Origin of the sequence: Pseudorhodobacter sp. (assembly GCF_034675685.1) — a bacterium.
Classification (GTDB): domain Bacteria; phylum Pseudomonadota; class Alphaproteobacteria; order Rhodobacterales; family Rhodobacteraceae; genus Pseudorhodobacter.
The window spans coordinates 1-57,671 of sequence record NZ_JAUCDA010000005.1; the positions used below are offsets into that span (position 1 = coordinate 1).

The 57,671-nt window shown below is 60.1% G+C and carries 50 protein-coding genes, 2 pseudogenes and 1 riboswitch (1 of these 53 running past the window's edge); of the genes and pseudogenes, 25 read left to right on the forward strand and 27 right to left on the reverse strand.

Annotated elements, in window-relative coordinates:
* Nucleotides 1-443: AraC family transcriptional regulator (locus VDP61_RS06015; RefSeq protein ID WP_323006048.1), on the reverse strand; the 443-nt coding region annotated here is incomplete at its 3' end.
* Between the two features lie 119 nt (nt 444-562).
* On the opposite strand from VDP61_RS06015, the gene nth reads away from it, so the two are divergent.
* Together nth and VDP61_RS06025 are read left to right on the forward strand one after the other, a co-directional pair.
* On the forward strand, nt 563-1,207 hold the full coding sequence (nth, locus tag VDP61_RS06020; RefSeq protein ID WP_323006049.1) for an endonuclease III: 645 nt from the start codon (nt 563-565) through the stop codon (nt 1,205-1,207).
* Nucleotides 1,204-2,196 carry an adenosine kinase gene (locus VDP61_RS06025; protein ID WP_323006050.1) on the forward strand — a complete coding sequence of 331 codons (993 nt, stop codon included), beginning with the start codon at nt 1,204-1,206 and terminating at the stop codon, nt 2,194-2,196. Before nth ends, VDP61_RS06025 begins: the two co-directional genes overlap by 4 nt.
* Before the next feature lie 330 nt (nt 2,197-2,526).
* On the opposite strand, the gene VDP61_RS06030 is transcribed toward VDP61_RS06025, so the two are convergent.
* Nucleotides 2,527-3,345: a sulfotransferase family protein gene (locus VDP61_RS06030; RefSeq protein WP_323006051.1), complete on the reverse strand. Its 819-nt coding sequence runs from the start codon at nt 3,343-3,345 to the stop codon at nt 2,527-2,529.
* Between the two features lie 147 nt (nt 3,346-3,492).
* Here VDP61_RS06030 and VDP61_RS06035 point away from each other — a divergent pair.
* Nucleotides 3,493-5,071: pseudogene (locus VDP61_RS06035) on the forward strand (DUF5928 domain-containing protein).
* Nucleotides 5,072-5,074: 3 nt separating this feature from the next.
* Nucleotides 5,075-5,452 carry an HIT domain-containing protein gene (locus tag VDP61_RS06040; protein ID WP_323006052.1) on the forward strand — a complete coding sequence of 126 codons (378 nt, stop codon included), beginning with the start codon at nt 5,075-5,077 and terminating at the stop codon, nt 5,450-5,452.
* 12 nt (nt 5,453-5,464) lie between these two features.
* On the opposite strand, the gene polA is transcribed toward VDP61_RS06040, so the two are convergent.
* The 4 genes from polA to VDP61_RS06060 form a co-directional block, all read right to left on the reverse strand.
* Complete coding sequence (polA, locus tag VDP61_RS06045) at nt 5,465-8,260, reverse strand: DNA polymerase I (RefSeq protein WP_323006053.1); 2,796 nt, start codon at nt 8,258-8,260, stop codon at nt 5,465-5,467.
* Nucleotides 8,261-8,535: 275 nt separating this feature from the next.
* Nucleotides 8,536-8,718, reverse strand: a complete 183-nt coding sequence (locus VDP61_RS06050; RefSeq protein ID WP_323006054.1) for a zinc-finger domain-containing protein — start codon at nt 8,716-8,718, stop codon at nt 8,536-8,538.
* Between the two features lie 292 nt (nt 8,719-9,010).
* Nucleotides 9,011-9,235: a DUF2798 domain-containing protein gene (locus VDP61_RS06055; RefSeq protein WP_323006055.1), complete on the reverse strand. Its 225-nt coding sequence runs from the start codon at nt 9,233-9,235 to the stop codon at nt 9,011-9,013.
* A gap of 236 nt (nt 9,236-9,471) precedes the next feature.
* On the reverse strand, nt 9,472-10,050 hold the full coding sequence (locus tag VDP61_RS06060) for a DUF1285 domain-containing protein (protein ID WP_323006056.1): 579 nt from the start codon (nt 10,048-10,050) through the stop codon (nt 9,472-9,474).
* An 84-nt stretch (nt 10,051-10,134) separates the two neighbouring features.
* Here VDP61_RS06060 and VDP61_RS06065 point away from each other — a divergent pair, with 84 nt between their 5' ends.
* The 11 genes from VDP61_RS06065 to VDP61_RS06115 all read left to right on the forward strand — a co-directional run bounded on the left by VDP61_RS06065 (nt 10,135) and on the right by VDP61_RS06115 (nt 23,650).
* The gene (locus tag VDP61_RS06065; protein ID WP_323006057.1) at nt 10,135-11,157 is read left to right on the forward strand and encodes a MoxR family ATPase; all 1,023 of its coding nucleotides are present in this window, start codon (nt 10,135-10,137) and stop codon (nt 11,155-11,157) included.
* Nucleotides 11,154-12,059 carry a DUF58 domain-containing protein gene (locus VDP61_RS06070; RefSeq protein ID WP_323006058.1) on the forward strand — a complete coding sequence of 302 codons (906 nt, stop codon included), beginning with the start codon at nt 11,154-11,156 and terminating at the stop codon, nt 12,057-12,059. The genes VDP61_RS06065 and VDP61_RS06070 overlap by 4 nt, the downstream gene beginning before the upstream one ends.
* Nucleotides 12,059-14,878, forward strand: coding sequence for a DUF4159 domain-containing protein (locus tag VDP61_RS06075; RefSeq protein ID WP_323006059.1), 2,820 nt, complete (start codon nt 12,059-12,061; stop codon nt 14,876-14,878). Before VDP61_RS06070 ends, VDP61_RS06075 begins: the two co-directional genes overlap by 1 nt.
* Nucleotides 14,875-16,965 carry a hypothetical protein gene (locus tag VDP61_RS06080; RefSeq protein ID WP_323006060.1) on the forward strand — a complete coding sequence of 697 codons (2,091 nt, stop codon included), beginning with the start codon at nt 14,875-14,877 and terminating at the stop codon, nt 16,963-16,965. The genes VDP61_RS06075 and VDP61_RS06080 overlap by 4 nt, the downstream gene beginning before the upstream one ends.
* Nucleotides 16,966-17,023: 58 nt before the next feature.
* Entirely contained in the window at nt 17,024-18,457 is a 1,434-nt protein-coding gene (locus tag VDP61_RS06085; protein WP_323006061.1) for an FAD-linked oxidase C-terminal domain-containing protein, read from the forward strand.
* A 70-nt stretch (nt 18,458-18,527) separates the two neighbouring features.
* Entirely contained in the window at nt 18,528-19,643 is a 1,116-nt protein-coding gene (gene glcE / locus VDP61_RS06090) for a glycolate oxidase subunit GlcE (RefSeq protein WP_323006062.1), read from the forward strand.
* A gap of 3 nt (nt 19,644-19,646) precedes the next feature.
* Nucleotides 19,647-19,952: a hypothetical protein gene (locus VDP61_RS06095; protein WP_323006063.1), complete on the forward strand. Its 306-nt coding sequence runs from the start codon at nt 19,647-19,649 to the stop codon at nt 19,950-19,952.
* A gap of 1 nt (nt 19,953) precedes the next feature.
* Nucleotides 19,954-21,243: a glycolate oxidase subunit GlcF gene (gene glcF, locus VDP61_RS06100; protein WP_323006064.1), complete on the forward strand. Its 1,290-nt coding sequence runs from the start codon at nt 19,954-19,956 to the stop codon at nt 21,241-21,243.
* Between the two features lie 70 nt (nt 21,244-21,313).
* Complete coding sequence (locus tag VDP61_RS06105) at nt 21,314-22,153, forward strand: trypsin-like serine peptidase (RefSeq protein WP_415234588.1); 840 nt, start codon at nt 21,314-21,316, stop codon at nt 22,151-22,153.
* Nucleotides 22,154-22,368: 215 nt separating this feature from the next.
* Nucleotides 22,369-22,863 (forward strand): Hsp20 family protein, encoded by a 495-nt coding sequence (locus tag VDP61_RS06110; RefSeq protein ID WP_323006065.1) that lies wholly within the window; start codon nt 22,369-22,371, stop codon nt 22,861-22,863.
* A 181-nt stretch (nt 22,864-23,044) separates the two neighbouring features.
* Nucleotides 23,045-23,650, forward strand: a complete 606-nt coding sequence (locus VDP61_RS06115; RefSeq protein ID WP_323006066.1) for a response regulator transcription factor — start codon at nt 23,045-23,047, stop codon at nt 23,648-23,650.
* A 185-nt stretch (nt 23,651-23,835) separates the two neighbouring features.
* Here VDP61_RS06115 and VDP61_RS06120 read toward each other — a convergent pair whose 3' ends face one another.
* From VDP61_RS06120 to VDP61_RS06130, 3 genes are read right to left on the reverse strand one after another with little or no spacing between them, the layout of a single operon-like run.
* Entirely contained in the window at nt 23,836-25,401 is a 1,566-nt protein-coding gene (locus VDP61_RS06120) for a 5-guanidino-2-oxopentanoate decarboxylase (protein WP_323006067.1), read from the reverse strand.
* On the reverse strand, nt 25,398-26,591 hold the full coding sequence (locus VDP61_RS06125) for a pyridoxal phosphate-dependent aminotransferase (protein ID WP_323006068.1): 1,194 nt from the start codon (nt 26,589-26,591) through the stop codon (nt 25,398-25,400). Before VDP61_RS06125 ends, VDP61_RS06120 begins: the two co-directional genes overlap by 4 nt.
* Complete coding sequence (locus tag VDP61_RS06130; RefSeq protein ID WP_323006069.1) at nt 26,588-27,235, reverse strand: TetR/AcrR family transcriptional regulator; 648 nt, start codon at nt 27,233-27,235, stop codon at nt 26,588-26,590. Before VDP61_RS06130 ends, VDP61_RS06125 begins: the two co-directional genes overlap by 4 nt.
* A gap of 88 nt (nt 27,236-27,323) precedes the next feature.
* On the opposite strand from VDP61_RS06130, the gene VDP61_RS06135 reads away from it, so the two are divergent.
* From VDP61_RS06135 to VDP61_RS06150, 4 genes are read left to right on the forward strand one after another with little or no spacing between them, the layout of a single operon-like run.
* Entirely contained in the window at nt 27,324-28,112 is a 789-nt protein-coding gene (locus VDP61_RS06135; protein ID WP_323006070.1) for an ABC transporter ATP-binding protein, read from the forward strand.
* 58 nt (nt 28,113-28,170) lie between these two features.
* The gene (locus tag VDP61_RS06140) at nt 28,171-28,929 is read left to right on the forward strand and encodes a transporter substrate-binding domain-containing protein (protein ID WP_323006071.1); all 759 of its coding nucleotides are present in this window, start codon (nt 28,171-28,173) and stop codon (nt 28,927-28,929) included.
* A gap of 3 nt (nt 28,930-28,932) precedes the next feature.
* Nucleotides 28,933-29,676, forward strand: coding sequence for an ABC transporter permease subunit (locus VDP61_RS06145; protein ID WP_323006072.1), 744 nt, complete (start codon nt 28,933-28,935; stop codon nt 29,674-29,676).
* Complete coding sequence (locus tag VDP61_RS06150) at nt 29,673-30,458, forward strand: ABC transporter permease (protein WP_323006073.1); 786 nt, start codon at nt 29,673-29,675, stop codon at nt 30,456-30,458. The genes VDP61_RS06145 and VDP61_RS06150 overlap by 4 nt, the downstream gene beginning before the upstream one ends.
* A gap of 133 nt (nt 30,459-30,591) precedes the next feature.
* Here VDP61_RS06150 and VDP61_RS06155 read toward each other — a convergent pair whose 3' ends face one another.
* From VDP61_RS06155 to VDP61_RS06165, 3 genes are all read right to left on the reverse strand, one after another.
* Nucleotides 30,592-30,864 (reverse strand): DUF6455 family protein, encoded by a 273-nt coding sequence (locus VDP61_RS06155; RefSeq protein WP_323006074.1) that lies wholly within the window; start codon nt 30,862-30,864, stop codon nt 30,592-30,594.
* Nucleotides 30,865-31,011: 147 nt separating this feature from the next.
* Nucleotides 31,012-31,893, reverse strand: coding sequence for a cation diffusion facilitator family transporter (locus VDP61_RS06160; RefSeq protein WP_323006075.1), 882 nt, complete (start codon nt 31,891-31,893; stop codon nt 31,012-31,014).
* A gap of 57 nt (nt 31,894-31,950) precedes the next feature.
* Complete coding sequence (locus tag VDP61_RS06165) at nt 31,951-32,517, reverse strand: SH3 domain-containing protein (protein WP_323006076.1); 567 nt, start codon at nt 32,515-32,517, stop codon at nt 31,951-31,953.
* Between the two features lie 152 nt (nt 32,518-32,669).
* Here VDP61_RS06165 and VDP61_RS06170 point away from each other — a divergent pair, with 152 nt between their 5' ends.
* A complete protein-coding gene (locus VDP61_RS06170) occupies nt 32,670-33,656 on the forward strand; it encodes a D-glycerate dehydrogenase (RefSeq protein WP_323006077.1) in 987 nt (328 codons plus the stop codon).
* 230 nt (nt 33,657-33,886) lie between these two features.
* Here the strand turns inward: VDP61_RS06170 and VDP61_RS06175 are convergent, their stop codons facing one another.
* The 10 genes from VDP61_RS06175 to VDP61_RS06220 form a co-directional block, all read right to left on the reverse strand.
* Entirely contained in the window at nt 33,887-35,125 is a 1,239-nt protein-coding gene (locus VDP61_RS06175; protein WP_323006161.1) for an FAD-dependent oxidoreductase, read from the reverse strand.
* 30 nt (nt 35,126-35,155) lie between these two features.
* On the reverse strand, nt 35,156-36,316 hold the full coding sequence (locus tag VDP61_RS06180; protein ID WP_323006078.1) for an iron-containing alcohol dehydrogenase: 1,161 nt from the start codon (nt 36,314-36,316) through the stop codon (nt 35,156-35,158).
* Nucleotides 36,313-37,698, reverse strand: coding sequence for an aldehyde dehydrogenase family protein (locus tag VDP61_RS06185; protein WP_323006079.1), 1,386 nt, complete (start codon nt 37,696-37,698; stop codon nt 36,313-36,315). Before VDP61_RS06185 ends, VDP61_RS06180 begins: the two co-directional genes overlap by 4 nt.
* 19 nt (nt 37,699-37,717) lie before the next feature.
* Nucleotides 37,718-39,094: a glutamine synthetase family protein gene (locus VDP61_RS06190; RefSeq protein WP_323006080.1), complete on the reverse strand. Its 1,377-nt coding sequence runs from the start codon at nt 39,092-39,094 to the stop codon at nt 37,718-37,720.
* A 286-nt stretch (nt 39,095-39,380) separates the two neighbouring features.
* Entirely contained in the window at nt 39,381-40,313 is a 933-nt protein-coding gene (locus VDP61_RS06195; RefSeq protein WP_323006081.1) for a glyoxylate/hydroxypyruvate reductase A, read from the reverse strand.
* 75 nt (nt 40,314-40,388) lie between these two features.
* The gene (gene rodA, locus VDP61_RS06200; protein ID WP_323006082.1) at nt 40,389-41,528 is read right to left on the reverse strand and encodes a rod shape-determining protein RodA; all 1,140 of its coding nucleotides are present in this window, start codon (nt 41,526-41,528) and stop codon (nt 40,389-40,391) included.
* A complete protein-coding gene (gene mrdA, locus VDP61_RS06205; protein ID WP_323006083.1) occupies nt 41,525-43,465 on the reverse strand; it encodes a penicillin-binding protein 2 in 1,941 nt (646 codons plus the stop codon). The genes rodA and mrdA overlap by 4 nt, the downstream gene beginning before the upstream one ends.
* Nucleotides 43,462-44,004 (reverse strand): rod shape-determining protein MreD, encoded by a 543-nt coding sequence (locus VDP61_RS06210; protein WP_323006084.1) that lies wholly within the window; start codon nt 44,002-44,004, stop codon nt 43,462-43,464. The genes mrdA and VDP61_RS06210 overlap by 4 nt, the downstream gene beginning before the upstream one ends.
* Complete coding sequence (gene mreC / locus VDP61_RS06215) at nt 44,001-44,924, reverse strand: rod shape-determining protein MreC (protein ID WP_323006085.1); 924 nt, start codon at nt 44,922-44,924, stop codon at nt 44,001-44,003. The genes VDP61_RS06210 and mreC overlap by 4 nt, the downstream gene beginning before the upstream one ends.
* 149 nt (nt 44,925-45,073) lie before the next feature.
* Nucleotides 45,074-46,111: a rod shape-determining protein gene (locus VDP61_RS06220; RefSeq protein ID WP_323006086.1), complete on the reverse strand. Its 1,038-nt coding sequence runs from the start codon at nt 46,109-46,111 to the stop codon at nt 45,074-45,076.
* Between the two features lie 100 nt (nt 46,112-46,211).
* Here VDP61_RS06220 and VDP61_RS06225 point away from each other — a divergent pair, with 100 nt between their 5' ends.
* Complete coding sequence (locus tag VDP61_RS06225) at nt 46,212-46,370, forward strand: hypothetical protein (protein ID WP_323006087.1); 159 nt, start codon at nt 46,212-46,214, stop codon at nt 46,368-46,370.
* A gap of 2 nt (nt 46,371-46,372) precedes the next feature.
* Here VDP61_RS06225 and VDP61_RS06230 read toward each other — a convergent pair whose 3' ends face one another.
* Nucleotides 46,373-47,950 carry a 2-isopropylmalate synthase gene (locus tag VDP61_RS06230; RefSeq protein ID WP_323006088.1) on the reverse strand — a complete coding sequence of 526 codons (1,578 nt, stop codon included), beginning with the start codon at nt 47,948-47,950 and terminating at the stop codon, nt 46,373-46,375.
* 310 nt (nt 47,951-48,260) lie between these two features.
* Between VDP61_RS06230 and VDP61_RS06235 the strand changes: the two genes are divergently transcribed.
* Entirely contained in the window at nt 48,261-48,926 is a 666-nt protein-coding gene (locus VDP61_RS06235) for an SDR family NAD(P)-dependent oxidoreductase (protein WP_323006089.1), read from the forward strand.
* 33 nt (nt 48,927-48,959) lie between these two features.
* Here the strand turns inward: VDP61_RS06235 and VDP61_RS06240 are convergent, their stop codons facing one another.
* Nucleotides 48,960-50,360, reverse strand: coding sequence for a 2-isopropylmalate synthase (locus VDP61_RS06240; protein ID WP_323006162.1), 1,401 nt, complete (start codon nt 50,358-50,360; stop codon nt 48,960-48,962).
* A gap of 234 nt (nt 50,361-50,594) precedes the next feature.
* Between VDP61_RS06240 and VDP61_RS06245 the strand changes: the two genes are divergently transcribed.
* Complete coding sequence (locus VDP61_RS06245) at nt 50,595-52,253, forward strand: NAD+ synthase (protein WP_323006090.1); 1,659 nt, start codon at nt 50,595-50,597, stop codon at nt 52,251-52,253.
* Nucleotides 52,254-52,260: 7 nt separating this feature from the next.
* On the opposite strand, the gene VDP61_RS06250 is transcribed toward VDP61_RS06245, so the two are convergent.
* Nucleotides 52,261-53,217 (reverse strand): 1-phosphofructokinase family hexose kinase, encoded by a 957-nt coding sequence (locus VDP61_RS06250; protein WP_323006091.1) that lies wholly within the window; start codon nt 53,215-53,217, stop codon nt 52,261-52,263.
* 281 nt (nt 53,218-53,498) lie between these two features.
* Between VDP61_RS06250 and gltX the strand changes: the two are divergent.
* A pseudogene (gene gltX / locus VDP61_RS06255) lies at nt 53,499-54,833 on the forward strand (glutamate--tRNA ligase).
* A 58-nt stretch (nt 54,834-54,891) separates the two neighbouring features.
* On the opposite strand, the gene VDP61_RS06260 reads toward gltX, so the two are convergent.
* The gene (locus tag VDP61_RS06260) at nt 54,892-55,851 is read right to left on the reverse strand and encodes a PilZ domain-containing protein (protein WP_323006092.1); all 960 of its coding nucleotides are present in this window, start codon (nt 55,849-55,851) and stop codon (nt 54,892-54,894) included.
* A 54-nt stretch (nt 55,852-55,905) separates the two neighbouring features.
* Complete coding sequence (locus VDP61_RS06265; protein ID WP_323006093.1) at nt 55,906-56,481, reverse strand: gamma-glutamylcyclotransferase family protein; 576 nt, start codon at nt 56,479-56,481, stop codon at nt 55,906-55,908.
* Between the two features lie 73 nt (nt 56,482-56,554).
* Nucleotides 56,555-56,657, forward strand: a riboswitch (glycine riboswitch).
* A 163-nt stretch (nt 56,658-56,820) separates the two neighbouring features.
* Between VDP61_RS06265 and gcvT the strand changes: the two genes are divergently transcribed.
* Nucleotides 56,821-57,671: the 5' portion of a glycine cleavage system aminomethyltransferase GcvT gene (gene gcvT, locus VDP61_RS06270; RefSeq protein ID WP_323006094.1), read on the forward strand. It continues 274 nt past the right edge of the window; only the first 851 of its 1,125 coding nucleotides appear in the window; the start codon lies at nt 56,821-56,823; its stop codon lies off the right edge, out of view.

Genomic DNA, 57,671 nt, shown 5'->3' on the forward strand with positions numbered 1-57,671 from the left:
CCGGTTTCGGCGGCAAAGCCGATGCCACAAATGCCCTTTCGGGTGCCCATTACCAGGGCGGGGCCAAAGGGGCTTTCAAACCAGCCCCAGTAAATCGTCAGGCCGGCGCCGCCCAAGGCATAGTCGCCGGGGCTCATCGCCTCCCATCGCAAAAACAGATCGTGCAGTCGCCCGGTGCCTGACAGGTTGGTGGCCAGGCTGGTTTGCAGCACGGTGAACCGATCCGCCAGCAAACGGCGGGCGTGATCAAGCGTCAGATATTGCTGATAGCGTTTCGGTGACACCCCCACCCATTGCGAAAACAGGCGTTGGAAATGTGCCGGGCTCATCCCCATTCGGGCTGACAGTTGATCAAGTTGCAGGGGCGCATCCTGCGCGTCTATGGCCGCGATCGCGCGGCGCATAACCTGAAAGTGATAGTTGTACCTTACATCATCGGGCATCGGTTGCCTCCGTTTCTTGCCTGAACATGGCGTCAAAACCGTTGTTTTGCGACCCGTTTCCTGCGCAATTATCCGGCCCGAGGCTTGCGGCGCGGTGACAACTTGGGCATAGGTTTGCTATGGTAAAGCAGCTTGACTATAGCACGATACACAAGGTTTTTACCCGGTTTCAAGCGATTGATCCGGAGCCGAAGGGCGAATTGTATCATACCAATGCCTATACATTGCTGGTCGCGGTGGCGCTTTCGGCACAAGCGACGGATGTGGGTGTGAACAAGGCCACGCGGCCGCTGTTTGCGCAGGTCGATACCCCGCAAAAGATGCTTGATCTGGGGTTGGATGCGCTGATCGAGGCGATCAAGACCATCGGCTTGTTTCGCAACAAGGCCAAAAACGTGATGAAAATGGCCGAAATTCTGGTTTCGGACTATGGCGGCCAGGTGCCTTCCAGCCGCGCCGCGCTGCAATCCTTGCCGGGCGTCGGGCGCAAAACCGCGAATGTTGTGTTGAATATGTGGTTTCATATCCCCGCCCAAGCGGTTGATACGCATATCTTTCGTATCGGCAATCGCACCGGGATTTGCCCTGGCAAAGATGTGGATGTCGTCGAGCGTGCGATCGAAGATAACACCCCCGCCGAATTTCAACAGCACGCACATCACTGGCTCATCTTGCATGGGCGCTATATCTGCGTTGCGCGCAAACCCAAATGCGGTATCTGCCCGATCCGCGATCTTTGCCCCTATGAGGATAAGACAATATGAAAAAGTTTCAGGTGGTCGGTATCGGCAACGCGATGGTTGACGTGCTGTCCAATGCGGATGACGTATTTCTGGACGAAAACGGCATTGGAAAAAGCATCATGCAGTTGATTGATATGCGCCGTGCCGTTGAACTTTATGGCGCTATCGGGCCAGCCAAAGAGATTTCGGGCGGGTCGGCGGCCAACAGCATTGCGGGGATTGCGCATCTGGGGGGGCGCACAGCCTATGTTGGCAAGGTCAAGGATGACCAGCTTGGCGCGATCTTTGCCCATGACCTGCGGGCACAGGGCGCTGTTTATGAAACCGAAATGGCCCCCAAAGAGAGTGATCATGAAACCGGGCGCTGCATCGTGATTGTAACGCCGGATGGTGAACGGTCGATGAACACCTATCTGGGGTGGTCCGAATTCTTGACCCCGGCAGATATTGACGCGGATCAGATGTCGCAAGCGGAATGGATTTACCTTGAGGGCTATCGTTTTGACGGGCCTGAAAGCCATCAAGCCTTTGCGGATGCGATTGCGGCCTGCAAGGGCGCGGGCGGCCGGGTGTCGATCACGTTGTCGGATGCGTTCTGTGTAGAGCGCCACCGCGATGCATTCCGTAAAATGATTGTTGAAGATACAGATCTTCTTTTTGCAAATCGCGCTGAAATCCTGTCGATGTATCAGACGAGTGATTATGAGGCCGCGATGCAAGCGGCGGCCAGGGATGTGGCAATCGTCGCCTGCACCGATGGTGCCAGCGGCGCGCATGTGCTGGCCAATGGTCAGCATTGGCATGTGCCAGCGGTGCCCACACAGATTGTCGATGCGACCGGGGCAGGGGATTTGTTTTCCGGTGCATTCTTGTGGGCGATCACCAACGGCTATGATCTGGAAACCGCCGCGCGTATGGGCAATATCGCCGCGTCTGAGGTGATCAGCCATATCGGTGCGCGGCCAGAAGCAAAGCTGATGGGCCTTTTTGCCAAACATGGCGTAATTTAAAGCCGCGGGGGGGGGGGGGGGGGGGGGCGCAGGGTTCAAGCCCCGCTGGGGCCCTCACCCTGCGCCTTTGGCACCGGGGGGTGAGGGCAGTCTGGTAACCGCAGGGCCGCTCTTGTTGCAGCGCTTGACCTCATCTTCAAGTTGAAAAAATACCTTGCCGGGGGGGGCCTTTAGGCGAAGGGCGGGGCAGTGTAGGCCCCCTTCCTTTTGAACCTTGGCGCTTGTTATGTGCCCCCCTTCACAAAGCCAATATCCTGAACGCGTTATGCCATGCAAACGCTGCCTTGGGGCACTTTCTGAAGGCGTGATCCTGGCGGGGTAGGAGATGCCTTAATCCCCAAGTTTTGCATGCACCTCATCCAGATCAATTTCACCGATCGGCATTTTGTTGCCGGGGTTGTCAAAATCATATTTGAAAAGCTGAAAGTCGCGCTTGTAGATTTCCCAGATCAGATGCCGCGACAGATCGTCGAAATAATCCTCAACCGGGTGGGCGCGTTTGGGGCCGTGGCCCTCGCTCTCGTTGAATTTGGGAATTGTGTTCAGATCGACGGTGTGCGGGGTCTTGATGTGGGTCAAGACATCTTTCATCCCGTCGTTGAACGTCTCGGTGAAAAAGATTTTGTCATAGCGCCCGCCATTGGCGATATAGGTTGAAACATGCCCCGACATCGCCGACCAGTGAATGTCCGGGTCCATCGGTTTGCGCCAGCGAATGGTGTCGCGGGTAAACAGCAAGAAACGCCGGAAGCTTTTGATCTGGTCAAACTCTTGCTTGCCATCCTCGCCGCCCACCTCAATGCCGTATTTCTGGATCAACAGCGGCACAAGATTGCCCCGGTAGCGCTTGCCATTGCGCTGAATGCCACAAATCTTGTCAAAGAAGGAAGAAAGCACCCGGGTATACGGGTTGCGCACACAGGTGAACGCATATGTGGTCTGCGCCTTGGCTGATTGTTCTATCAGCGCCTGGCTGTCCTCTTGCGCCCATTTGTGCAGGCCCGTTGTCGAATCGTGGATGTCGCCGTCAAAGAATCGCCCGTGATCCGAGTAGAACATGATCTGACCGATGGTCGAACATGCACATTTCGGAACAACCCGATAGATGACGCTTTCGCTTTCTGTCATCCATGTACCCGGAAAACCCATAAAACCCTGCCTCCATAGCCTTTAGACCCGTCTACACCGCATCTTGAAAGATTTCATTTCAAAAATGCAAAGAAACTCTGTCTTTTCAATGGCCGATAACGCTATTTAGGGAAGAAATGACCCAAAACAGGGCATGAGGTTTGGTGAATGGCAAAAATTGCCTATATTCTTTTGTGCCACAAAGACCCTGAAGGGATCATTGCACAGGCAGAGCGGCTGACCGAAGGCGGGGATTATGTGTCCATCCACTTTGACGGGCGTGCACGCTCAGGCGATTTCAACAAGATTTTCACGGCGCTTTCTGCCAACCCCGCAGTTACGTTTGCACAAAAGCGCCTGAAATGCGGTTGGGGCGAATGGAGCCTTGTCGCGGCAACCCTTTTGGCCGTGCGCGCGGCTGTCGGTGCCTTTCCGCGCGCAACCCATTTTTACTTGCTTTCCGGCGATTGCATGCCGATCAAATCGGCGGAATATGTTCATGCGTTGCTTGATCGTGATGACGTTGATTACATTGAAAGTTATGATTTTTTCAAATCGGATTGGATCAAGGTTGGAATCAAGGATGAACGTCTGATCTACCGTCACTGGTTCAATGAACGCAGCCACAAGAGCCTGTTCTATGCATCAATGGCGGCACAAAAGCGGATGGGCCTGGCGCGTAAGGTTCCAGCAGATCTGCTGATCCAGATCGGTAGCCAATGGTGGTGCCTGCGTCGCCGCACGATAGAGACGTTGCTGGAGTTTTGTGACACGCGGCGCGATGTCATACGGTTTTTCAGCACGACCTGGATCCCGGATGAAACCTTTTTTCAAACGCTGGTGCGCCATCTGGTGCCAGAATATGAGATCAGAACCCGCACTCTGACCTTTTTGATGTTCACCGATTACGGTATGCCCGCCACGTTTTACAATGACCATTACGACCTGTTGTACAGCCAGGACTTTCTTTTTGCCCGCAAGGTATCACCCGATGCAACCGAGCTGAAAGAGCGGCTTGGCCAATTGTATGTGGCGACCGGCGTTCAATTCCCGATCTCCAACGAAGGCCGCAGCCTGTTTCAGTTTCTGTCCGGGCGTGGCCGCATTGGCCGCCGTTTCGCCCCCCGCTTTTGGGAAACGGAAAGCAGCCTTGGGCGGGAACGGACCTTGCTGATGGTGATTTGCAAGAAATGGCATGTTGCCAAGCGATTGGTTGACCGTATCCGAAATGTCGCGGGCCTGCCTGCGGTGGAGTATGTCTTCAACGAGGCTTCTACCCCGATGCCCGATCTTGGCGGAATTCAATCAACGCTTGAAAAACGCACCCGGCATCGTCGTGCTTTGGTGCGGATGCTGTTTGACTATTGGGAAACCGATACTTTGGTGGTGTGTATTGACCCGGCGAATGTTGATCTGATGCAGGATTTCGCCGCAGACAAGTCGACCGTTCGCCTGCTGGAGGTGGAATGCGAGTTCAGCGATGAGTACCTGATTGGCCATGCCCGGCGCGTGGGGCTTGCTGGCGACCACACGCCGCAAGAGGTCATTGACCGTTTGCTGCCCACCATACGCTATGACGTGAAGTTTGAAAGCGACAAGATCAGGGATGCGGATTTCGGCAGCCTGCTGCGCCTGCGCGAGGCGGCGCCAGCAGGCAAAAAATGCCGTGGCATTGGCGGCATTCCTTGATATCAGTACGGAGAAAGCGCGAGAAATCGCGGAAACGCCCCATCTTTTTGCGGATTGAGCCATGGCCTATAGCTACGACGACACAAATATCTTCGCCCGTATCCTGCGCGGCGAAATTCCCAATAAAACCGTGTTGGAGACAGCGCATACGCTGGCCTTTCATGACATCAACCCCTCGGCCCCGGTACATGTACTGGTGATCCCCAAAGGGGCTTATGTCAGCTTTGATCATTTTTGCAGCGCGGCCTCGGATGCCGAGCTTGTGGATTTTCACCGCGCGGCGGCAAAAGTCTGTGCGCAAATGGGCGTGTCGCTAGAGGCGGGTGACGGTTTTCGCGCCATCACCAACGCGGGCCAGCATGGCTTGCAAGAGGTGCCGCATTATCATTTGCACATAGTCGGGGGCCGGCCCATGGGGCGCATGATCGCCAAGGACTGAAGCGTTCTTGGGTCAATGCGCCTCGGCCCAATTTGCGCCTGTGCCTGCCTCCACCGTGATCGGTACTGACAGGTGCACGGCGGGCAGGGCGGCGCCTTCCATGATGTCGCGCGCGACCTTTATCAGGGGGGCCACGGCCTCTGTCGCCACCTCAAACAGCAATTCGTCATGCACTTGCAGCAGCATTTTCGCATCCAGATCACGGGTGGCATCTGGCATGCGAATCATTGCGCGGCGGATGATATCGGCCGCGGTCCCTTGGATCGGTGCGTTGATCGCCGCACGTTTGGCGAACCCTGCGGCGGGGCCTTTGGCGTTGATTTCCGGCGTATGGATGCGGCGGCCAAACAGGGTTTGCACATAGCCGTTATCCTTGGCGAACTGAATCGTTGTGTCCATATATTCGCGGATACCGGGAAAACGTTCAAAATAGCGGTCGATGAAGCCCTGCGCCTCGGCCCGTGGAATGCGCAGATTGCGGGCAAGGCCAAAGCCTGAAATGCCGTAGATCACGCCAAAGTTGATCGCCTTGGCCTGGCGGCGAACACCTGGGTCCATCCCCTCCACCGGCACGCCGAACATTTCGGACGCGGTCATGGCGTGAATGTCGATGCCATCCTTGAACGCCTGTTTCAGCGCCGGAATATTCGCGACATGGGCAAGGATGCGCAGTTCGATCTGGCTGTAGTCAAGGCTGACAATCACCCGGCCTTCGGGGGCGACAAACGCCTCACGGATGCGGCGACCCTCATCTGTGCGCACGGGAATGTTTTGCAGGTTCGGGTCGGTTGATGACAGCCGCCCGGTAACCGCGCCAACCAGCGAATAACTGGTATGCACACGCCCGGTTTCCGGGTTGATGTGGTCTTGCAGCGCGTCGGTATAGGTGGATTTCAGCTTGGCCAATTGCCGCCAATCCAGCACCTTGCCGGGCAGTTCATGCTCGGTCGCCAGATCTTCCAGAATATCGGCGCCGGTGGCATAGGCCCCGGTTTTACCCTTGGTCCCCCCCGGCAAGCCCATTTCATCAAACAGAATTTCGCCAAGTTGCTTGGGAGAGCCGACATTGAAGGGCCGCCCCGCCATGGTCTTTATCTCATCCTCCAGCCCGGCCATTTTCTGCGCAAAGGCGTTGGACATGCGTGACAGCGTATCGCGATCCACCTGAATCCCTGCCATTTCCATCTGTGCCAGCACCGGAACCAGGGGGCGTTCCAGCGTTTCATACACGGTCGTCACCGATTTGCGGTGCAGTTGTGGTTTGAATATCTGCCACAGGCGCAGGGTGATATCGGCATCCTCGGACGCGTATTTCACCGCCTCATCGACGGGAACCAGATCAAAGGTGATTTGTGATTTGCCCGCCCCCAGCAGGGATTTGATCGGAATCGGCGTGTGCCCCAGATAGGTATCGCAAAGCGTATCCATGCCGTGAGTGTGCAGGCCCGCACTCAGCGCCGAAGACATCAGCATCGTATCGTCAATCGGGGCAACGCAAACCCCCTGCCGTGCAAGGATTTTCGCGTCATATTTCATGTTCTGGCCGATTTTCAGGATGCTGGCATCCTCCAGCACCGGGCGCAGCAGGTCCAGCGCCGTATCCAGCGGCATCTGGCCCTCGGCCAGGGCCGATGACCCGAACAGATCGCCGCCGCCTTGCTTGTGGCCCAGCGGGATATAACAGGCGTGGCCCGGCTCCACACAAAGCGAGATGCCGACCAGTTCGGCGCGCATCTCGTCAAGGCTGGTGGTTTCGGTGTCTATGGCGACATAGCCGCGCGCATAAATCCGCTCGATCCAGGTTTGCAGCGCCGCCGTGCTGGACAGGTTTTCGTATTTGGCATGGTCAAAGGGCAGGGCCGTGGCATCGCCGTTCGCCCCCCCCGAGGCAGCCTCAGGCACCACGGGGGCCACCACCTTCAGGCTGTCGGCCACGCGTTTCGTCAGGGTGCGAAACTCCATCTGGTTCAGGAATGCCATCAGCGACTCTGCCTCTGGCTGCTGCACTTCCATGCTTTCCAGCGTCACATCAAGCGGCGTTTCGCAATCAAGCTGCACAAGGCGTTTGGAAATGCGGATCAGATCGGCATTTTCGATCAGGCTTTCGCGGCGCTTGGGTTGTTTGATCTCGGCTGCGCGGTCCAACAAGGTTTCCAGATCGCCATATTCCTGAATAAGCAGAGCCGCGGTCTTGATCCCGATCCCCGGCGCCCCCGGCACGTTATCAACCGAATCGCCAGCCAGCGACTGCACATCAACCACGCGGTTCGGGGCGACGCCGAATTTTTCAAACACCTCATCCGGCCCGATCAGCTTGTTTTTCATCGGGTCAAGCATGCTGACGCCATCGCCGACCAGTTGCATCAGGTCCTTGTCCGAGGAAATGATCGTCACCTGCCCGCCTGCGTCGCGGGCGCGGCAAGACAGGGTGGCGATGATGTCATCGGCCTCAAACCCTTCGGTCTCGATACAGGCGATGTTGAAGGCGCGGGTGGCATCGCGGGTCAGCGGGAATTGCGGGCGCAGGTCTTCGGGCAATTCGGGGCGGTTGGCTTTGTAATCGGGGTAAATATCATTGCGAAAGGTTTTCGACGAATGGTCAAAGATCACGGCAACATGCGTCGGCGCGTCGCCGTTCTTGTTGTCGTTAAGATAGCGAAACAGGATGTTGCAAAACCCGGCAACCGCCCCCACCGGCAAGCCATCGGATTTGCGGGTCAGCGGCGGCAGGGCGTGATAAGCGCGAAAGATATAGGCCGATCCGTCAATCAGATGCAGGTGGTGCCCCTTGCCGAAGGTTTTGCTCATGACGGTCTCTCCCTGCGCGTTTCGCCCGTTGTTTGACACCCGTTCTTCGCATGGACGGGCGCGGGGGTCTAGCGGTGGTTCAGCCCCCGAAAGGGCCAGATTGGGCCAGCGACAGCCGGATAGAACGGGTCTGCCATCCGCTGGGCACGATAGCCGGCGCCGACCGCCACCTAAGCCTCGCCCGGAAACCAACAGCCAAACCCGTGCAAGATCAAAGCCGAGTCACGCTCAGGACGAGGAGCCACGCTGTCCCGCTTTGCCGGCAGTGCGGTGGCTTATTTCGCGGGCTCTGCCGCGCTTTCATGGATATAGCGGCGGTCGCAATAGCCACATTCCACAAAGCCCTTGTCTTCGGGAATCGTCAGCCAGACGCGGGGGTGCCCCAAAGCCGGGCCATCGCCATCGCAGGCGATTTTCCATTTTGAGACGATAAGAACTTCCGGGGCCGGTACGGTCATGGCGCATAGCTTTCTGCAAAATGCAAGTTGGGGCGTATGATAGCGATCCGGGCGGATGCCGCAAGGGTTACAGCCTATTAAAATCCATCTGAAACCACCGGATTCAGCAATGCCGCCAATGCCCCCGAAAAGCAAAGCGTGGCGGGGCGAAGGTGACAGGTTTTTTTGCAGAAACGCTCTTGTAGGCGCGCAGAGGGAAAAGGGGGGGAGCGCTCCCGCCATTCGTTGCTGTTTGCCCAAGGCAAACAGCGCCTCAAGGTTGGGCGGGGCCGCGCTTTGAAAAGCGCGGCGGTTACGCCCGGACCATCCGGGCCACGATACGGCGGGTGATTGGCGCCACGATCAGCACCGCCGGAAAGGCCAGCGCCCAGCTTGTCAGCCATGCGCCAAGCCAATGAGAAGGAAAACCTGCCCCCATCCCAAGCGCTTGCCATGTGGCAATGCCCGAGACCATGGCCGACATCAGGCCCGACAGGATAAAGCCGAACAGGATCGGCGCAAAACGGGCGGGAATCATCAGTTTTTTCCTTTTACTGGGGCGGGTTGCACCTGATTGCATTCAGCCAATACCCGAACGTGCCATGTTGCGCAAACGCTGCCTCGGGGCAAGGGCTGCATCGGTGAATCTGGCGCGTCAGCCGCAGGTTGCACCGCGGCCACCCGCCCCTCTTTCGCTTTCTTTTCGGTACAAATATCCTCGGGGGGGGGAATGGCCGCAAGGCCAGGGGGGGCGCGAGCGCCCCCCGCTACCGTTCAGCCTAACTCTGCCGAGGGGATTACCGGAAAAAACATGCCACCAGACCACAGGCCAAACCACTCGGTGCCACCATGCGGTTGGCGGTCGCCCAATTCGACCAGCCGGTAAAATGATTTGCGGTCGATCAGGGCCTCCAGCCCCGCCCGCACCATGACATAGGGCGACGGCTCGCCGCTTGCGGGGTCACGCAGCACCCGGATCGGATGATCGGCCCCCGCGCTGACCTTGTCACCCACCTGGGTTTCAAACTGCAAGACCTGTGCGTCGCCTGTGCCGGTTACCGAAAAATCTACCGCCACAAAAGGGGCGTCATCAACGGTAATGCCCACCTTTTCGACCGGGGTGACAAGAAAGTACTTGCCGCCCTCAAGCTTCAGGATATTGGAAAACAGCTTTACCAGCGCGGGCCGCCCAATCGGTGTGCCAAGGTAAAACCACGTCCCATCCCGCGCGATCCGCATATCCAGATCACCGCAAAACGGCGGGTTCCACAGATGCACCGGGGCGGGCCCCGCACCTTTGCCCGCCGCTTGTGCCGATGCCATCACGCCTTCTGCCGTTGGTTTCACGCTCAATTGACCAGTTCCCGCTTTTGCCATTTGTACCCGGCGATATAAATCGCTCTAATAGGCCAATATAACCCGTGCCCGAGGAATGTCATGCCCTATACTGCCGTTGAACCCCAAGACGCCGCCAAACTGGTCACAGATATCGAAGCGTTGGGCGAAAAGCTGAAAGCGGCGAAAGCCTCTATCAACCAAAGATTTATTGGTCAGGACAGGGTGGTTGACCTTGTGCTTGCTTCGCTGCTTTGCGGCGGTCACGCGTTGCTGGTTGGGCTTCCCGGACTTGGCAAGACCCGTCTGGTAGATACACTTTCCACTGTCATGGGCCTGAACGGCAACCGCATTCAATTCACCCCCGATCTGATGCCTGCCGATATCCTCGGCTCTGAAGTGCTGGACGGGGCCGAGGGCACGCGCGCGTTTCGGTTCATCGAAGGCCCGATCTTTTGCCAATTGCTGATGGCGGATGAGATCAACCGCGCCTCGCCGCGTACCCAATCGGCGCTGTTGCAAGCGATGCAGGAACGCGAGGTGACGATTGCAGGCAAACACCGCCCGCTGGGTGCGCCCTTCCACGTTCTCGCCACCCAGAACCCGATTGAACAAGAAGGCACCTATCCGCTTCCCGAGGCGCAGCTTGACCGCTTTTTGGTGCAGGTCGATGTGCATTACCCCGACCGCGCCACCGAACGTGATATCTTGCTGGCGACTACGGGGGCGAGTGAGGCGCAGGTACATGGCGTCTTTACCGCTGGCGAATTGCTGGCCGCGCAAGCGGTGTTGCGCCGGATGCCGGTGGGTGAGCAGGTGGTGGAAGCGATCCTTGATCTGGTCCGGGCCTGCCGCCCGGATGAGCCAGAAGGCGCTGCGCTGCGGGGTCAGCTTTCCTGGGGGCCGGGGCCGCGTGCGGCCCAGGCGCTGATGCTGACAGTGCGCGCGCAGGCGCTGCTGGACGGGCGGCTTGCACCTTCGGTTGCGGATGTGGCTGCCTTGGCGCGCCCGGTCCTGATTCACCGCATGGCGCTGTCTTTTGCGGCCCGCGCCCGCGGCGAAAGCCTTGCCGGCCTGATTGATGCCGCCGTCACCCGCACCCTGGGGCTAGAGGCCGCAGCGTGACCAAATCCGCGCCTCACGCCCTAGGTCAGCATGAAGCTACGGGCCTGCGCGCACGGGCGGAAAGCCTTGGCGACTCTCTGCCGTCGCTTTTGGTGCATGCCGAGCATCTGGCCTCGACCGTGATCTGGGGCGAACATGGTCGCCGCCGCGCTGGCACGGGGGATGAGTTTTGGCAATATCGCCCGGCTTCGGTGGGTGACAGCGCAACATTGGTTGATTGGCGGCGCTCGGCCCGGTCCGATCAGCATTTCGTGCGCGAACGCGAATGGCAGGCGGCACAAACCGTTTCGCTTTGGGTTGATCCGGCGCGCTCGATGCAGTTTTCCGGTGATGCCAGCCGCGCCCCCAAATCCGACCGTGCCCAGCTTTTGGCGCTCGCGCTGTCGGTGTTGCTGCTGCGGGGGGGCGAACGGGTTGGCCTGACGGGGCAGGCTGGCCGCCCACAGGCAGGCCGCGCGCAACTGCTGCGCCTGGCGCATGGCATGGCCACTGGTGGCGCCGATGCCGATTACGGCGCCCCCGAGGTTTCAAACCTGACCAGCCACAGCCGCGCCGTTTTCATCTCTGATTTTCTGGGCGACCCAGAGGAAGTGGAAACCGCGCTGACCATGGCTTCGGATCGCGGTGTGCGCGGGGCATTGGTGCAGGTGCTGGACCCGGCCGAGGAGGAATTTCCCTTTGATGGCCGCACGATTTTTGAATCCATGGGCGGATCCTTGCGCTTTGAGACGCTGCGCGCGGGCGATTTGCGCCGTCGCTACCTTGACCGTCTGGCTGAACGCAAAACCCGGATTGAATCGCTTGCCCGCGCGTCGGGTTGGCACTACCTGAGCCACCATACCGGCCAATCGGCGCAATCGGCGTTGTTGTGGTTGTTCACCGCTATGGAACGGGGGCGCTGATGTTCATGCTTGGCCCTGTGGGCTTTACCGCGCCGCTGCTGCTGTTGGGGCTGCTGGCCTTGCCGGTGCTGTGGCTTTTGCTGCGCGCCGTGCCGCCCGCCCCGCTTCGCCGCCGCTTTCCGGGTGTGGTGTTGCTGCTGGGATTGAAGGATGAGGAGGCGGAAACCGACAAAACCCCATGGTGGCTGCTGCTGTTGCGTATGGCCGCCATTGCGGCCGCTATCATCGGCTTTGCCGGCCCGGTGCTGAACCCCGCTCAGCGCGATCAGGCTGCGACCGGCCCTTTGCTGGTGCTGATGGATGCCTCTTGGGCCGATGCCCGCGATTGGCCGCGCAGGCTTGACCGGGCCGCCGCGCTGATGGATGAGGCGGGCCGCGCAGGCCGCCCCGTTGCGCTGATCCGCCTGACCGATGCCCCTTCCGAGGTGACCTTTCAGGCCGCCAACGCCATGGCCCCCTTGCTGCCGGGGCTGACGCCGAATGCGTGGGCGCCCGATTTCACCGGCTGGGCCAAATCCTTGCCAAAGGGCGGTTTCTCCAGCTTTTGGCTTTCGGATGGCGTCGGGCATCCGGGGCGCGCAGCCTTGCTTGACGCCCTGCAATCGCATGGCACAGTGACGGCATTTGAAAGCCCGCGCCCGGTGATCGCGCTGCGCCCCGCCCAGTTCCGGGATGGGGTTATCAAACTTTCCGCTACCCGCTTGCCCGCCACTGACCAAGCCGAGGTCGAGGTGTCGGCCCGTGGCCTTGACCCGTCAGGCATCGAGCGCGAACTGGCCCGCGTGCCGCTGGGCTTTGCGGTTGGTGCCGCCGATGCCGAAACCGCCCTGTCGCTGCCGCCCGAATTGCGCAACCGTGTCAGCCGGTTTGAACTGGCAGGTATTCGCTCTGCCGCCGCCGTCAGCCTGACCGATGACAGCCTGAAACGCCGCAAGGTTGCGCTGATTTCCAGCAGCAGCGGGGCCGAGGGGCTGCAATTGCTGTCGCCCACCCATTACCTGCGTCAGGCACTGGAACCTGTGGCCGAGCTGATTGACGGCAGCCTTGCTGATGTCGTTCTTGCCAATCCCGATGTGATTGTTCTGGCCGATGTTGCCACCCTGTCCCCGGATGAGGGCGAGGCGATTTGGGATTGGCTTGACAAAGGCGGCTTGCTGCTGCGTTTCGCGGGCCCCCGGCTTGCCGCCTCTGATGTCAGCCGCGCCTCTGAAGATGTGCTGATGCCGGTGCGTTTGCGCATCGGTGGCCGCAATGTCGGTGGCGCAATGAGCTGGGGAGAGCCGAAAGCGCTGGCCCCCTTTGACGAAGGTTCGCCTTTTCATGGGCTGGTGATCCCTGATGATGTCACCGTCCTGGCCCAGGTGCTTGCCCAACCCGACCCCGATCTTGCCCGGCGCACCATTGCAGCACTTGCCGATGGCACCCCTTTGGTGACGCGCAAAGCGGTCGGGCAGGGGCAGGTTGTGCTGTTTCACGTCACCGCCAATGCGGAATGGTCAAGCCTGCCGCTGTCGGGTCTGTTCATGCAGATGCTTGAACGGCTGGCGGTTACCACCCGCCCTGCCGCCCCTGATGCCGCCGAACTGCAAGGCAAGATATGGGTGCCGCAGGTGGCCGTGGATGCGTTCGGCAGCCTGGGCGACGCGGGCGAGATTGCGGGCGTAGATGGTGCGGCCCTTGCAGACGCCTTGTCCACGACCGGCCCCTCTGCAACCCTGCCGCCGGGGCTCTATGCGGGCGATGATCGTCGGGTCGCGCTGAATGTGATCAATGCGCAAACGCGGTTGGTGGCCCCCCTCTGGCCCGCCTCGGTTGCCCGCGAAGGGTTGGACGTGCAAACCGAACAGGCGCTGAAGGGCAGCTTGCTTGCGCTTGCCCTGTCGCTGTTGCTGGTCGATGTTCTGGCAGCATTGGCGCTGTCGGGGCGTCTGCTTGGTAGCCTGCGCAATGCGGCGGTGCTTGCGCTTGCCATTTTGCTGCTTGCCCCTGTGCAGACGCATGCACAAGAGGCCGCTGCCCCAAATCTGCCCGCAACAGACCTGCCCGCAACAGATCTGCGCACGGATGACCGGCGCGCCATCGAGGCGACCGCTGCTGTCCGTCTTGGCTATATCCTGACCGGGGATGCCAAGGTTGACAGCATTTCGAAAGCCGGGCTGCGTGGCCTTGGCCAGCGCCTGTTTGAGCGTACCACCATCGAACCCGAAGCGCCGCTGCCGGTAAATCTTGAAACCGATGAATTGCTGTTTTTCCCGTTCCTTTACTGGCCTGTCACGATGGATCAGCCCAGCCCCTCGGCAGCAGCCTATGCCAGGCTGAACCGCTATCTGCGCACGGGTGGAATGATTTTATTCGATACCCGTGATGGCGATGTGTCGGGCGGCAGCCAGACCCCGCAGGCCCGCAAGTTGCAACTTCTGGCCGCCCCGCTTGATATTCCCCCGTTGGAAATCCTGCCCGAAGATCATGTGCTGACCCGCAGCTTTTACCTGCTCCAGGATTTTCCGGGCCGCTACACCCACCGCGATCTGTGGGTCGAGGCCGCGCCCCCCGATGCCGAACTGGCCGAGGGCATGCCGTTTCGCAACCTTAACGATGGTGTGACCCCGGTGGTGATTGGCGGCAATGATTGGGCCGCGGCATGGGCGCTGACAGAAAACGGCGCCGAAATGTTTCCCGTCGGGCGTGGCTATACCGGCGAACGCCAGCGCGAGATTGCAACGCGCTTTGGCATCAACCTGATCATGCATGTGCTGACCGGGAATTATAAATCCGACCAGGTTCATGTACCTGCCTTGCTGGAAAGGTTGGGGCAATGACCGACGCACTGATAGTTGCCCCCCTCATCCCGATGCTGGCACTTTATGGGCTGGCTGCGGCGGCTTTGGTGATCGTTGGCTACAGCCTGTGGCGCGGGTTGTCAGGCTGGGCCTTGCGCGGGCTTGGGGCCTTGGCCCTGCTGGCCGCAATCGCCAACCCATCCATTCAGCGCGAAGACCGTGAACCGCTGTCCGACATTGTGATTGTCGTGGTCGATGACAGCGCCAGTCAGCGCATCGGCACCCGCCCCGCGCAATCGGCCACAGCCCTTGCCCGCGTGCAGGCCGAGATTGCGGCCCTGCCCAACACCGAACTGCGCCTCGTTCGCGTTGGTGACGGTGAGGGGACGACCCGTAGTGACGGCGGCACCCAGCTAATGACCGCCCTGTCTGCGGCGCTGGCCGAAGAACCGCGCGCCCGTATTGCAGGCGCGATCTTGATAACGGACGGTCAGGCGCATGATTTGCCACTTGCCCCCAAACTTCCCGCGCCGCTGCATGTTTTGCTGACCGGCGAGGCCAGTGATTGGGACCGCCGCTTGATTATCACGAATGCGCCTGCCTTTGCGATTTTGGGCGAGCCGGTAACCCTGACCCTGCGCATTGAGGATCAGGGGGCCGTGCCTGCCGACATCGCAGGCTTTGCCATGATTTCTATCGCGATTGATGGCGATGAGCCGCAAAGCTATCGCGTCGCTGTGGGCGAAGACCTGGAACTGCCGGTGACGATTCCACATGGCGGCATGAATGTGCTGCAATTTCAGGTCGCGGTGACACCGGGCGAGTTGACAGAGCGCAATAATGCCGCCGTGGTGCAAATCAACGGTGTGCGGGATCGGCTGCGCGTGCTGCTGGTGTCGGGTGAACCCCATGCGGGCGAACGTGTCTGGCGCAACCTGCTGAAATCCGACCCTTCGGTCGATCTTGTACATTTCACCATCCTGCGCCCGCCTGAAAAGCAAGACGGCATCCCGGTTTCGGAACTTTCGCTGATCGCCTTTCCCACGCGCGAACTGTTTGTGGAAAAGATAGACGAGTTTGACCTGATCATTTTTGACCGCTACCGCCTGCGCGGCATTCTGCCCAACGCCTATCTGCACAATGTGCGCGACTATGTAAAACGCGGTGGCACGGTGCTGGTTGCGGCGGGGCCAGAGTTTGGGTCGGCAGATAGCCTCTGGCGTTCGTCGCTTGGGGAAATCATGCCGGTGGATGCCACCAGCCGGGTCTATGAACAGGGGTTCAAACCCGCGCTAACCGAACTTGGCAAGCGCCACCCGGTCACCGAAGGGCTGGAAAAACTGGCCCCGGCTGGCGGTTGGGGCCGGTGGTTTCGCCAAATCGGGCTGGTACAGAAATCCGGTCAGGCGGTGATGTCGGGAATTGATGGCCAGCCCTTGCTGGTGCTTGACCGGGTCGAGCAAGGCCGCATCGCGGTGCTGGCGTCTGACCATATGTGGCTTTGGGGGCGGGGCTTTGAGGGCGGGGGGCCGCAGCTTGAATTGCTGCGCCGCCTTGCGCATTGGATGATGAAAGAGCCGGAACTGGAGGAAGAGGCCCTCGTTGCCTCGGCCATCGGCCAAAAGCTGACGGTGACGCGCCGCACCATTGGCGACGCCCCCGGCCCGGTCACCATCACCGGCCCCGATGGCACGCAATCCGAACTTATCCTGCCCGAAATCGCACCGGGCCGCTATTCTGCGCAATATGACGCGCCGGAAATGGGGCTGTACAAGCTGGCCCAAGGCGCGTTTTCGGCTGTTATGGCGCTGGGGCCCTCGGCGCCGAAAGAGTTTGAGGAAACCATCGCCAGCGGTGACAAGCTGGCACCCATCGTCAGCCCTATGCGCGGCGGCATCTTGCGGCTGGAACAAGGTAATCCGGATATCCGTACCGTGGCCGAAGGCCGCGTCGCGGCGGGGCGTGGCTGGATCGGGATCACGCCGCGCGGTGCCTATCTTACCCAGGATATCCGCATAGCCGCGCTGCTGCCCGGCTGGGTCTGGCTTTTGCTTGCGGCAGGTCTTGCCTTGGCGGCATGGCTGGTTGAAGGTCGTAAGACCCGCAAACCCGCGGCGACAGGTTGAATATGGCTTGAATTGGTTATATAAACTTACCAATCATGCGGGGTAGGAGGCGCGTATTATGGAAATGCCGGTGATTGATGCCACGATCGTTGCCCGCAAACCCGCCATTGTCGCGGCTTTGCAAGCCGTGCTGCCCCATGACGCCGTGATCCATGACGAGGCCGAGGTGCGCGCCTATGAGTGTGACGCCTTGACGGCCTATCGCTGCCCACCGCTGGCCGCAGTTTTGCCACGCACAACGGCGCAGGTGGCGGCGGTTTTGCGCATCTGTCACCAAATGGGCGTGCCGGTGGTGCCGCGCGGGTCGGGCACATCGCTGGCCGGGGGGGCGCTGCCAACGGGCGATTGTGTGATCCTTGGCGTGGCGCGCATGACGGGCATATTGGAAACCGATTATGCGAACCGCTTTATTCGGGTCCAGTCGGGGCGTACCAATCTGTCGGTCACCGGAGCGGTGGAAAGTGACGGTTTTTTTTACGCCCCCGACCCTTCCAGCCAGCTTGCTTGCGCGATTGCGGGCAATATCGCGATGAACTCGGGCGGGGCGCATTGCCTGAAATACGGGGTGACGACGAACAATTTGCTGGGCGTGACCCTGGTGCAAATGGATGGCACCGTGCTGGAAATCGGCGGCGCGCATCTTGACGCGCCGGGGCTTGACCTGCTGGGTGTGGTGTGCGGATCAGAAGGCCAGCTTGGCGTGGTGACCGAGGCGACCTTGCGCATTTTGCCCAAACCCGAAGGCGCGCGGCCCGTGCTGATGGGGTTTGACAGCAATGAGGTCGCGGGCGAATGCGTCTCGGACATCATCAAAGCTGGCATCCTGCCCGTAGCAATCGAGTTCATGGACCGCCCCTGTATCGAAGCAACCGAGGCCTTTGCCAAAGCCGGCTATCCGATGTGCGAGGCGTTGTTGATTGTCGAGGTCGAAGGTTCGCCTGCCGAGATTGACGAACAACTTGCGCTGATCATCGCGATTGCCAAACGCCACAATCCGGTGGAGTTGCGCGAGGCGGCGGATGAAGATCAGGCCAGACGCATCTGGCTGGGCCGCAAATCGGCCTTTGGTGCGATGGGGCAGATCAATGATTATATGTGCCTTGATGGCACGATCCCGGTGTCGTCGCTGCCATTCGTACTGCGCCGGATCGGCGAGATGTCCAAGGAATATGGCTTGGGTGTCGGCAATGTTTTTCACGCTGGCGATGGCAATATGCATCCGCTGATCTTGTATGACGCCAACAAGCCGGGCGATCTGGAACTATGCGAGGCCTTTGGCGCCGATATCTTGAAGCTATGCGTCGAGGTGGGCGGTTGTTTGACCGGCGAGCACGGCGTGGGCATTGAAAAGCGCGATCTGATGAAGGTGCAATTCGCGCCGCAGGATATGGAGGCGCAAATGTGGGTCAAGGATGTGTTTGATCCGCAATGGTTGCTGAACCCCGCCAAGGTGTTTCCGCTGGACATCACGGCCAACCGCCGCGCTGGATGAGGCCGCTGGGGGGCTTTCTGCCCCCCAGACCCCCCTGAGGATATTTTTGCCGAAAAGAAAGGGTAGAGGGATGAAGCCTGCGGATGAGCTGGAACTGGCCGAGATGATCCGTGCAGCAAAGGGCCCGTTGCGAATTGTTGGAGGCGGGACGCGGAGAATTGGGCAAATGGCCGGGGGGGAGGTTTTGGAAACCGGCGGGTTGTCGGGGATTTCGCTGTATGAGCCGGGGGCTTTGACGCTTGTGGCGGGGGCGGGCACAACCTTGGCCGAGGTGGAGGCTGCGCTTGCGGAAGGGGGCCAGCGGCTGCCCTTTGAGGTGCCTGATCTGCGCGGGCTTTTGGGGCGGGCCGGTGTGTCGACCATTGGTGGTGTAGCGGCGGCAAATGCCTCGGGGCCGCGGCGCATTCAGGCAGGCGCATGTCGCGATAGTTTGATTGGGGTGCGCTTTGTCGATGGGGCTGGCAGCATCATCAAGAATGGGGGCCGTGTCATGAAGAACGTCACGGGGTATGATCTGGTAAAGCTGATGGCGGGCAGTTATGGCAGCTTGGGCGTGATGAGCGAGGTTGCCTTCAAGGTGTTGCCACGGCCGGAGGCAGAGACAAGCCTGACCCGCGACGGCCTGACCCCTGCGGAAGCGGTGACGGTGATGTCACGGGCGCTCGGCTCTCCTTTTGAGGTGACGGGGGCGGCCTATGTGGCGGGGCAGGTGCGTTTGCGCATTGAAGGCATGGCGGGTTCGGTCGCGTATAGGCTGGGCGCTTTGACCAAGATGCTGGGGGGCGGTTGGGCCGTGGCAGAGGCGGCCCAAAGTTCGGCGCTTTGGGTCGAGGTTCGGGATGTTGCCGCCTTTGTCGGGCAGCCTGGGGCGGTGTGGCGCATTTCGGTAAAGCCATCGGCTATGCCGCAGGTTCTGGGAATTATGGCCGATGCGCAAACCGTTTGCGATTGGGGGGGCGGGCTGATCTGGGCGCGGGTGGCGGATACGGGCGATGCGCAGGCGGCTGCGCTGCGCGGGTATCTGGCGCAGATTGGGGGCCATGCAACCTTGGTGCGGGCCAGTGCTGCGGTGTTTGAACAGGTTCCGGCATTTCACCCCGCGCCGACTGCGATTGCCGCCCTGGCGACGGGGCTGCGCGCAAAATTTGACCCCCGCAGCATTTTGAACCCCGGAGTGATGGAATAAACGATGGTAAACCTTTTCATTCTCGTGCTGCCGCTGGTGATCTACCTGTCGCTGGCGACTTTGCCGATGGGGCGCCCTGCTGTCATGGGGCTTGCGGTGGCCGGGCTTTTACTGGTCATGGGCTTTGTTTTGACACCTGCTGGCGGGTATTTGTTTTCGCTGGGCCTTTTGGGGGCGGGCCTGGCGGCTGTTGCCCAGGCGCTGCGCTGGCTGGCTGGCCCTCGGCTTGCCCCAAAGCTATACTTTGCGTTGCTGGGCCTTTTGCCCCTGTGCGCAATTGCTGCCCTTTCTGTCAGTGTTGGAGCTTGAAATGAAAACCACTTTCACCCCCGAGCAGCTGACTGATCCGAATATAGCCCGCAGCAATGAAATTCTGCGCGCCTGTGTGCATTGCGGCTTTTGCACCGCGACCTGCCCGACCTATCAACTGCTGGGCGATGAATTGGACAGCCCGCGAGGCCGCATCTACCTGATCAAGGATATGCTGGAAAAGGGCCGCCCGGCAGATGCCAAAACCGTCAAACATATCGACCGCTGCCTTAGCTGCCTTGCCTGCATGACGACCTGCCCAAGCGGTGTGCATTACATGCACCTGGTTGACCATGCACGGGACCATATCGAGAAAACCTATCAGCGCCCTTTGATGGACCGGTTTTTGCGCTGGACCCTGGCGCAGATTATCCCGCATCCCACCCGTTTTCGTCTTGCGCTGCTGGGCGCGAAACTGGGGCGGCCTTTTGCCTTTCTGATGCCGGATGCCCGGTTGCGGGCCATGCTGGAGATGGCCCCGAAAACGATCCCACCGGTCAGCCGCAACGATGACCCGCAAAGTTTTGCCGCCGAGGGGCCGCGCAAGTTTCGGGTGGCCCTGCTGACAGGGTGCGCCCAAAAGACGCTGAATACTGATATCAACGATGCAACCATCCGTATTCTGCGCCGTCTGGGCTGTGAGGTGGTGGTGGCGCGCGGCATGGGATGTTGTGGGGCGCTGACGCATCATATGGGCAAGGCCGATCAGGCGCTAACCTCGGCCGCCGCCAATATCAACGCCTGGATGGGTGAAAAGGCCAGGGGCGGTTTGGATGCGGTCGTCATCAACACCTCGGGGTGCGGGACGACGGTCAAGGATTACGGCCATATGTTCCGCAATGATCCCTTGGCCGCCGATGCGGCTGCCGTTTCGGCCATGACCATGGATATTTCAGAATTGCTGCTGAAAATCGGCCTGCCTCAGGGGGCGGAAAAGCGGCTTACGGTTGCCTATCACGCCGCGTGCAGTCTGCAACACGGCCAGCAGGTCAAGACCGCGCCCAAAGACTTGTTGAAACATGTGGGTTTCAGCGTGGTCGAACCTGCCGACAGCCATTTGTGCTGCGGCTCGGCAGGGACCTATAATCTGCTGCAGCCGGAAATTTCCCAACAGCTCAGGGCGCGCAAGGTCGAGACATTAGAGGCGAAAACGCCCGATATCATTGCAGCAGGCAACATTGGCTGCATGATGCAAATCGGGTCTGGTACAAAAATTCCGATTGTGCACACGGTAGAATTGCTTGATTGGGCAACGGGGGGGCCGAAACCATCTGCCTTGACGGGGCGGTAACGTCTTTGATCTGCGGCCATAAACCTGCCTTGAAGGCCCGTTATCGAAAGTGCAACCAACCGGAGGGTGTATGGCTTTTCTGACTGTCCTGGCTCGTACGGCCCTGTTTCGCGCGGCGCTTTGCGCGATCATGGTTTTTGCTTTGCATCCTGCGGCTGGTGCCGAGGAAACTGCGCTGCGCCGGCTTGATACCAGCGATGAAAGCCGGGGCTGGAACGCTGTGGGCCGCCTGAACATGGGCAAGCGCAGCTTTTGTACCGGCGCGCTGATTGCACCGAACCTGGTGCTGACAGCAGCGCATTGCCTGTTTGACAGCCGCAGCGGGGCGCGGATCAAAACCGAGGATATCGAATTTCTGGCGGGATGGCGCAATGGCCGCGCCGCCGCCTATCGCGGCGTCAAGCGCGCTGTGGCGCATCCGGAATATGTTTATGGCGGTGGCGACAAGCTGACGCGTGTGGCCTATGATCTTGCGCTTTTGCAGCTTGATCAACCGATCCGCATGGCCTCTATTCACCCGTTTGAAACGGACCTTACACCGCATAAGGGGGATGAGGTCGGTGTGGTTTCCTACGCCAAGGATCGGTCCGAGGCGCCAAGCCTGCAAGAGGTTTGCCATGTCATTGGCCTCGAAGACCTGCTGCTGGTGTTGTCGTGCAATGTCGATTTCGGGTCGTCCGGGGCCCCGATCTTTTCCATCCGCAACGGGGTGGCGCGGGTGGTGTCGGTCGTTTCATCCAAGGCCGATTATGGCGGCGCATCTGTTGCCCTTGGCACCAGCTTGCAAGGCCCTTTGCAATCGCTTCGGGCCACACTTGATGCCGAAAACAGCCCGTTCCAAAAGGCCGACCCGGCCTTGCGCAACCTGGAGACAGGGGCTGGCACCAGCGCAAAATTCCTGACGCCCTGATACGCAAGCCGCGAGATACTGCCGTAGCGCGGGCGAATTCGGCATTCCAGCCGCAAATCGCGCCCGTTTGGTCAACGCGCTGCGGCAGGGTCTTGAAACCTGTCCAATTGCTTCCCAAGTTCACGGGACCGGGTGCCACAATCGGGCCCGGCCAACCCCATTGGCCCGTCCAACGCAAAGGAGGGCCACCCACGCATCGCTTTACGGAGGATGATATGCGTACCTTTGATCTTGCACCGCTTTACCGGGCAACCGTCGGCTTTGATCGCATCGCGGATATGATGGACCGGGTTCTGACCACCGATGTCGCCCAACCCACTTATCCCCCCTATAATATCGAAAAGACGGATGAGAATGCCTACCGCATTTCTATCGCCGTCGCAGGTTTCACCCCTGATGAACTGTCAGTCGAGGTGAAAGAGGCTACCTTGGTCATCGCGGCCCGCAAGGATGAAAAGGCGTCATCTGGTCAATATCTGCACCGTGGTATTGCGACCCGCGCCTTTGAACGCCGCTTTGCGCTGGCCGATCATATGCGCGTTACCGGTGCCGCACATGAGAATGGCATGCTACATATTGAACTGATCCGTGAGATGCCCGAAGCATTGAAACCGCGCCGGATAGAGATTGAGCGCGGGCAGGACAAATCGACGCAGCCACAGATCTCCAAGCCGAAAACCGCCGATCTGGCAGAGACAGTTGAAACCTGATTGGCTGGGAATTGTTGAAAAAAAGAGCGCAACCAAAAGGTTGCGCTTACATCCCTTGGCGCTGGGCAAGGGATTTTTTTCCACTGGTGAAAACCATGGCAGCGGTGGTAATGGCTTGTGGATGTGCTAAGCTATACGAAAGGCTATTTGCACAAAGTTGTTTAAGGAAAGGTTACTTGGCTTGAAAGTCCTCGTAACGGATGATCATGACCTTGTGCGCGAAACCATCGCCGCCTTTCTGATTGCCGAAGGCGTTGAGGTCGCAGACACGGCTGCCAGCTTGCCGGATGCTTTGGCAGCCATGGCAAACACCCGCTATGATCTTGTTTTGCTTGACCACGACATGCCGTCGATGAATGGCCTTACCGGGCTGTTGCGGGCGGTTGCCGAAGGGCAGGGCGCCCCGATTGCCCTGATTTCGGGCAGCACGTCCCGCGAATTGGCGGAGGCTGCGCTTGACGCGGGCGCGATTGGCTTTGTGCCAAAGAAAATGGCCTCGCGGGCCATGGTTGCTGCGGTCAAGCTGATGGCCAAAGGCGATACCTTCGCCCCCATCGGTCTTTTGGAATCTGCGGTCGCCCCCAATGCCCCGCTGGCCTTGCTGACCCGGCGCGAATTTGCGGTTCTGCGCGGTATTTGTGACGGCAAATCCAACAAGGAAATTGCGCGCGATCTGGAACTGCAAGAGGTTACCGTGAAACTTCACGTCAAAACCCTGAGCCGCAAGCTGGAGGCAAAAAACCGTACCCATGCCGCGATGATCGCCCGCAATGGGGGGCTGCATTGAACCGTCTCGGGAAATTCCCCCCAAACGCCAATATCCAGAACGAACCATGCTGTGGTGTGTCCCGTTCACAATGTCGTGCAGACCCATCCCAAGGCCGGTTTTGTAAACAAGACCGGCCTCGGGGGATTGGCTGAATATGTGAACCTGACGGCCTTTAACAGCAGATGCGGGGGCGTGAAAGCGTTTCAGAAATCGCGTATTTCAACCAGACGCGGGCCGGGCAGGGCCACCACATTGCGCAGCGCCTCGGGCGTAGGCGTGATGCAGGCATAGGGCAAATCACAGGCCGCGGCGAAGGCCTGTAACCCAAGCGGCGAGGGTGCGCAGCCGATCACTTCGGTATTGGCTGCCCGCATCGCATCGGCAATTTCGCCGTAGCCTGCGTTGTTCCAGATCAGATAGGTGATGTCCAAACCCTCATCCACCGCCACGCGCAATTCGGCGGGCGAAAACTGCAAGCCGCCATCGCCGATCAGGCAAAACACGCGGGTATCAGATGCCGCCACCGCCGCCCCCACCGCCGCACCGGGCGCAAAGCCAAGCGCACCAAAGCCCGTCGCGGCATTGAACCAGCCCCCCGCGCGGTCGTGATCATAGAGCAAATTCCCCGCATAGACCGGCTGCGTGCTGTCGCCGACAATAATGGCCCCCGGCACCGCATCGCGCAGCGCCTCCAGCAGCGCAATCTGGTTGGGGGCTTGGGGGGCGATACCTGCCACCTCGGCCCGCGCCGCCGTCATCGTGGCTTCGGCGCGGGCTGCGCCCTGTCTGGCCCCGGCCGAGATTTGCGCCAAAAGCGCTGTGCAGGCCGACCGGCTGTCGGCGCGTATCGCGATTGCTGCCGGGTGCCGCGCCAGTTGCAGCGGGCAAATATCCACCCGGATCATGCCGGCCAGATCGGGCAAGCCACCGCGCACATACATATCGTAATCGGTCGGGCCAAACTCGGTGCCGATTGCCAGCACCTGATCGGCCCCGGCAATCAGATCGCGCACCGCGTGCAAGCTGGCCGAGGCGGCAACCCCCAGCGCATGCCCGCCCATCAGCCCGCGTGCATTCACCGTCTGCACCACAGGCGCATCCAAGGCCTCGGCCAGGCTGCGCAGCTCTGCCCTTGCCGCCCGCGCGCCGCCTCCGGCCAGAATAACCACCTGTTTGGCGCGGTCCAGCCGTGCGGCTGCCTTTGCGATCTGCTCTGGTATCGGAAGGGCGGGGGTAACCACGATCGGTGCCGCCGCCGCTGCGGCCTCCATGCCCATCACATCTGTGGGCACCTCAATATGCACAGGCCCCGGTCGCCCCGACATCATCGCGGCAAAGGCCATGTTCAGGCAACGTTCCAATGCCTCTGGGCCGGTCACCTGAAAGCTGGGGCACAGGCTACGCACCAGCCCCGCCTGATCGGGCAATTCATGCAGCAGCCCCAGCCCCTGACCCAGGCTGGACCGCCGGTTCACCCCCGAGATGACCAGCATCGGCACCGAATCCGCCTTTGCCTGCGCCATTGGCGTCAGCGCATTGGTCAGCCCCGGCCCGGTAATCACAAAGGCGACCCCCGGTTTGCCAGATACCCGCGCATAGCCATCGGCCATGAACCCCGCGCCCCCCTCATGGCGCGGGGTCACATGGCGGATACCCGACCCGGACAGCCCGCGGTACAGTTCAATCGTATGCACGCCTGGAATGCCGAAAACCACCTCAACACCCCGCGCGACCAGCCCTTCGGTCAGTGCTTGTCCAACGGTTTTCATGGCTGATACCCGGCTGCAAAGCCCGCAATCCGGTCGCAGGCTTCTTCAATCAGGTCATCCGTCTGGGTCAGGCTTAGCCGCAACCAACTGCGCAAGGCGACCCCGAAAGACGCCCCCGGCATGACTGCCACGCCGGCCTTTTCCAGCAAAGCCATGGCGAAGGCCTCGCCATCTGCCGTGACCGCCCCCACATCCACCAGTGCAAACATTCCGGCATCGGGCCTGTGGACGCGCAACCCGGCAACGCCGTCCAACCGTGCCCGCACCAAATCCGCGCGCCGCGCGAACCGCTCGGCCATGCCCGCCGCCACGGGAGAGCCTTGCGCAATGGCCTGCGCCGTCATATCGGCAATGAAGGGCTGGTTGCCAAACAGCATCGTTTCTGACAACGGCAGCAAGCGTTCGATGAATTCCGCCGGCCCGACGCACCAGCCTGACCGAAACCCCGGTGCCGCATGGCTTTTGGAAATAGACGAGGCCACAATCACCCGCTCTGCCAAATCGGGCAGGTCCAAGGGCGAGGCAAAGGCCACCCCCTCAAACACCAGATCCTCATAAACCTCATCGCACAAGATCCACAGATCATGGGCTTTCGCCAGCGCGCCAATCGCGGCGAAATCGCTGCGCGACAGCACGGCCCCCGTCGGGTTATGCGGAGAGTTCAGAAAGATAACGCGGCTTTGTGGCGTTATGCGATCTGCAATATCCTCGGCCCGGATGCGAAACCCGGCATTGGCCAGCAACGGCACGGGCACCATTTTTGCCCCCGTCGCTGCAATCAACCCTTCATAGGTGGCATACATCGGGTCGCCCAGCAGTACTTCGTCCCCCGGCCCAAGCAAGCCCATCAGCACCGCGTAAAGCGTGGTCTGCGTGCCGGGGAAACACATGATCTGGCTGGGCAAAATCTGGCGTCCGCGCCGCGTTGTATAGCGCGCGGCAAGGGCGTGCAGCAGCTCTGGCTCTCCTTGGCCATTGGAATAGCCGGTGCGCCCGGCCAGCATGGATTTGGACGCAAGCGCCATCAATTCCGGCGGGGTCGCAACATCGGGCTCACCAATTGTCAGTTCGATGATGTCGCGGCCGGCGGCCGTGGCACCCATGCGTTTCATTTCGCGCGCTTTCGCGTGCACTGCCCATTTGGCACCGCCAAGCCCGGCCAAACGCTCGGTGATTGCTGCATATCTCATGGTTTCATCCCTTCATCCGGCATATGTGCCGCCAAATCCAATCCTAAAATCGCGCCAACGGATTGCAGGCCGATGCGCTCCAACTCTCCCACAGCAAAAGCATGTGGCAGCGCCGATCCTTCCAGCCACAGCCCGTCAATCACCGCATTGCAGGCAATTGCCTCGCTTCGCAACTGCGCGGCATCCGTCACACGGGGCAGGGCGGCAATCAACCCCTGTAACAGGTCGCGGTAGTGCAAATAGCTGGCCTCATGCGCCGCCCGCATTTCTGGGTCACGCCGCATCTGGTGTAAAAACCCTGCCCATAGCCCCATCGCCTGAGGGTCCACCACCGGCGGGCGCAAACTTGCCGCAACAAACACCGCCAGCCGCGCTTGCGGTTGGTCTGGCGCAGTGGCCACCACGGCAAGGCTGGCCGCTGTCATGCCATCCATCACATGGGAATAGGCGGCCCGCATCAGCGCCTCTTTGCTGGTGAAGTAATGTCGGATGAGGCCGGGGGTCACGCCCGCCCGTTCCGCAATCGCGCGCACCGTTGCCGTGGCCGGCCCACCCTCCGAGATCAGCGCAATCGCCGCAGCAATCAGCGCGGCCCGGCGTGCATCCTCATTCTGGCGGCTGAACTTGCGGCGATCTCCGGTCACATCATTCCTTTGGCGTGTACAGGCAATTATACGCTTGCATAATTGCGCTTTGGAGGGCTTACTGCAATGAATAAATGATGATGGGTCGATGATAGCACAGGCAGAACACACACCTCTCACCGCGCAACCCGAGGCGATCCGCATCGAAGCGTTGCATAAGTCCTTTGGCGCGCTGAAGGTCCTGAAGGGCGTGAACCTGACGGCGCATAAGGGCGATGTGGTCGCGATCATCGGCGGCTCTGGCTCGGGTAAATCGACGATGCTGCGCTGCATCAATTTTCTTGAAACGCCCACATCGGGCCGTATCATCATTGGCGGCGAAGAGGTGGCGCTGCGCCCTGATGGCCAACCCGCCAACCGCAAACAGATCGAACATTTGCGCCAAAGCCTTGGCATGGTCTTTCAACAGTTCAATCTGTGGAGCCACAAGACCGTGCTGGAAAACCTGATCGAGGTGCCCGTTCACGTTCTGGGCACCCCCAAGGCCGAAGCCATTGAGCGCGCAAAAATCTTGTTGGCGCGGGTGGGCTTGGCCGAAAAAGCGCATGTTTACCCCGCCTTCATGTCGGGCGGCCAACAGCAACGCGCCGCCATTGCGCGGGCCTTGGCGATAGAGCCGCGTGCCATGCTGTTTGATGAACCCACATCGGCGCTTGACCCCGAACTGGTTGGCGAGGTGCTGGGGGTGATCCGTGATCTTGCTGCCGAAGGCCGCACGATGATTCTGGTCACGCATGAAATGAAATTCGCACGCGAAGTCGCCAGCCATGTCATCTATCTCCATAATGGCATGATCGAGGAGGAGGGCCCGCCAGAGACCCTGTTCGGCAACCCGCAATCAGAACGCCTGCAACAATTTCTGCAAACCGTGGGCTAAGGCCCCAAAATACCGGGGTAACCCGGAAAAAACTGGCTACCAACAAAGGGAAAAACCAATGAAACTCTTTCTCACAACCCTCGCCGCACTTGCGCTTGGAACTGCCGCTATTGCCGAACCCGTCAAGGTCGGTATCGCGTCAGAACCCTATCCACCCTTCGCCTCGCCGGATGCCGCCGGAAACTGGAATGGCTGGGAAGTGGAAATGATCGGCGCAATCTGTGCCGCCGCAGAAATGGAATGCGTTGTCACCCCCGTTGCCTGGGATGGTATGATCCCCTCGCTGAAATCGGGCCAGATCGACGCGATCATGGCGTCGATGTCGATCACCGAAGACCGGCTGAAAGAGATTGATTTCTCGGATAAATACTACAACACCCCGACCGTTGTCATCACTGCCAAAGGGGCGGGCATTGCGCCAACCCCCGAAGGTCTGGCAGGGAAAATCCTTGGGGTTCAGGTCTCGACCATCCACCAGGATTACGTTCAGACCCATTTCAAGGATGCCGAAATCAAACTTTACCAAACCCAGGATGAGGCGAATCAAGACCTCGTTTCCGGCCGCATTGACGCCACGCAGGCCGATAGCATCGCGCTGGATGCGTTTTTGGCAACCGATGAAGGGGCTTGCTGTGAAAATGCGGGCGCTGTGGCCGATGATCCATCAATCCTCGGCCTTGGTGTCGGCGTGGGCCTGCGCAAAGGCGATGATGACCTGAAAGCCAAGTTCAACGCAGGGATTGCCAAGATCGTCAGCGATGGCACCTATGACAAGCTGAGCGCGCCTTATTTCCCGTCGTCGATCTACGGCGGTTAAACCATGCTGGAAGCGCTGCTTGAGGCGTTTCCAACCCTCGCCCTGCTGGCATGGGAGCCGCCGGGGTGGGGGGCCAACCTTGTGCGCGGTCTGGTCAATTCGATCCAGATCGCGCTTGGGGCCTATGCGCTTGGGCTGGTGATTGGCACGCTGGGCGCGTTTGGCAAGCTGCACGGCGGCCCGGTCGCGCGTGATTTGCTGGCGATCTATACCACCGTTGTGCGTGCCGTGCCGGAACTGGTGCTGATTTTGATCCTTTATTTCGCTGTGACGGATCTGGTCAATCAGGGCCTTGTGGCGATGGGCTATGATCGTGTGCAGATATCGGGCATCGCGGCAGGGATAGCGGTGTTGGGTGTGGTTCAAGGCGCCTATGCGACCGAAGTGATTCGCGGCGCAATTCTGGCTGTACCAGAGGGCCAGCTAGAGGCCGCTCGCGCCATGGGCATGCCTCCCTTGAAAACCGCTTGGCGCATCACGTTGCCCCTGATGCTGTCCAATGCAATTCCGGGGCTGGCAAATCTGTGGCTGATTGCCACGAAGGATACCGCCCTTCTGGCCATTGTCGGCTTTGCTGAACTGACCCTGCAAACCCGGCAAGCGGCGTCTTCAACCAAGGCGTTTTTGACGTTCTTTCTGGCGGCTGGGGTGCTTTATCTGCTGATCACCTTGCTGTCAGGCGTGATTTTCGGGCGGATTGAAAAATGGGCGCGCAAGGGCCAACGCAGCAGCGGGGCCGGGCAATGATGGATGTGGAAAGAACCGGTTTCTGGCAAACCCATCGTATTGTCATGGTCGCGATTGCGGTGGCCATTGTGTTGCTTTGCGTCGTGACCCTGCGCTGGGATTGGCTGCCCAAATATCTGCCGCTGATTGGCGAAGGGATCTGGCGGACCCTGTGGTTGCTGGCCGTCACAACGGTTCTGGGGTTCCTTTTGGCAATCCCGCTTGGCCTTGCCCAGGCTGCGGGGCCTTGGTATCTGGCTGCCCCTGCGCGGGTATTTTGTACGGTGATCCGGGGCACGCCTTTGCTGTTACAACTGTGGCTGTTGTATTATGGGCTTGGTTCGCTGTTCCCGCAATTCCCCGCGATCCGGCAATCCGAGCTGTGGCCCTATCTGCGCCAGGCTTGGCCCTATGCTGTGTTTGCCCTGACCATCAGCTTTGCCGGATATGAAGGTGAAGTGATGCGTGGGGCGTTCAAAGGCGTTCCCGCTGGGCAATTGGAGGCTGCGCGGGCCATGGGGATGCCGCGGCTGACCATCTTGCGCCGGATCTGGCTGCCACTGGCAATCCAGCGCGCGCTGCCGACCCTGGGCGGTGAAACAGTGCTGCAACTAAAGGCAACGCCTTTGGTTGCGACCATCACAGTCGTTGACATTTATGCAGTCGCCAGCCGGGTACGGCAGGATACATTCATCGTTTATGAGCCGCTTTTGCTGTTGGCGCTGGTCTATATGATCATCACGGGCCTTATTGTTCTGGGGTTTCGCTGGTTCGAAAAACGCGTGCCCAGCCGGGTTGCATAAGCGGCTGTCAAACGGAATGCTGCGCATATGCCTTGTCTTTTGCGCTGCGCGCGGGCTGGGGCGCTGCCCCAACGCGATTGGCGGGCCAATCGCGTTTCCCCGGGATATTTTTACCAAAGAGAAAACGAGGGGGTCATGGGACCCTTGGCAGCGTTTTGGACAAAAAAGTCAGCAAGCGAGCATTGACGCAAAAGCTGGGCGGTTTTTCAATTGTTTCGGGGCCGGCGGCCAGGAAGTTGCGGCATTTTTCGGGGGCTGGGCAGGCGGCACAGTTTTGTTCCATCTGCGTGGCAATCTGGTTCGGTAGCAGGCCGTTTGCGACCAGATCTGGCAGCGGCAGGCCAAGTTTTTCAGTCAGATCACGCAAGAGCTTTCTGGTATCGTCCGTGGTGTGTGACTTGCTCATGCTGCGGCCCTCCGGCTGGTTGTCGGGGTCAGTATTGCAGCGCAGGGTTAAGCGGGCCTTAAAGGGGGTGTATTTTCGGCAGATGCCGCGCGGTGAAGGTAAAACCTGACGGTAGGGTGATCTGCAAGGCGGTTCGCAGGGTAAAAATCAGCGCCCGGCGACATCTTTGTGGATGATCACATCGGTTTGCGGATAGGCCAGCAGGATGGTGCGGCGCAGGCCCGCGCCGATGTCATGCGCCTCACGCAGGGTGAGATCGCCATCAAGTTCGATGTGCAGGTGGACGAAGATCTTGCTGCCCGCCATCCGGGTTTTCAGATCATGAAAGCCGTGAACGCCGGGCCAGTTGCGGGCCAGCGTGGCGATGCCGTCAATCACCTCGGGGTCGGCGGCGCGATCCATCAGCGCGTCCCATGCGCTGCGCCCGATTTTCAGCGCCCCGATCGCCAGCATACCGGCGGCGGCCAGTGCCATGATACTGTCTATCTGGATCAGGCCAAAGCGGCTGGAGGCCCAGAGTGACGCAATGGCACCGAGATTGGGCAAAAGATCGCCCAGATAGTGCAGGCGATCGGCCTTGACCACCTTGTTGCCGGTACGCTGTGCCACGCGGGTTTGCCAGACAATCAGCGCCAGGGTCAGAAGGATTGACAGTGTCATCGCCATGATGCCGCTGCCCTCGGCTGTCAGGCGTTCGGGCTGTGCGGTGATCAGGCGGGTAACGGCGGCCCAGGTGATGACACCGGCAGAAATCAGGATAAACAGCGACTGGCCGAGTGCGGCAAGATCTTCGGCCGAGTTGTGGCCAAACACATGGTCTTCGTCAGGCGGGCGGGCAGCGTATAGAATCGCGGCCATTGCCCCAAGGCTGACCATCAGGTCCATTGCGCTATCGGCCAGGGATGCCGCAACCGAAAGCGCGCCAGTTTCCCCCAGCGCCCACAGTTTCAGCATGACCAGCAGCCCCGCGACCCCAACCGAGGCAAGGCCCGCCGACAGATTCAGCCGTGTTACATCAGGAAGGGGCATGTCTGACCTTTCTTACGCAGCCTTGGCTGGCAGGCTATGGGTTGCAAGGCTGCAGGCCTATTCGAAACTCTCATCAGGGTCGATGCCCCAAAGGGCAGCCTTTAGCGCCCAGCCCTTTTCGCCGTCAATGGAAAGTCTGCACCAGACCGGGCGACATTCCAGCAGTCGCGCAATCACCCCCGCCTCGGCCCGCAAAAGAACGGTACCGTCAGGCAATGGCGTTGCGCGCAGGTCGAGCAGGTCGGCGGTGACCAGCGCCGTCCTTGTGCCGGACAGCAAAGAATAATGCACCCAGCCGCCCACGCCCTCGGCGTCCTCGATACGACGCCAGTTCTCATATTCTGCAGTGATCCGCAGCGGCATACCTGCGCGGCTGAACACCCAATCAATGCGATGCGTCAGGCTGGGGCCGCGCCGGGCATTGCCTTCATTCGTCTTTAACGAGACATAGCGCGGCAGGGGCAGGTTGGTTACTGCGCCCCGCGTCGGGTCTGTGGCTTGCGTTTCTTCTTGCGCAAACGCTGCGCCCGTCTTGCCGATGCCCGTTGCCGCCATGCCCGCCAGCACAGTGACCAAAGCAATAGCCACCACTTTGGCAGCCGATTTTATCACTGAAACCTGCATTCCTGATCCGCCCGTCCTATCCGGTTTGCGGCAAACTGTGCCTTGAACCGTTTTTGTTGCCCATGCATCGCGTTCCGGGGCTTGTACCTCGCCCCGCTTACCGTCACTTTGCCACTAATTGAGATGATTTGAAAGTGAATCGGGGGTTTTTCATGCCTGCACCACGTCTGAGTGTTGTTGTAACGCGTCGCTTGCCGGAAACAGTTGAAACCCGGATGAAGGAGTTGTTCGATGTAGAGCTGCGCGACCCCGACACCCGCATGACCCGTGAGGAACTTGGTGCCGCGATGCGCCGTGCCGATGTTCTGGTGCCTTGCGTCACCGATCAGATTGACGCGAACCTGCTGGCACAGGCCGGAGACAAGCTGAAATTGATCGCCAATTACGGCGCAGGGATAGACCATATCGACGTAGCAAGCGCGCGCCAACGTGGCATCCTTGTGTCAAACACGCCCGGCGTGGTGACCGATGATACGGCCGATATGACGCTGGCGTTGATTCTGGCCGTTACCCGCAAAATCCCCGAAGGCTTGGCCGAAATGCAGGCCGGTGCCTGGCAGGGCTGGGCGCCAATGGCGCATCTGGGGGGGCGCATTGGTGGGCGACGGCTGGGGATACTCGGGATGGGTCGTATCGGGCAGGCCGTGGCGCGGCGCGCGGCGGCCTTTGGCATGCAGATCCATTATCACAACCGCAAACGCCTGCGCCCCGAGATCGAGCAGGAGTTGGGGGCGACCTATTGGGAAAGCCTTGATCAGATGGTCAGCCGGATGGATATCATTTCCGTCAATTGCCCGCATACCCCCTCGACCTTTCATTTGATGAATGCGCGGCGGTTGAAGTTGATGAAGCCGACAGCCGTTATCGTCAACACCTCGCGGGGGGAGGTGATCGACGAAAACGCCTTGACGCGCGGGTTGCGTGCGGGCGAATTGGCGGGCGCGGGGCTTGATGTGTTTGAGCATGGGCATGAGGTGAACCCACGCCTGCGCGAGCTGTCCAACGTGGTCTTGCTGCCGCATATGGGATCGGCCACAGTCGAAGGCCGGGCCGAGATGGGCGAGAAAGTGATTATCAACATCAAGACTTTTGCCGATGGCCATCGCCCACCGGATCAGGTTGTGCCGGGGATGCTTTGACGTTGCAATGCGGTGCGCGCTCCTCTCTGCCCTGGCCTTGCTGTCTGCTTCGGTAGCGCAGGCGCAGACGGATTGGACCAGGCAGAACTGCGCGCTTTATACTGAGGCATGGTCTTGGGTGCTGAACACCCAGGACCTGACCGGCATCCGCATTGCGTTCTTGCAGCAGCACCAGCGGTTCATAGATACAAGCTGCGATCAACGATGTACCGGGCCTTTCCCGAAACGCTTTAGAACCGCGTCGGCAAGCATGGCCCGATCTCGGCACCCGGCTGCCGACCTGCCACCAGATCCGCCACCAGTCTTGCGGTCACGGGGGCCAGAGTCAGGCCCACATGCCCGTGCCCGTAGGCGTGAATAATCTCGGCCCCGGCCCGGCTGGGCCCGATTACGGGCAAACTATCCGGCATCGAGGGGCGAAACCCCATCCAATCGCGATCCGGCTGGCCCAGATCGGGAAAGAAATGCCGTGCACCCTCTATCAGCTTTTCGATACGGTGCCGCGAGGGGGGGGCCGTCAGGCCGCCCAGTTCCACCGTACCCGCCACGCGCATTCGCCCTGTCATCGGGCAGAAATAGAACCCGCGCGTTGTCGGGCAACAAGGCCGCGTCACCGGCGGCAGCTTCATATCCCACTCGACATGGTAGCCCCGCTCGGTATCCAGCGGCACCTTGTCACCTGCTGCCCGCGCCAGCGACCTGGAGTGTGCGCCAGCCGCGATCACCACCCGCTTTGCAGTCAGATCAAACCCCGGCCCGGTCAGCCGAACTTGCCCGCCGCTGCGCGCCAAACCCGCAACCCGCGCCGGGATAAACTGTACCCCGGCCGCCCGCGCGGCTGCAGCAATCCGCTGCACCATCTCGCCCGGATCATTGAAGAATACCGCATTGGGGAAATAGGCTGCACCGCCCGGTTGCTCGGGCAAGCCCGGCTCCATCCTGGCAAGCTCGGCACTTGACATCATCTCAACCGAAACGCCCAGATCGCGGCGGAACGCCAGATCATCCTGCGCGGCGTTGAAGCCTGCAAGCGTTTCATACAGGTACAGGCAGCCCCGCCGCCGCATCAGGTTTTCGCCGCCAATCTCGGCAACAAGGGCTTCCCATTCCGGCAGGGCTTCGACCATCAATGCCGCAATCGCGATGGCATTGCGCCGCGCTGCGTCCGGCAAAGCTTGCCGGGCAAAGCGCAGCAGCCAGGGGGCAAGGCTTGGCAAGGCGGCCTGACGGATCGCAAGCGGAGAGTTCCGGTCAAACAGCAAGGATGGCAGCGCCCGCAAAACACCGGGCGTGCCAACGGGCTGCACGGCATAGTCGGCAATCGTTCCGGCATTGCCATAGGACGCCCCCGAGCCGGGAGGCTCGGGGTCTATCACCGCAACCTCCCGCCCCTCGGACGCCAGGCGATGCGCAATCGCAAGCCCGATGACCCCGGCGCCAATCACAGCTATTTCCGATGTCTGCACCAGATCACCTCGTTCATTGGCGCAAGGGCGCGTTTACAGACAGGCCTCGAACAAGGCACGGGTGTTTTCCCGCGTCATTGTCACCGGGTTGCCGCCACAGGATGGATCTTCCAGGGCCATTTCTGTCAACTCCTCCAAACGTGCCGGGTCGACGCCCATTTCGGTCAGGTTTTCGGGAATACCCAGCGTTTCGCGCAGATCCATGATCGCGGCCCGGAACCCGTCAAACCCGCCCCGAATAGCCAGATAGCGCGCTGCGGCCTCGATCCGATCCTCAATCGCGTGGCGATTGAAATCAAGCACCATCGGCATGACCACGGCATTTGTGGTGCCGTGATGCGTGCCGTAAACCGCGCCAACCGGGTGCGAAAGGCTGTGAATCGCGCCAAGGCCCTTTTGGAACGCCACGGCCCCCATTGCCGCCGCCGACATCATATGCGCGCGCGCCTCAAGGTTGTTTGGGTCGGCATAAACCAGCGGCAGGTTTTCGAATACCAGGCGCATGCCTTCCAGGGCGATACCCTGGCCCATCGGATGATAATGGGGGCTGCAATAGGCCTCAAGGCAATGTGCCAAAGCGTCCATGCCGGTGCCTGCGGTGATGAACTTTGGCATGCCCACGGTCAGGGCCGGATCACAGATAACCACTTTTGCCATCAGGCCGGGGTGCCAGATGATTTTTTTCTTATGGGTGGCAGAGTTGGTCAGAACGCTGGCCGCACCAACCTCGGAACCGGTGCCTGCGGTGGTGGGCACCGCGATCGTGGGGCGAATTTTGCTGGCATCAGCGCGGGTCCACCAATCGCCGATATCCTCCATTTCCCAGACTTCCAAGCCCGGCTTTTGATGCGCCATCAGGGCGATCATCTTGCCCAGATCAAGCGCAGAGCCCCCCCCAAAGCCGATGATGCCATCATGCCCACCCGCAAGGAAAACCTTGATCCCTGCGGCCAGATTTGCCTCATTCGGGTTGGCATCAACATCTGAAAAAACGGCACGGCCAAGGCCAGCGGTGTCCAGAATATCAAGCGCCTGCGCGGTGATCGGCAGGCTTGCCAGCGCGCGGTCTGTCACCAGCAAGGGCTTGGCGATACCGACAGCCTTGCAATGCTGGGCCAATTCCGAAATCCGGCCCACGCCGAATTTGATGGCAGTAGGGTAGGACCAGTTACGATTGGGGACAGAGTGGCTCATTTGGTCACCTTCTTCAGATGGTAGGATTTCGGGCGGGTCACGGAATGGAACCCTAGGTATGACAGCGAGCCACCGCGCCCGGTGTCTTTGCAGCCGGTCCAGCACAGGGCCGGGTCAAGATAATCGCAGCGGTTCATAAAGACGGTTCCGGTGTCCATCTGCGCGCCGATGGCGGCGGCAGCCTCGGCATCCTTTGTCCAAATCGAACATGTCAGGCCATATGGGCTGTCGTTCATCAGGGAAATGGCTTCCTCGTCGTTCGAAACTTTCATAATTCCAACAACGGGGCCAAAACTCTCCTCGGTCATCACGCGCATGGAATGATCGACATTGACCAGAATTTGTGGCGCCAGATAGGCACCGCCATCATCTGCCGGGAACAGGCTTGGGTCTATCAGGGTCTTGGCGCCGGCCTTTACCGCCTCATCGACCTGGCCCCGCACCACAGCGGCAAAGCGTTTGTTGGCCATCGGGCCGATTGTCGTCGCGGCGTCAAACGGATTGCCAAGTGTGAGGCCCTTCACCCAGGCAACCGCTTTTTCTACGAATGCATCATAAAGACTTTCATGCACATAAATCCGTTCAATCCCGCAGCAGCATTGCCCCGCGTTGAACATCGCGCCATCCATCAAACCATCCACCGCCGCATCAAGATCGGCATCGGCACGAACATAGCCGGGGTCTTTACCGCCCAGTTCCAGCCCGAGGCCGGTAAAGGTGCCAGCGGCGGCCTTTTCCATCGCAACACCGCCGCCGACCGACCCCGTGAAGTTCACGAAATTGAAGGCACGCGCGGCGATCAGCCCTTCGGTGGTCGCATGATCCAGCACCACGTTTTGGAACACATCTTCGGGGATACCCGCTGCATGAAACGCAGCCGCCAGACGTTCGCCGACCAGCAGGGTTTGGCTGGCATGTTTCAAAATGACGGTATTTCCGGCAATCAGCGCGGGCGCAAGCGTGTTGATCGTGGTCAGGTAGGGATAGTTCCACGGCGCGACGATGAACACCACGCCCACAGCTTCGCGGTTCAACTGGCGGGTGAAGCCGGCGCTATCTTCAACCACTTGTGGCGCAAGGGTTTTTTCTGCGATATCGGCCATATAGTTGGTGCGGTCATGCACGCCGCCAAATTCGCCACCGTAACGGGTGGGGCGGCCCATTTGCCAGGCGAGTTCCTCGACCAGACTGTCCTTGACCTTGTCCAACTCGGCAACGCCTGCCTTGACCAGCGCGATACGCTCGGCCAAAGGGCGTGCGGCCCAGGGTTTCTGCGCGGCACGGGCGCGGGTAACGGCTGCGTCAGCCTCGGCTCGGGAGAGAGGCGTGCGCGTGGCATAGGCGCTGCCATCGACGGGGGATGTAAGAATAATCGCAGTCATGTCAGGTTCCTTTGCGCGCTTAAACGCGTTCCATCAGACGGGAGAGTTCAAAATCGGTCACAACGCGGTCATGTTCGGCCACTTCCCACAGCGCGGCGTGGTGGTAGTGGTCGATCACATCCTCGCCAAAGGCGGCGCGCAGCATGGCTGAGGCGTGCATCCGCGCGGCCGCATCGCGCAGGGTGCGCGGAAGGGGCGCGCTGTCGGATTGGTAAAGATCGCCCTGCATTTCAGGCTCCAGCGGCAGCTTTCTTTCGATCCCGTCAAGGCCAGCGGCCAGCAGGGCGGCCATCGCCATATAGGGGTTCAGGTCGGCCCCGCCAATGCGGCATTCCACCCGCACGCCCTTGGTGCCTTCGCCGCAGACGCGAAAACCTGCGGTGCGATTGTCGCGGCTCCATACCGCTTTGGTGGGGGCGAACATGCCAACGGTAAAGCGTTTGTAGCTGTTCACATAGGGGGCCAGAAACGCAGTGATGTCGGCGATATGGGCAAGTTGCCCGGCAAGGAAATGCTTCATCGTGGCAGACATGCCATGCGGGTCGGTTGTATCTTGAAAGGCGGGCTTTCCATCTGTCCAAAGTGACTGATGCACATGGCTGCTGGACCCCGCGCGGCGGTGATCATATTTCGCCATGAAAGTGACAGAGCGGCCTTTGGACCAGGCAATTTCCTTGGTAGCTTGCTTGGTGATCACATGGTTGTCTGCCGTGTCCAAAGCATCGGAATAGCGGATGTTGATTTCTTCCTGGCCTGCGTCGGCCTCACCTTTGGAACATTCAACCGGGATGCCTGCCGCGTAAAGGCCGTTGCGCAGGGCGCGCATCACCTCTTCCTCTTTGGTGGTCTGAAACATCGCATAGTCTTCGTTATGCGCCGAAATCGGCTGCAAATCGCGCAACTGGCCAGTGCGCTGATAGCCATCGCGCAACAACTCGTAGGAATTGGCGAAAAGGTAAAATTCAAGCTCGGTCGCCATCATCGCCTCAAACCCCATGGCTTTGGCGCGGGCAACCTGACGCTGCAATACGGCACGGGGGGAATGGGGAACGGGGTGGTGGCTGTGATGGTCCAAAAGATCGCAAAGCACCAGCGCCGTTCCCTCCAGCCAAGGGATGACCCGCAGTGTCGCAAGGTCGGCCTTCATCACATAATCGCCATACCCCGCCTGCCATGAGGTTGAGGCATAGCCCTGAACCGTGTTCATTTCCATGTCGGTCGCAAGCAGGTAATTGCAGCAATGGGTTTCTTGCCAGGCTGTATCGAGGAAGTTCTGCACATGGAATCGCTTGCCGATCAATCGGCCCTGCATGTCGACACCCGCGACCATAACGGTATCAATCTCGCCCTTGATGGCGGCGTCTTTCAAGCTGTCTAAGGTCAGATTCCCCGGCATTTATCGCAGTCTCCCTTTGGTTTGCGGGCTAGCCCCGCTATCGCGGCAGGTGGCCAGGCGGGGCGAACCCACGGGCGCAGAACCCTGCGCGAACCCTAACCAGTTGGTCAAAAAGCTAACGCGGGCCAATCGGCAACGCTAGCCCCCAAATTTGGGATTCCCGGTAATTCTGGCGTGGTGCATTGTCTTTTGGGGCGCGCGGCTTGGTTTGCTTCGGCAAAACAAGCCGGGGTTAGCCTGTTTTGTGTCGCAGCCTTGGCCAGGGTCAACGCAGGCTTGATCTGGCTTAATACCCGCGGGCGCGGTCGACCAAATGCAAAAGCGGCAAACCAACCTGACCCCGGCGGATGTTTTCAACCACGACCGCCGAGGCGCTTTTGGGCCGGGTTTCGGCGGCTATATGGGGGGTGACGGTGACGCCAGGGTGCGACCAGAACGGATGATCTGCGGGCAGGGGCTCAACCCGGAACACATCCAGCGTTGCATGGCCTATCGCCCCCGCGTCAAGCGCTGCCAACAGCGCCGCATCCTCAATCAAATGCCCGCGTCCGGGGTTCAGAATGGCTGCCCCTCTGGCTGGCCAAGCCAGAGTCTCTTTGTTCAGGATGTTCTCGGTCTCGGCGGTTTTGGGCAGCAGCAACACAATGATCTCGGCCCCAGTCAACGCCGCCTTCAGCCCGTCTTGGCCATTGTATGTGTCCAATCCTGCTATCTGCTTTGCGGTCCGGCTCCATCCGCGCAGAGGAAAGCCAAGGGATTGCAATGCCTTGGCGCAGGCTTGCCCCAAAGCGCCCAAACCCAGAACGGTCACGGGCCGTTCCGCAGCGATGGGCGGGCAGGTTGCATCCCATTCCCGCGATGGGTTTACGATATGGCGGTCCATGCCCAGATGATGGCGCAAGCTGTGGCCGACAACCCACTCGACCATCCCCGCAGTCAAGGCCGGGTCAACCATTCGGCACAAAGGTTGGGTAAGGGTCGGGTTGCCGACAATTCTCTCTACCCCGGCCCAAAGGTTAAGAACCGCTTTGCAGCGTCTGAAAGGCGTGAAATCATCAATCTCGCCGCCGGGGGCAAAGATGATATAATCCACACGCGCCGGGTCTGGGCAATCGCAGCGCAGATCGGCCATGATCCCCGCGTCTTGCAAGGCAGCGCGCAAAGGCGCTTCATAGCTGGGCCAGCGGTTTTTTCCAGCGGCAAAGTAGATGGTGATCATAGCAAACGCCTCTTTGGTCCTGGGTCACGTCTTCCGTTTCATCTTGGCCTGAATACCTGACTTCAACTACTGAAATCAGCGCGGACGGTGGATATGCGCACTTTGCACCAGCCCGAAAGCGGCCAAAAGAACCAGCATGGACGACCCACCATAGGACACCAAAGGCAGTGGCACGCCCACCACCGGGGCCAGCCCCATCACCATCAACATATTGACAGAAAAATAGAAAAAGAACGTCGCGGCGATGCCCAGGGTGACAAGGCTGGCAAAGCGGTCTTTGTTTTGAATTGCACTGGAGACGCAGAAAGCCAGTACCAACGCATACAGAACCAGCAAGGAAAACGCGCCAATAAAGCCAAACTCCTCGGCCAATGTGGTAAAGATAAAATCGGTGTGCTTTTCGGGCAAGAAGTTTAGCCGACTCTGGGTGCCTTGCATGAAGCCACGCCCGGCCCAACCCCCTGAACCAAGCGCGATCTTGGCTTGGCTAATATGATAGCCCGCACCCAAAGGATCACTTGACGGGTCAATAAAGGTATCAATCCGGCGGTATTGGTAATCTTTCAGCAATTGCCAATCGGTGCCGCGAGACGCAAAAACCGCCGTCACAGCGCCGCCCAGAATGGCGGCAACCGCGCCAAAATAATACCAGCTGACGCCCGCGCAAAACATCACCACGGCCCCCCCCATCATCAGCAGCAACGCGGTGCCCAGATCGGGCTGGCCAAGCACCAGAACCGTCGGCAGCAAGATCAGCGCCACCGGGATCATCACCCACAAAGGGCGTGAGGTCTTGCGGATATCCAGCCAGTCATAATAGGCGGCCAGCAACATAACCAAAGTTATCTTTGACAGTTCCGAAGGCTGCAGCCGCAACGGCCCCAGCTCTATCCAGCGCTGCGCGCCCATCCCGACCGAGCCGAAAAATTCCACTGCCACCAGCAATATGACTGACAGCGCATAGGCAAGCCCCGCCATATTTCGCCAAAACCAGATCGGTACAAAACCGATGATCAGCATCACCGTCATGCCCAGCACAAAGCGCTTGATTTGCGGTTCGGCCCAAACCTCCAACCGGCCACCGGCCACGGAATAGAGCATCAGGAACCCGACCGACGCGATGGCGATCAGCAAAACCACCAGCGCCCAGTTGACATGCAATATCTTGGCGGCCCCGGTGGGAACAGTTTTCAGGCGATATTCAAGAAAGCTCATGCGCGGGTGCTTTCGGGAAGTTTGCCATCGGCATCGCGCAAGATCAGCTTGCGGTGCATCGTATCAATCCGATTGCGCTGTGCGGCTGGATAGGCCGAAAGCGGCGGGAGGCCGTCGCTCATTGCGCGCAGCAAGATGTCACGGACGATCGGCCCCGCGACAGTAGAGCCGCCACCACCATGTTCAACGACCACCGCGGCCGCATAGCGTGGCGCGTCAAAAGGCGCAAAGCCGACGAACAGGGCGTGGTCACGGCGTTCCCAGGGCAGGTCGTCGTTGCTGATCACGCCGCGGGCCCGCTCGGCGGCGCTGATGTTGCGAACCTGGCTGGTGCCGGATTTTCCGGCCATCCGCAGCGCCTTGTCATCAATACGCGCGGAATAGCCGGTGCCGCGCTGGCTGTTGCTGACAGCATACATCCCTTGGCGCACAGCCGCCAACATCTTGGGGTCCAGCCCCAAACCCTCGCCCGGATCCTCTGCTGCGGCGACCCCGCCAATGCTGTGGATCAGCCGGGGTGACACGGCTTTGCCGCTGGCAATCCGTGCCGTCATCACGGCAAGCTGCATCGGTGACGTCAGCACAAAGCCCTGACCAATCGAGGCGTTGACCGTATCGCCAAGCACCCAGTCCTTTTTATAGCGCTCCAGCTTCCACGCCTTGTCGGGCATCAGCCCATCGGTGATTGCCGACATCGGGATGTCATGGCGCACGCCCAGCCCCAGCCTTCGGCCCATCTCGGCGATCTTGTCTATGCCGACCTTCATCGCGATGTCATAAAAATACACATCACAGCTTTCGGCCAAGGCGCGGTCCAAGGACACGCGGCCATGGCCGCCGCGCCGCCAGCAGTGAAACTTGCGGCCACCAACCTCATAGTGACCGGGGCAGTTTACCGATGTCGAGGTGTTTATCAGCCCTTCTTCCAACGCTGCCAATGCGGTGACCATCTTGAAGGTCGAGCCGGGCGGATAGGCCCCGGCCACGGATTTATTGGCAAGCGGGCGGTGATCGTTTCCGGTCAGGCTATTGTAATCCTTATGCGAAATTCCGCGCACAAACAGGTTGGGGTCAAACGAAGGTGACGAAACGATGGCCAGGATGTCACCGTTTTGCACATCCATGATAACGGCCGCGGCCGATTCCTCACCCAGGCGCGCCTGCACATAGTTTTGGACATCGGCGTCGATTGTCAGCCGGATATCGCCACCCGCCACCCCTTCTTGTCGCCCCAATTCGCGCATGACCCGGCCAACGGCGTTCACCTCTACGCGGCGATTGCCGGCCTTGCCACGCAATTCGTCTTCCATCCAGGTTTCAACGCCGATCTTGCCGATCTGGAATTTCGGTGTTTGCAGCAACGGATCGGGTTCTTCCAATCTGGCCAGATCATTGTCGCTGACCGGGCCAACATAGCCGACGACATGGGCGAAATCAAAGTCGCGCGGATAGATCCGGCTCAGGCCAACCTCGGGCGATACACCGGGCAAGGCGGGGGCGTTTATCGCAACTTTAGAGACATCTTCCCAATTCAGCCGGTCGGAAACAATGATGGGCAGGGGGCTGCGGCGGCGTGCCTCTTTCAGCGCGCGGTCGAAATCTTCGGTGGAAATTGGCAAAATACCAGACAAGCGGTTCAGCACATCCTCGACATTGCCGGCATCGTCACGGCTGATCACCACGCGGTAGTTTTGTTCGTTGCCGGCAACAATCTTGCCGTTGCGGTCATGGATAAGGCCGCGCGCCGGAGGAATGAGGCGAATGGAAATCCGGTTATCCTCGGCCAACAGGCGAAATTCATCGGCCTGATCAACCTGCATATGCCGCATCCGCGCGCCCAATACGGCCACCACGGCGGCCATAGAACCACCCAACAGCAAGCCGCGTCGGCTGATCTTGCGGGCGCTTTCGTCTGTGTCGCGGGCGGACCGTCTCATAGTCGTCTCCCCATTGCATCAACTTCGCCGGTTGAGGGTTTGCGCAGGTGAAACACCACCCGCAGCAACCACACGATGACAGGATACATCAAAATTGACCCGACTGTCTGCGCAAAGGCAAAGCCAAAGCCGGGCTGGGTCATGAACGCCACGACAAAGACCAAACGATAGGCCAGCAACATAGCGATCATCACGCCGGAAATCAGTAGCCATTCGGCAGCAAAGCCCAATTCGCGGGTCAGCGCCGAGCGGGCGCGCAGAAACTCTGTCGCCAGCACCACCAGCGCGGACCAAAGCCCCGGAGGCCGCATCAAGATCATATCTTCGGTCAGCACCACCAGCGCAATCAACCCGGTCGGCAAATGGTCCGGGCGCTGGGTGACCCAGGCCAGCATCAGGCACAGCATCAGGTCTGGCCCCGGCCAGTCGCCCGCGATACTGCCAAGGGGCAGCATTTTGAAAAACAGCAAGGCCAGCGCAATAGCCACGAAAGCCGCACGGTAAATCCAGGTACTGTTGCGCATACTTGTCAGCATCATTGCCCCGCCGTTACAGGCGCCGCCACGGGTGCCTCGGTTTGCACGCTTGGCGGTGTGTCTGCTGGCACGGCGACAAGGCTGCCGGCATCTGTGATCGGCTCCATTGCGTGGCTGCGCAACACGCGCAAAAACTCCAGCCGTTCATAATCGGCTGAAAGTGCGACGCGCAGGCGGCGGTCATTGCCTTGCACCACAGTGCCAACCAACAACCCCGCCGGAAACACCCCGCCATCGCCCGAGGTAACGACCTGATCGCCGGGGCGTACCAGGTCGGGCTTTTCGACGAATTCCAACGGGGGGCGCGCCGTATTGTCACCCGAAAGCAGGCCACGCTGCCCCGAGGGCTGGGCTGTTACCGGAATGCGGCTGTTGCTGTCGGTCAACAAAATCACCCGCGCCGTGCGGTCACCGACCCCCGAAATACGCCCGACAAGGCCGATGCCATCCATTGTGGCCCAGCCATCCCGCACCCCGTCCCGCGCGCCGACATTCAGCAAGACCGATTGCCGGAACGGGCTGCCACTATCGGCCAGGACAACGCCGGTAACATGCGTCAGCTTGGGGTCCAGCCGGACCTGATTCAGGTCCATCAGCCGGGCGTTTTTCTGCTCCAGTTGCAAGGCAGCCTCTTTCCACGCCTTCATCTGCTGCAATTCGCGCCGCAGTTCCTGGTTCTGGTCATAAAGGCTGGCGTAGGATTGAAAGCTTTCAAACATGTCAACGGTTTTGGTCACCGGCACCAGCGCCCATTCAAAACTGGGCACCATCGTATCAACCAATGCGGTGCGAAACCGTTCTACCCTTGGGCTGTCAATGCGCCAGATCAGGAATATCGCAACCAGCGCAAGCACCAGCATCCCCACCAAAATCCGGCGCAGCGGGCGAGTGTATTCATCTGGGGAAATGCGGTTCTTTGCCACCAAAGCCTCGCGTCAAAGGGCAGACCGCGCGACGGCGCGATGATTAAAGCGGATTCCGCAAGACTGCTAATGAAACATCTTGGGAAGGCTGGGCCACAGTCGGCATTTCACATCTTGAAACCCCGACTGCCCGGTTCAGTTTGTTTTCCTCAGCTGTCGTAGTCAATGACGTGCTGAAGCTGTTTTTCATATTCCAGCGCCTTGCCGGTGCCAAGGGCCACGCAGTTCAAGGATTCGTTAGCGACCGAGATCGACAGCCCGGTTTGTTCGCGCAAGGCAAGATCAAGATCCCCCAAAAGCGCGCCGCCACCGGTCAGCATCACGCCCCGGTCCACAATATCGGCGGCCAGATCGGGCGGTGTCGCCTCTAGCGCCTGCATCACCGCGTCGCAGATCTGCTGAACCGGCTCGGCCAGCGCCTCGGCCACTTGCGCCTGACTGATTTCGGTTTCCTTCGGCACGCCGTTCAGCAGGTCGCGGCCCCGAATGGTCATGGAACTGCCGCGCCCGTCATCGGGCATCCGTGCGGTGCCGATGCTTGTCTTGATGCGTTCAGCGGTTGATTCGCCGATCAGCAGGTTTTGATGGCGGCGCAGATAACTGATGATCGCGTCATCCATCCGGTCGCCGCCAACGCGAACCGACCGCGCATAAACGATATCGCCCAAGGACAATACGGCCACTTCGGTAGTGCCGCCGCCAATATCCACCACCATATTGCCGGTGGGGTCGGTGATCGGCATGCCGGCCCCGATTGCTGCGGCAATCGGTTCGGCAATCAGGCCCGCACGGCGCGCGCCTGCCGATAGCACAGATTGCCGAATGGCGCGCTTTTCCACCGGGGTTGCGCCATGTGGCACGCAGACGATGATCTTTGGTTTGGAAAACGTGGTGCGCTTGTGAACTTTGCGGATGAAATGCTTGATCATTTCTTCGGCCGTGTCAAAGTCGGCGATCACACCGTCACGCATCGGGCGAATGGCCTCGATGCTGCCGGGGGTGCGGCCCAGCATCAGCTTGGCATCTTCGCCCACGGCCAAGACCTGCTTTTTGCCGTCCTTGACGTGATAGGCAACGACCGAAGGTTCATTCAGCACGATACCCTTGCCGCGCACATAAACAAGCGTGTTTGCCGTGCCAAGGTCAATCGCCATATCGGACGAGAACAGACCCGAAAGTAACCACATGCTGAAGGAATCCTTATTGGTAACAGGTAAAGTACCCGCGACTCAAATATCCGAGGCAGGCGCCTTCTTATAGGAAGGGGCAAAGGCAAGGGAAAGGGCCATGGCCAAGGCGATGCGCGCCTTCCCGCCCGTTCGTGGCCAGGCGCCCTGCGGCCAAGCTGGGGATAGGTTCGATTTTTATAGTTTCAAGGCAAATTGGCGGCAACTTTTCGCCGCCAATGTTTGTTTGGTGCTATTTCTGATGCTCGCAAAAAAGTGAGATCAAGACACGTCCTTATAGCTGACGCCCTTGGTGTCATAGCCCATTTCCACCTTTTGCCGCCGCACGATCAGCCGGTTCAGCGCGTTCACATAGGCCTTGACCGAGGCGACGATGGTATCGGTATCGGCGGATTGGCCCGTGGCGATGTTGCCGTCTTCCTCTAGCCGCACGAATACGGTGGCCTGTGCATCTGTGCCTTCGGTCACGGCCTGCACCTGATACAGTTGCAGGCGTGCCTTGTGCGGGTACAGCATTTTTACCGCCATGAATGCCGCATCAACCGGGCCATCCCCGGTGGCGTCGATAGAGTGATCGACGCCTTCAATGCTCAGCGTCAGTTCCGCCTCTTGCGGGCCTTCGGTGCCGCAGATCACGCGCAGGCGTTTCACCTGCAAAGCATCCTGCGCGGTGTTGGTTTCGCTTTCCTGAACCAGCGCGATCAGGTCGTCGTCGAACACTTCCTTCTTGCGGTCGGCCAGCGCCTTGAACCGCACAAAAGCGTCATTCAACTGATTGTCGGCCATGTCAAAGCCCAGATCTTTCAGCTTGGCCCGCAGGGCTGCACGCCCCGAATGTTTGCCCAGGGGCAGCGAGGTTCCCGACAGGCCCACATCCTCGGGGCGCATCACCTCAAACGTCTCGCGGTTTTTCAGCATGCCGTCTTGATGAATACCGGATTCATGCGCAAAGGCGTTCTTGCCAACGATGGCCTTGTTGAACTGCACGGCAAAGCCCGAGACAGTTGCAACCCGGCGGCTGATCGCCATGATCTTGGTGGTATCGACGCCGGTCCGGTAAGGCATGATGTCATTGCGCACCTTCAGCGCCATCACCACCTCTTCCAGCGCGGTATTTCCCGCGCGTTCGCCCAAGCCGTTGATCGTGCATTCAATCTGGCGCGCGCCCGCCTCGACGGCGGCCAGGGAATTGGCGGTCGCCATGCCAAGGTCATTATGGCAATGGGTGGCAAAGATGATCTTGTCTGCCCCCGGCACCCGTTCCAGCAACATCCGGATCAGCGCGGCACTTTCGCGCGGCGCGGTATAGCCCACGGTATCGGGGATGTTGATCGTGGTCGCCCCGGCCTTGATCGCGATTTCCACGACGCGGCACAGGTAATCATGTTCGGTGCGGGTGGCATCCATCGGGGACCATTGCACATTATCACACAGGTTGCGGGCATAGGTCACGGTTTCAAAGATACGTTCGGCCATCTGGTCCATATCCAGGTTCGGAATGGCGCGGTGCAGGGGCGAGGTGCCGATGAAGGTGTGGATGCGGGGGGCGCGGGCGTGTTTCACCGCCTCCCAGCAGCGATCAATGTCTTTGAAGTTCGCGCGCGCCAGCCCGCAAATCTGCGCCGTTTTCGCCAGCTTGGCAATTTCAGACACTGCCGCAAAGTCACCCTCCGAGGCGATGGGAAAGCCCGCCTCGATGATGTCAACGCCCATCTCGTCCAGACTGGTCGCAATCTCCAGCTTTTCGTCATGGGTCATGGTGGCGCCGGGGCTTTGCTCGCCGTCGCGCAGCGTGGTGTCAAAAATCAGAACGCGGGGTTGCGTGCTTGTCTCGGTCATTTGAAAATCTCTCTGAATGTTCCGTTAGCCTGTTCGTTCCGGGCGCTGGTCACTTCTGAGCGGTCGCACCCGAAGGCACGCTCAGCGCAGGCTAAGGAGGAGGCGCGCAGGGGAAAACGGGGCGCGTTGCGCCGCAGGGTCATGCTGTATGTTGGTTTCCCGTGTCATGGGCCAGACTATAGCCAAGAGATTGCGAATGAAAACCCCAAAATTGCGGCCAAAGGGCAGGTTTTTGCGGGGCTTGCGCGGCGCAGACCTTGCCTGCCGGGCGTGCAGCCCTAGCTTGGGCGCAAGAGCAAGGGGGGCAGAGATGGCAAATGCACTGGTGATCGGCGCTTCCGGGGGCATCGGCCAAGCCCTTGTACGGGTTTTGGGGCAGGCGGGGCATCAGGTGACCTGCGTGTCGCGCCGCGACGACGGGTTGGATGTAACCGATGAGCCGAGCGTGACGGCGGCCATGGGCCGGCTGCAAGGCCCGTTTGACACCGTGTTCATCGCCACAGGGGCGCTGGAGATCGGGCCGCATCAGCCTGAAAAATCCCTTGGGGCCGTGACCCCCGAGGCGTTGATGGCACAGTTTCAGACCAATGCCATGGGCCCGATACTGGTGCTGAAACATCTGGTCAGGCATTTGCCGAAACACGCAGCAAGCCGTGTCGGTATCTTGTCCGCGCGGGTTGGGTCTATCGGTGACAATGGTCTGGGCGGCTGGTATTCATATCGCATGGCCAAGGCTGCACTGAACCAGCTTGTCCACACCGCCGCCATCGAGGTGGCACGCAGCCACAAACAGGCGGTGCTGGCCCTGTTGCACCCCGGTACCGTTGCAACCGCATTTACAGCGAAATACGCACACAACCATGAAACTGTCGCGCCGCAGGATGCCGCCCAAAACCTCGTGACTGTGTTGAACGGTTTGACCCCTGCGCAATCGGGTGGGTTTTACGACTGGGCGGGCAAAGCCGTGCCATGGTAGGCCGGGCCCAAGACCGCCCCTTGAATCCGATGTCTAATTTCCCTCTGCGGCGGGTGCGGCACCTTCTGCCGGGGCCGGCGGATCTGCGGGGCCGGTCAAAATGCCGTTTGTCCACTCGCCTGCCGTTTCTTGCCCCGTGGCATAGCGCAAGATGCCCTGACCCTGACGTTTGCCTGCGACAAAGCCGCCTTCATACCGATCACCATTGGAATAGGTGGCAATGCCCTCACCTTCAATCACGCCGTTCTTCCAATCACCGACATAGCGAAACCCGTCGCCCATAACAGCCTCGCCCTTGCCATGGCGGGCGCCGGCAACAAAGCTGCCCTTGTAGCTGCTGCCATCGGCATAGGTTGCCACGCCTTCCCCATTGCGTTGGCCCGCTTTCCATTCGCCTTCATAGCGGTAGCCGCTGGGATAGGTCATGACGCCCTTGCCTTCATATTGCGCGTTCACAAAGTCGCCCTCATACACCTGGCCATTGGTGTAGGTTGCGCGCCCATTGCCCTCTATCACCCCGCCAACCCAGGCGCCGTTATAGGCAGAGCCATCGGGGTAAGCGATTTTGCCAATCCCATCGGGTTGATCATTCTTGAATGTACCCGAGTAAACCGCACCATCGGGGTAGGTCACGGTGCCGCTGCCGGAAATATGGCCATCAACCCATTCGCCATCATAGATATAGCCTTCGGGGCCATGAAAAATGCCCTTGCCGTGGCGTTTATCCGCAACAAACCCGCCCGCGTAGGTGTCGCCGTTGCCATAGGTCACACGGCCCATGCCCACCCTTTCGCCATTCACGAAATCGCCGTCGTAAACATCGCCATTTGGCTGTGTCAGCTTGCCTTTACCGTTGATCTGGCCGTCCGCCCATGCACCTGTATAGGTTAGCCCGTCTGGCATCGTCAGGGTGCCCGCGCCTTCGCGTTGGCCCTTTACCAGATCGCCTTCATAAGTCGCGCCATCGGGGTAGGTGATCTTGCCTTTGCCCTGCTTTTCGCCTGCGACCCAATCACCTTCATAGCGATAGCCGCCGACATCTTGCATCACGCCCGTGCCGCTGTGGATGGCATCGACAAAGCTGCCGGTATAAACTGCGCCATCGGCATATCGCGCAACACCTTGGCCGGTCATCTTGCCACCTGCCCAGTCGCCTTCATAGGTGCCGCCATCAGGATAGGTGATCTTGCCTTTGCCTTCGGGCTTGCCCGCAATGAAATGGCCTTCATAGATGGACCCATTGGGGAAATGGGCAACCCCGGTGCCACGAATTTCCCCCTCGACCCAGTCGCCGGTATAGGAATAACCGTTCGGCAAAGTATAGGTGCCGGTGCCATGCTGGCGGCCATCCTTGAATGTGCCTTCATAGACCGAGCCATCATCATATTGCTTGGCGATCACGCCATCTTGCGCAAATGCCGGGGCCGCAAGCATGGCCGCCGCAACGGCCAATCCCAAAAGTGCTTTGTTCACTGCTGCATTCCTTTTGTCTTTTACAGGGCTTTGCCACTGACGGGCAGCACCGCAGCGCCAATCCTTGACGCAAAGCCTAGCGATCTGCCAAAGCGCTGACAAGTTCACAAACCCGTATGCAGTTTGCCCCGGTCACTCTTTCCCTTCCGTGCCAGTCTGCTAAACCAATGCAGGATCAAGGATAAGGGACCGCGCATGGCCAATAGATTTCGCCTGACTTTGGCACAGCTCAACCCAACCGTCGGCGCGCTGGCCGCCAATGCCGAACTGGCGCGCCACGCGTGGCAGCAAGGCAAGGCCGCGGGGGCGCAGATGGTGGCGCTGTCTGAAATGTTCCTTACCGGCTATCAGTTGCAAGATCTGGTGCAACGCCCCCGGTTCATAGAAGAGGCGCAGGCCGCGATCGAGGCGCTGGCGCTGGCCTGTGCTGATGGGCCGGCGCTGGGCATCGGCGGGCCGCTGTTTGAGGCGGGGCGGTTGTACAACGCCTATTTCATTCTGCAAGATGGCAAGGTTGCGGCCACTGTGCGCAAGCATCACCTGCCCAATGACAGCGTATTTGATGAGAAACGCTTGTATTCCTCGGCAGATGTGACGGGCCCTTACCGTGTTGGCCCCCTGCGCATCGGCACCCCGATTTGTGAGGACAGTTGGTTCGCGGATGTAACCGAGACCCTTGCGGAAACGGGGGCCGAGATTTTGCTGGTGCCCAATGGATCGCCCTATTACCGCGATAAACTGGCGGTGCGGCAAAACATCATGGTCAGCCGCGTGGTAGAAACCGGCCTGCCGTTGGTGTATCTGAACATGGTCGGCGGACAGGATGATCAGGTGTTTGACGGCGCGTCATTTGTGCTGAATCCCGGCGGCAAGCTGGCCGTGCAGATGCCCGCGTTTGAAGCCGCGATCACCCATGTCGATTTCACGAAAACACCCGAGGGCTGGCGGGCCGAACAGGGCGAGCGCATCTTGCAGCCCGACACATGGGAGGCGGATTATCACGCCATGGTGCTGTCTTTGCGCGATTATCTGGGCAAAACCGGGTTCAAGCGTGTGCTGTTGGGCATGTCAGGCGGGATTGATTCGGCAATTGTCGCCACCATCGCCGCCGATGCGATTGGCCCCGAAAATCTGCGCTGTGTGATGCTGCCTTCGGAATATACCTCTGCCTCCAGCCTTGATGATGCCAAAGAATGTGCGAACCGCTTGGGGTGCCGCTATGATTTCATGCCGATTTCCGAGGGTCGCCACGCCATCACCAACACTCTCGCCCCCCTGTTCGAAGGCCTGCCCCCCGACCTGACCGAGGAGAATATTCAATCGCGTCTGCGCGGGCTGTTGCTGATGGCGCTGTCGAACAAGTTTGGCGAAATGCTGCTGACCACGGGCAATAAATCCGAGGTGGCGGTGGGCTATTCGACGATCTACGGCGATATGGCAGGGGGCTATAACCCGATCAAGGACCTGTATAAAACCCGTGTCTTTGAAACCTGCCGCTGGCGCAATGCCCAGCACCGCCCCTGGATGATGGGGCCGGCGGGTGAGGTGATTCCGCCCCGTATCATCGACAAGCCGCCCTCGGCCGAACTGCGCGCCGACCAAAGGGATGATGACAGCCTGCCACCCTATCCCGTGCTCGATGCGATATTGGAGGGGCTGGTCGACAATGATGTGTCGGTCAGTGATCTGGTCGCGGCGGGGTATGACCGTGACACTGTCAAGAAAGTGGAAAAGCTGATCTATCTGTCAGAATACAAACGCTTTCAATCCGCCCCCGGAACCCGTCTGACGCGCCGTGCCTTTTGGCTGGATCGCCGCTATCCCATCGTCAACCGCTGGCGGGATAGCGGCTGAGGCGCTGCTATATCGTTGATACCGGGCAAGCCGATACCAAGGCTTCGGTATCGCTGCGGCGGCACAGCTCGGTTGCCGGGGTCATCACTGCGGCAGAGGCGGCTGCGACGCCATAGGCAAGCGCCTCTGCCTCGGTTTGCCCGCGTGCCAGTGCCAGCACAAAGCCGGCGACAAAGCTGTCGCCTGCGCCGATCTTGCTTTTCACGGGCACCTTTGCCGCCGCGCTGAACCACCGCGCCGACTCCGTTGCCATGACTGACCCATCTGGCCCGCGTGCAATAATCACCCGGTTCGCCACCCCACGCCGCACCAGGCTTTGCGCAAAATCGGCACTGTCCTTGCGGCTGGCAAGCGGCATCTGTGCAACGGTCTCGGCTTCCTCGGCATCCATCCGCAATGTGTCCAGCCGGGCGGCACCAGCCCCCACCAGCGCCAGCAGCGGCGCGCCCGAGGTATCGGCAATCAACCGTGCCGAGGCGGGCAGGGCCACCCCAAGCTGTGCAATGAAATCACTGGGAACGCCGGGTGGCTGGCTGCCGCTGATCACCACAATTCCCTCGGGAACAACCGCCTTTACAATAGCCTCCATCGCAGCATGAACATCCGCCTCGGTCCAGACCGGGCCGGGCAATACGAACCGATATTGCGCAAGGCTGCCAGTCTCGGTCACTGAAACGCTGAGGCGCGTTTCTCCGGGGGCGGGCAGAGCTTTGCTGATGATACCACCGTCCGCAAGCAACCGCGATAGTTGCGCGCCTGTCGCGCCACCCAGCGCGACAATCGCGGTCGTTTCGCCGCCCAAGGCCGCAATCGCGCGGCTTATGTTGATACCGCCGCCGCCGGGGTCATAGCGCGGCATATCGCAGCGCAGCTTTGGCCCGGCACGAACCACCGCCGTTGCCGTGCTCAAATCCAGCGCCGGGTTCAGTGTGACTGTCAGAATAGCCGTTTGTGATTTTGTCATGCTTTGGCCTTTAACCTGCATACGCCCGTCTGGTCTGCATATGCCTGTCATGTCAGATTGGCCCCGTGCAGGCAACTCTCCTCATGCAGGCAAGGGGGCGGGGCGGGTGCGGCGTTTGTCGGGGCACCCCTTGATGCGATTGCAAAAGAGTCAGGGCTTGCACGGCAGCAGTTTGGCGCTGTTGCATGTTTTTGTCATATATCTGGGCATTCGCCCTGCCTGCCGATATGGACAAATGAAGCCCCATGTGACAGATCAGCCGGGATCAGGAGAGCCAATATATGACCACGCGCCCCACCATCACCCGCTTTGCCCCATCGCCTACAGGGTATATCCATGTTGGCAACCTTCGTACTGCCTTGATGAATTGGATGATCGCCCGCAAATCCGGCGGCACCTTCATCTTGCGTCTGGATGACACGGATCAGGAGCGCTCGAAGCAGGAATATGCCGATGGGCTTATGGAGGATCTGGAGTGGCTGGGCCTGACCTGGGACCGCGTGGAAAAGCAATCCTTGCGGATTGAGCGATACCGCGAAGCGGCAGAGGAGCTGAAAGCTGCGGGCCGGTTTTATGAATGTTTCGAAACACCCACCGATCTGGATTTGAAGCGCAAGAAGCTGCTGAACATGCACAAGCCGCCGGTCTATGATCGCGCGTCTTTGCACCTGTCAGCAGCAGAAAAAGACACGCTGCGCGAAACGGCACCGGGCTATTGGCGGTTCATGCTGGATCTGGAGCGGATCGAGTGGCCGGATAGAATTCTGGGCCCGATCTCGATTGATGCGGCCAGCGTGTCTGACCCGGTGTTGATCCGGGGGGATGGGCAGGTTTTGTATACGTTCGCCTCTTCGGTTGATGATATCGACATGGGGGTCACGTTTATCGTGCGGGGCGCGGATCATGTGACCAATACCGCGACCCAGATTTAGATCATGCAGGCAATGGGCGGCACCCCGCCCGATTTCGCGCATCATTCGCTGCTGACCGGGCCGCAGGGTGAGGCGCTGTCAAAGCGGCTTGGCACCCTGTCTTTGCGCGACTTGCGGGCGCGGGGGGTGGAACCGCTGGCGCTGCTGTCCTTGATGGCGCGCCTGGGGTCTTCCAAGCCGGTGGAACTGGCGGGCAGTCATCAGGAGTTGATGGACGGGTTCGATATTGGCAGCTTCGGCTCGGCGCCCACCAAGTTTGACGCCGAAGATTTGATGCCCCTGACCCGCGCCCATGTTCAGGGCCTGCCTTTTGATGCGGTGGCGGCAAAGATTGCGGAATTGGGCGTGCCAGAGGGGCTGCGCGATGGGTTCTGGCGGGTGGCCAAGGGGAATATCACGGTTCTGAATGAATTGGAGGGCTGGTGGCAGCTTTTCCGCGACGGGGCCGAGCCTTTGATTGACGAGGAAGACCGCGAATTCGTGCGCCAGGCGGTGGCTTTGCTGCCCGAAATGCCTTTCGGGCCAGAAACCTGGAAAGACTGGACCGGGGCGGTGAAAGAGGCGACGGGGCGGAAGGGCAAAGGGCTGTTCATGCCGCTTCGAAAAGCCCTGACGGGGCAGCTTCACGGGCCGGAAATGGCCGATGTGATGCCCTTGCTTCAGGTGGTGCGGGCCAAGGGCTGAACTGCGGGTTTTTTGGTGTTTTGGGCTGCGTGTGCGCGCTGCCGGATGAGGCGGTGCGCTAAGGCCTATCTGTCGTTTGCTCTTTGAGCGATATGGCTGTCGGCCTGTGCTTGGCGCAATCAATATGACAGCCGATTTGGAAACACGGGGTCGCGTTACGCGCAAGGTTTGTTTCGGCAATCGGCATGTGGTTTTTTGTCAGGGCGTCCTGCAAAGCAGCCTTGCCAAGCCTTTTTCTGAACCGGACCCCTGCGTAAAGATTGTTTCGCCAGACGATTTTCCCTTCTATGTTGTGACCGCAAAAATAAAGCATGGCCCAGCCTTTATCGAATTCTTTTGCCGCAGCTTCGATCTTGGCGCCGTTCCGGCTGATATCAAGAATATTTGTAACCGTGCAGTTCTTGCCATGAACGATAAGCAGGGGCAGGTGGCAAATCTTGCGTAACCCTTTGCGCCGGCGTTTTGTCAATGTGAACAGCGCTGCACCGATGAGCAGTGCCAAGGCGATCACGATAGGAAAATCGCTTGCGGTGGGGGCTATGCCAATCGTTTTCTGAAGGTATTGTCCAAGCGATGCCCGAGAGGGTTTTGGCGGCATGGCTTCGGATGCCAAGGTTGTTTCCTGCGCCACATTGCAACCAAATGCGCTTTCTATCAATCGCAGCCGGTTCAGGCTTTCAGTTACCTTTTGAAAGGCTTTCGCATTGAGCGCGGCGGGCCCGAGATTTGGCGCATTGCCCAAGCGCCGCAAGCTGGCGGTCAGATCAGATACGGCATTGATTGAGTGCTGGAGCCTTGCGCTGGATTGTCGAAATGACTCTGGTGCCAATGATCGTTCGAGGTGGCCCAGAATTTTGAGTGCGGCAAGTGGGTTGTCAATTGCTTGCGCCGGGGCAGAGCTGGCGTGCAACTGCTTGAGATCGTTGATCGAATCGCAGACGTGATTCGCATTGGCGATTGTTGCGAGTGATGCCGTTACCAGAAAGATGGAAACCGCCGCATGGGTCAGTTTTCCCAACTCCGACTCCTTTGAATTTCAGTTATTGATTGGAGACAGTTTGCGGCAGGCGCGTTAAGTATTGATGAAAGGTTGCGCGCTGGCAGCAAAGTTCCCGACTGTCGAAAGCCCTTCATCCACCATGGCAAGCTCTGCCTTGGTCAGCCGTTGCGCCCTTGGGTATTGCGGCGCGGCGCGGTCGTTGAGGATGGGGGCGTGCCAGCCTTTGGTGGTCTGGAAGAAATGGGCAGCACCCTGGGGGCCGAATTCGGCCAGAAAACCCTGGACCACGGTGTCGATATAGCTGAGCAGGATCGGGTGGGCCGCCTGCACCGCTTGCGAGGCGGTGGTGGGGACGGCGTAGACCTGGATCGGATGCGGGGTGTTGTTGGCGCGGGTGGCGTGACCCAAGTGGCGGTTATAGCCGTATTCGCGGGCATCAAGGGCGGCCCAGTCACCGCCGGGCACATGGGCGATAAGGCCCTGGATAGTGCAGGTCGGGTCAGGCTCTACCGACAGATAGGCCAGTGGGCGGATGGGGGTGTGGACCCAGACGCGCCGCCAGCCGGTCAGGCTTGCCGGTTCGGCACCCGGGTAGCTGTGCGTGGCGCGGTTGACAAGCGAGCCGTAGCCAAAGAAGTGCTGTGCCATGTCGGGTTCCCTATGTATGCGGTCGTATTCATTTCGCGCTTGCTTTGGGGCCGGGGGCCGCGCTAGGTTTCATCCATCAGGATCGGGAGAATCCGGTCGGGGCGCAAGCCCTGTTTCTGGTGCCGAAGGAGCAACCGCCCCGGTAAACTCTCAGGCAAAAGGACCGGTTCTGATAGTGGACTCTGGAGAGTGGCTTGCCCTTAAGGTTTGGGGCGGCCCGCCGAAGGGATAACGATCTCAGGCGCCCTGTGAAGGGTACGGACAGAGGGGGCATTTTGCGGGTGGGGCTGGCCTGTTCGCGGGGTGCCGGGGATTTTTTCCGGTTTATGAGGGGGCGATATGGCCGAGCTGAAGCGGACGGGACTATACGATTTGCATGTGGGGTTGGGCGCCAAGATGGTGCCGTTTGCGGGCTATGAGATGCCTGTGCAATACCCGATGGGCGTGATGAAAGAGCATTTGCATTGCCGCGCCGAGGCCGGGTTGTTTGATGTAAGCCATATGGGGCAGGTGATTTTGCGCCCCAAGGGCGATATGGACGCGCTGGTGGCCGGGCTGGAGGCGATGATGCCGGTGGCCGTGGCGGGCCTGCCCGAGGGGCGGCAGCGCTATGGCTTGTTCACCAATGAGGCGGGCGGGATTATTGACGATCTGATGTTTGCCAACCGCGGTGATCATTGGCTTTTGGTGGTGAATGCGGGCTGCAAGGAAGGCGATATTGCGCATATGCGGGCCAGGCTGGCCGATGTGGCCGAGGTGATTGAGGTCACCGATCGCGGGCTGCTGGCCGTGCAGGGGCCGGGGGCCGAAGATGCGATTTCGGGCATGATCCATTCGGTGATGGCGATGCGCTTCATGGATGTGATCACCGCCAATTCGGTGTTTGGCGAGCTGTGGATTTCGCGGTCGGGCTATACCGGCGAGGATGGGTTTGAAATCTCGGTGCCGACGGCCGGTGTGAACGGGCTGGCCAAGGCGTTGCTGGCGCATCCGGCGGTGAAGCCGATTGGTTTGGGCGCGCGCGACAGTTTGCGGCTGGAGTCGGGGCTGTGCCTGTATGGGCATGATATGGATGAAGGCGTGACGCCGATAGAGGCGGGGCTGTCCTGGGCCATTCAGAAATCGCGGCGGATCGGTGAGAAGGCCGGCGGCTTTCCGGGCGCGGATGTGATCTTGGCGCAATTGGCCGA

Coding starts and splice junctions, on each gene's coding strand:
- VDP61_RS06040 (WP_323006052.1), top strand. CDS start 5,075: ATGGCCTATAGCTACGACGACACAAATATCTTCGCCCGTATCCTGCGC.
- VDP61_RS06065 (WP_323006057.1), top strand. CDS start 10,135: ATGCCCTATACTGCCGTTGAACCCCAAGACGCCGCCAAACTGGTCACA.
- VDP61_RS06140 (WP_323006071.1), top strand. CDS start 28,171: ATGAAACTCTTTCTCACAACCCTCGCCGCACTTGCGCTTGGAACTGCC.
- nth (WP_323006049.1), top strand. CDS start 563: ATGGTAAAGCAGCTTGACTATAGCACGATACACAAGGTTTTTACCCGG.
- VDP61_RS06180 (WP_323006078.1), bottom strand. CDS start 36,316: ATGAGCCACTCTGTCCCCAATCGTAACTGGTCCTACCCTACTGCCATC.
- VDP61_RS06135 (WP_323006070.1), top strand. CDS start 27,324: ATGATAGCACAGGCAGAACACACACCTCTCACCGCGCAACCCGAGGCG.
- VDP61_RS06050 (WP_323006054.1), bottom strand. CDS start 8,718: ATGACCGTACCGGCCCCGGAAGTTCTTATCGTCTCAAAATGGAAAATC.
- VDP61_RS06265 (WP_323006093.1), bottom strand. CDS start 56,481: ATGGCACAGCACTTCTTTGGCTACGGCTCGCTTGTCAACCGCGCCACG.
- glcE (WP_323006062.1), top strand. CDS start 18,528: ATGAAGCCTGCGGATGAGCTGGAACTGGCCGAGATGATCCGTGCAGCA.
- VDP61_RS06225 (WP_323006087.1), top strand. CDS start 46,212: ATGGCCAAGGCGATGCGCGCCTTCCCGCCCGTTCGTGGCCAGGCGCCC.
- VDP61_RS06055 (WP_323006055.1), bottom strand. CDS start 9,235: ATGATTCCCGCCCGTTTTGCGCCGATCCTGTTCGGCTTTATCCTGTCG.
- VDP61_RS06150 (WP_323006073.1), top strand. CDS start 29,673: ATGATGGATGTGGAAAGAACCGGTTTCTGGCAAACCCATCGTATTGTC.
- VDP61_RS06250 (WP_323006091.1), bottom strand. CDS start 53,217: ATGACAAAATCACAAACGGCTATTCTGACAGTCACACTGAACCCGGCG.
- glcF (WP_323006064.1), top strand. CDS start 19,954: ATGAAAACCACTTTCACCCCCGAGCAGCTGACTGATCCGAATATAGCC.
- VDP61_RS06245 (WP_323006090.1), top strand. CDS start 50,595: ATGGCCAATAGATTTCGCCTGACTTTGGCACAGCTCAACCCAACCGTC.
- VDP61_RS06220 (WP_323006086.1), bottom strand. CDS start 46,111: ATGTGGTTACTTTCGGGTCTGTTCTCGTCCGATATGGCGATTGACCTT.
- VDP61_RS06120 (WP_323006067.1), bottom strand. CDS start 25,401: ATGAAAACCGTTGGACAAGCACTGACCGAAGGGCTGGTCGCGCGGGGT.
- VDP61_RS06030 (WP_323006051.1), bottom strand. CDS start 3,345: ATGGGTTTTCCGGGTACATGGATGACAGAAAGCGAAAGCGTCATCTAT.
- VDP61_RS06155 (WP_323006074.1), bottom strand. CDS start 30,864: ATGAGCAAGTCACACACCACGGACGATACCAGAAAGCTCTTGCGTGAT.
- VDP61_RS06165 (WP_323006076.1), bottom strand. CDS start 32,517: ATGCAGGTTTCAGTGATAAAATCGGCTGCCAAAGTGGTGGCTATTGCT.
- VDP61_RS06075 (WP_323006059.1), top strand. CDS start 12,059: ATGTTCATGCTTGGCCCTGTGGGCTTTACCGCGCCGCTGCTGCTGTTG.
- VDP61_RS06110 (WP_323006065.1), top strand. CDS start 22,369: ATGCGTACCTTTGATCTTGCACCGCTTTACCGGGCAACCGTCGGCTTT.
- VDP61_RS06170 (WP_323006077.1), top strand. CDS start 32,670: ATGCCTGCACCACGTCTGAGTGTTGTTGTAACGCGTCGCTTGCCGGAA.
- VDP61_RS06125 (WP_323006068.1), bottom strand. CDS start 26,591: ATGAGATATGCAGCAATCACCGAGCGTTTGGCCGGGCTTGGCGGTGCC.
- VDP61_RS06085 (WP_323006061.1), top strand. CDS start 17,024: ATGGAAATGCCGGTGATTGATGCCACGATCGTTGCCCGCAAACCCGCC.
- VDP61_RS06235 (WP_323006089.1), top strand. CDS start 48,261: ATGGCAAATGCACTGGTGATCGGCGCTTCCGGGGGCATCGGCCAAGCC.
- rodA (WP_323006082.1), bottom strand. CDS start 41,528: ATGAGCTTTCTTGAATATCGCCTGAAAACTGTTCCCACCGGGGCCGCC.
- VDP61_RS06185 (WP_323006079.1), bottom strand. CDS start 37,698: ATGACTGCGATTATTCTTACATCCCCCGTCGATGGCAGCGCCTATGCC.
- VDP61_RS06080 (WP_323006060.1), top strand. CDS start 14,875: ATGACCGACGCACTGATAGTTGCCCCCCTCATCCCGATGCTGGCACTT.
- VDP61_RS06190 (WP_323006080.1), bottom strand. CDS start 39,094: ATGCCGGGGAATCTGACCTTAGACAGCTTGAAAGACGCCGCCATCAAG.
- mrdA (WP_323006083.1), bottom strand. CDS start 43,465: ATGAGACGGTCCGCCCGCGACACAGACGAAAGCGCCCGCAAGATCAGC.
- VDP61_RS06195 (WP_323006081.1), bottom strand. CDS start 40,313: ATGATCACCATCTACTTTGCCGCTGGAAAAAACCGCTGGCCCAGCTAT.
- VDP61_RS06025 (WP_323006050.1), top strand. CDS start 1,204: ATGAAAAAGTTTCAGGTGGTCGGTATCGGCAACGCGATGGTTGACGTG.
- polA (WP_323006053.1), bottom strand. CDS start 8,260: ATGAGCAAAACCTTCGGCAAGGGGCACCACCTGCATCTGATTGACGGA.
- VDP61_RS06095 (WP_323006063.1), top strand. CDS start 19,647: ATGGTAAACCTTTTCATTCTCGTGCTGCCGCTGGTGATCTACCTGTCG.
- VDP61_RS06210 (WP_323006084.1), bottom strand. CDS start 44,004: ATGATGCTGACAAGTATGCGCAACAGTACCTGGATTTACCGTGCGGCT.
- VDP61_RS06240 (WP_323006162.1), bottom strand. CDS start 50,360: ATGCTTGCGGCCCCGGCATTTGCGCAAGATGGCGTGATCGCCAAGCAA.
- VDP61_RS06230 (WP_323006088.1), bottom strand. CDS start 47,950: ATGACCGAGACAAGCACGCAACCCCGCGTTCTGATTTTTGACACCACG.
- VDP61_RS06105 (WP_415234588.1), top strand. CDS start 21,314: ATGGCTTTTCTGACTGTCCTGGCTCGTACGGCCCTGTTTCGCGCGGCG.
- VDP61_RS06160 (WP_323006075.1), bottom strand. CDS start 31,893: ATGCCCCTTCCTGATGTAACACGGCTGAATCTGTCGGCGGGCCTTGCC.
- VDP61_RS06145 (WP_323006072.1), top strand. CDS start 28,933: ATGCTGGAAGCGCTGCTTGAGGCGTTTCCAACCCTCGCCCTGCTGGCA.